Origin of the sequence: Edaphobacter sp. HDX4, assembly GCF_036877565.1 — a bacterium.
Lineage (GTDB): Bacteria > Acidobacteriota > Terriglobia > Terriglobales > Acidobacteriaceae > Edaphobacter.
In genome coordinates this window covers 1-57,671 of record NZ_JAEDXW010000018.1, presented here as the reverse complement: position 1 = coordinate 57,671, position 57,671 = coordinate 1, and the positions used below count along the sequence as shown (strand labels likewise).

49 protein-coding genes and 2 pseudogenes (1 of these 51 running past the window's edge) are annotated in these 57,671 nt (G+C 58.0%); 28 read left to right on the top strand and 23 right to left on the bottom strand.

Annotated elements, in window-relative coordinates; all coding sequences use genetic code 11:
• Window positions 1–377, bottom strand: partial view of a hypothetical protein gene (locus JAO29_RS16675; RefSeq protein ID WP_334269384.1) — the 5' end (the start) only. 2,011 nt of this gene lie to the left of the window's left edge; 377 of the gene's 2,388 nt are visible here — the first part of the coding sequence; it begins with the start codon at window positions 375–377; the stop codon falls past the left edge of the window.
• Between the two features lie 84 nt (window positions 378–461).
• The gene (locus JAO29_RS16670; RefSeq protein ID WP_334269383.1) at window positions 462–1,403 is read right to left on the bottom strand and encodes a SphA family protein; all 942 of its coding nucleotides are present in this window, start codon (window positions 1,401–1,403) and stop codon (window positions 462–464) included.
• A gap of 230 nt (window positions 1,404–1,633) precedes the next feature.
• Between JAO29_RS16670 and JAO29_RS16665 the strand changes: the two genes are divergently transcribed.
• The 3 genes from JAO29_RS16665 (at window position 1,634) to JAO29_RS16655 (ending at window position 5,559) form a co-directional block, all read left to right on the top strand.
• On the top strand, window positions 1,634–2,752 hold the full coding sequence (locus tag JAO29_RS16665; RefSeq protein ID WP_334269382.1) for a DUF481 domain-containing protein: 1,119 nt from the start codon (window positions 1,634–1,636) through the stop codon (window positions 2,750–2,752).
• Window positions 2,753–2,840: 88 nt separating this feature from the next.
• Window positions 2,841–4,310, top strand: a complete 1,470-nt coding sequence (locus JAO29_RS16660; RefSeq protein ID WP_334269381.1) for a DUF2252 domain-containing protein — start codon at window positions 2,841–2,843, stop codon at window positions 4,308–4,310.
• A gap of 22 nt (window positions 4,311–4,332) precedes the next feature.
• Window positions 4,333–5,559, top strand: a complete 1,227-nt coding sequence (locus tag JAO29_RS16655; RefSeq protein WP_334269380.1) for a hypothetical protein — start codon at window positions 4,333–4,335, stop codon at window positions 5,557–5,559.
• A 95-nt stretch (window positions 5,560–5,654) separates the two neighbouring features.
• On the opposite strand, the gene JAO29_RS16650 is transcribed toward JAO29_RS16655, so the two are convergent.
• The 3 genes from JAO29_RS16650 to JAO29_RS16640 all read right to left on the bottom strand — a co-directional run bounded on the left by JAO29_RS16650 (window position 5,655) and on the right by JAO29_RS16640 (window position 10,875).
• Window positions 5,655–8,099 (bottom strand): fused MFS/spermidine synthase, encoded by a 2,445-nt coding sequence (locus JAO29_RS16650; protein ID WP_334269439.1) that lies wholly within the window; start codon window positions 8,097–8,099, stop codon window positions 5,655–5,657.
• Window positions 8,100–8,389: 290 nt separating this feature from the next.
• Window positions 8,390–9,214 carry a neuromedin U gene (locus JAO29_RS16645; protein ID WP_334269379.1) on the bottom strand — a complete coding sequence of 275 codons (825 nt, stop codon included), beginning with the start codon at window positions 9,212–9,214 and terminating at the stop codon, window positions 8,390–8,392.
• A gap of 92 nt (window positions 9,215–9,306) precedes the next feature.
• The gene (locus JAO29_RS16640) at window positions 9,307–10,875 is read right to left on the bottom strand and encodes an arylsulfatase (RefSeq protein ID WP_334269378.1); all 1,569 of its coding nucleotides are present in this window, start codon (window positions 10,873–10,875) and stop codon (window positions 9,307–9,309) included.
• 698 nt (window positions 10,876–11,573) lie between these two features.
• Here JAO29_RS16640 and JAO29_RS16635 point away from each other — a divergent pair.
• The 8 genes and pseudogenes from JAO29_RS16635 to JAO29_RS23595 all read left to right on the top strand — a co-directional run bounded on the left by JAO29_RS16635 (window position 11,574) and on the right by JAO29_RS23595 (window position 19,048).
• Entirely contained in the window at window positions 11,574–12,560 is a 987-nt protein-coding gene (locus JAO29_RS16635; RefSeq protein WP_334269377.1) for an AAA family ATPase, read from the top strand.
• Window positions 12,561–12,681: 121 nt separating this feature from the next.
• Complete coding sequence (locus JAO29_RS16630) at window positions 12,682–13,692, top strand: DUF58 domain-containing protein (protein WP_334269376.1); 1,011 nt, start codon at window positions 12,682–12,684, stop codon at window positions 13,690–13,692.
• The gene (locus JAO29_RS16625) at window positions 13,689–14,162 is read left to right on the top strand and encodes a DUF4381 domain-containing protein (RefSeq protein WP_334269375.1); all 474 of its coding nucleotides are present in this window, start codon (window positions 13,689–13,691) and stop codon (window positions 14,160–14,162) included. The genes JAO29_RS16630 and JAO29_RS16625 overlap by 4 nt, the downstream gene beginning before the upstream one ends.
• Entirely contained in the window at window positions 14,092–15,201 is a 1,110-nt protein-coding gene (locus JAO29_RS16620; RefSeq protein WP_334269374.1) for a vWA domain-containing protein, read from the top strand. The genes JAO29_RS16625 and JAO29_RS16620 overlap by 71 nt, the downstream gene beginning before the upstream one ends.
• A complete protein-coding gene (locus tag JAO29_RS16615; RefSeq protein ID WP_334269373.1) occupies window positions 15,198–16,835 on the top strand; it encodes a VWA domain-containing protein in 1,638 nt (545 codons plus the stop codon). The genes JAO29_RS16620 and JAO29_RS16615 overlap by 4 nt, the downstream gene beginning before the upstream one ends.
• Window positions 16,832–18,184, top strand: a complete 1,353-nt coding sequence (locus JAO29_RS16610) for a BatD family protein (protein ID WP_334269372.1) — start codon at window positions 16,832–16,834, stop codon at window positions 18,182–18,184. The genes JAO29_RS16615 and JAO29_RS16610 overlap by 4 nt, the downstream gene beginning before the upstream one ends.
• A gap of 217 nt (window positions 18,185–18,401) precedes the next feature.
• Window positions 18,402–18,829: pseudogene (locus tag JAO29_RS23600) on the top strand (recombinase family protein); the annotation flags it as partial.
• On the top strand, window positions 18,806–19,048 hold the full coding sequence (locus tag JAO29_RS23595) for a helix-turn-helix domain-containing protein (protein ID WP_442886420.1): 243 nt from the start codon (window positions 18,806–18,808) through the stop codon (window positions 19,046–19,048). The pseudogene JAO29_RS23600 and the gene JAO29_RS23595, both read left to right, overlap by 24 nt.
• Here the strand turns inward: JAO29_RS23595 and JAO29_RS16600 are convergent.
• The 3 genes from JAO29_RS16600 to JAO29_RS16590 all read right to left on the bottom strand — a co-directional run bounded on the left by JAO29_RS16600 (window position 19,038) and on the right by JAO29_RS16590 (window position 20,331).
• Complete coding sequence (locus JAO29_RS16600) at window positions 19,038–19,253, bottom strand: hypothetical protein (RefSeq protein ID WP_334269371.1); 216 nt, start codon at window positions 19,251–19,253, stop codon at window positions 19,038–19,040. The two genes, JAO29_RS23595 and JAO29_RS16600, sit on opposite strands and share 11 nt — an antisense overlap.
• A 119-nt stretch (window positions 19,254–19,372) precedes the next feature.
• Window positions 19,373–19,855 carry a DUF1254 domain-containing protein gene (locus JAO29_RS16595; protein ID WP_334269370.1) on the bottom strand — a complete coding sequence of 161 codons (483 nt, stop codon included), beginning with the start codon at window positions 19,853–19,855 and terminating at the stop codon, window positions 19,373–19,375.
• 23 nt (window positions 19,856–19,878) lie between these two features.
• Window positions 19,879–20,331, bottom strand: coding sequence for a hypothetical protein (locus JAO29_RS16590; RefSeq protein WP_334269369.1), 453 nt, complete (start codon window positions 20,329–20,331; stop codon window positions 19,879–19,881).
• A 2-nt stretch (window positions 20,332–20,333) separates the two neighbouring features.
• Between JAO29_RS16590 and JAO29_RS16585 the strand changes: the two genes are divergently transcribed.
• A complete protein-coding gene (locus tag JAO29_RS16585; protein WP_334269368.1) occupies window positions 20,334–20,519 on the top strand; it encodes a hypothetical protein in 186 nt (61 codons plus the stop codon).
• Between the two features lie 1,349 nt (window positions 20,520–21,868).
• Entirely contained in the window at window positions 21,869–22,135 is a 267-nt protein-coding gene (locus JAO29_RS16580; RefSeq protein WP_334269367.1) for a hypothetical protein, read from the top strand.
• 75 nt (window positions 22,136–22,210) lie between these two features.
• On the opposite strand, the gene JAO29_RS16575 is transcribed toward JAO29_RS16580, so the two are convergent.
• The gene (locus tag JAO29_RS16575) at window positions 22,211–23,170 is read right to left on the bottom strand and encodes an ArdC family protein (protein WP_334269366.1); all 960 of its coding nucleotides are present in this window, start codon (window positions 23,168–23,170) and stop codon (window positions 22,211–22,213) included.
• A 466-nt stretch (window positions 23,171–23,636) separates the two neighbouring features.
• Window positions 23,637–25,589: a winged helix-turn-helix domain-containing protein gene (locus JAO29_RS16570; RefSeq protein WP_334269365.1), complete on the bottom strand. Its 1,953-nt coding sequence runs from the start codon at window positions 25,587–25,589 to the stop codon at window positions 23,637–23,639.
• Window positions 25,590–25,690: 101 nt separating this feature from the next.
• Between JAO29_RS16570 and JAO29_RS16565 the strand changes: the two genes are divergently transcribed.
• From JAO29_RS16565 to JAO29_RS16555, 4 genes are all read left to right on the top strand, one after another.
• Entirely contained in the window at window positions 25,691–26,461 is a 771-nt protein-coding gene (locus JAO29_RS16565) for a hypothetical protein (protein WP_334269364.1), read from the top strand.
• A gap of 69 nt (window positions 26,462–26,530) precedes the next feature.
• Window positions 26,531–28,240 carry a hypothetical protein gene (locus JAO29_RS16560; RefSeq protein ID WP_334269363.1) on the top strand — a complete coding sequence of 570 codons (1,710 nt, stop codon included), beginning with the start codon at window positions 26,531–26,533 and terminating at the stop codon, window positions 28,238–28,240.
• A gap of 378 nt (window positions 28,241–28,618) precedes the next feature.
• A complete protein-coding gene (locus JAO29_RS23590) occupies window positions 28,619–28,864 on the top strand; it encodes a winged helix-turn-helix domain-containing protein (RefSeq protein WP_442886419.1) in 246 nt (81 codons plus the stop codon).
• Between the two features lie 111 nt (window positions 28,865–28,975).
• Window positions 28,976–29,284 carry a site-specific integrase gene (locus tag JAO29_RS16555; RefSeq protein WP_334269362.1) on the top strand — a complete coding sequence of 103 codons (309 nt, stop codon included), beginning with the start codon at window positions 28,976–28,978 and terminating at the stop codon, window positions 29,282–29,284.
• Window positions 29,285–29,530: 246 nt separating this feature from the next.
• Here the strand turns inward: JAO29_RS16555 and JAO29_RS16550 are convergent, their stop codons facing one another.
• Window positions 29,531–30,940 carry a sulfatase family protein gene (locus JAO29_RS16550; RefSeq protein ID WP_334269361.1) on the bottom strand — a complete coding sequence of 470 codons (1,410 nt, stop codon included), beginning with the start codon at window positions 30,938–30,940 and terminating at the stop codon, window positions 29,531–29,533.
• 92 nt (window positions 30,941–31,032) lie between these two features.
• On the bottom strand, window positions 31,033–34,332 hold the full coding sequence (locus JAO29_RS16545; protein ID WP_334269360.1) for a carboxypeptidase-like regulatory domain-containing protein: 3,300 nt from the start codon (window positions 34,330–34,332) through the stop codon (window positions 31,033–31,035).
• 335 nt (window positions 34,333–34,667) lie between these two features.
• Between JAO29_RS16545 and JAO29_RS16540 the strand changes: the two genes are divergently transcribed.
• Window positions 34,668–36,164, top strand: a complete 1,497-nt coding sequence (locus tag JAO29_RS16540) for a sulfatase family protein (RefSeq protein WP_334269359.1) — start codon at window positions 34,668–34,670, stop codon at window positions 36,162–36,164.
• 239 nt (window positions 36,165–36,403) lie between these two features.
• On the opposite strand, the gene JAO29_RS16535 is transcribed toward JAO29_RS16540, so the two are convergent.
• From JAO29_RS16535 to JAO29_RS16495, 9 genes are all read right to left on the bottom strand, one after another.
• Window positions 36,404–37,306 (bottom strand): SDR family NAD(P)-dependent oxidoreductase, encoded by a 903-nt coding sequence (locus JAO29_RS16535; protein ID WP_334269358.1) that lies wholly within the window; start codon window positions 37,304–37,306, stop codon window positions 36,404–36,406.
• Between the two features lie 386 nt (window positions 37,307–37,692).
• The gene (locus JAO29_RS16530) at window positions 37,693–39,192 is read right to left on the bottom strand and encodes a hypothetical protein (protein ID WP_334269357.1); all 1,500 of its coding nucleotides are present in this window, start codon (window positions 39,190–39,192) and stop codon (window positions 37,693–37,695) included.
• A 204-nt stretch (window positions 39,193–39,396) separates the two neighbouring features.
• Window positions 39,397–39,648: a hypothetical protein gene (locus tag JAO29_RS16525; protein ID WP_334269356.1), complete on the bottom strand. Its 252-nt coding sequence runs from the start codon at window positions 39,646–39,648 to the stop codon at window positions 39,397–39,399.
• 606 nt (window positions 39,649–40,254) lie between these two features.
• Window positions 40,255–41,175, bottom strand: a complete 921-nt coding sequence (locus JAO29_RS16520; RefSeq protein ID WP_334269355.1) for a VOC family protein — start codon at window positions 41,173–41,175, stop codon at window positions 40,255–40,257.
• 153 nt (window positions 41,176–41,328) lie between these two features.
• Complete coding sequence (locus tag JAO29_RS16515; RefSeq protein WP_334269354.1) at window positions 41,329–42,978, bottom strand: pyrroloquinoline quinone-dependent dehydrogenase; 1,650 nt, start codon at window positions 42,976–42,978, stop codon at window positions 41,329–41,331.
• Window positions 42,979–43,085: 107 nt separating this feature from the next.
• Window positions 43,086–43,460, bottom strand: a complete 375-nt coding sequence (locus JAO29_RS16510) for a Dps family protein (protein ID WP_334269353.1) — start codon at window positions 43,458–43,460, stop codon at window positions 43,086–43,088.
• Window positions 43,461–43,483: 23 nt separating this feature from the next.
• Entirely contained in the window at window positions 43,484–43,630 is a 147-nt protein-coding gene (locus JAO29_RS16505; protein WP_334269352.1) for a hypothetical protein, read from the bottom strand.
• A gap of 90 nt (window positions 43,631–43,720) precedes the next feature.
• Entirely contained in the window at window positions 43,721–44,251 is a 531-nt protein-coding gene (locus JAO29_RS16500; RefSeq protein ID WP_334269351.1) for a YceI family protein, read from the bottom strand.
• 680 nt (window positions 44,252–44,931) lie between these two features.
• Window positions 44,932–45,222, bottom strand: a complete 291-nt coding sequence (locus JAO29_RS16495) for a hypothetical protein (RefSeq protein WP_334269350.1) — start codon at window positions 45,220–45,222, stop codon at window positions 44,932–44,934.
• A gap of 37 nt (window positions 45,223–45,259) precedes the next feature.
• Between JAO29_RS16495 and JAO29_RS16490 the strand changes: the two genes are divergently transcribed.
• From JAO29_RS16490 to JAO29_RS16470, 5 genes are all read left to right on the top strand, one after another.
• Window positions 45,260–46,861 (top strand): Na+/H+ antiporter, encoded by a 1,602-nt coding sequence (locus JAO29_RS16490; protein ID WP_334269349.1) that lies wholly within the window; start codon window positions 45,260–45,262, stop codon window positions 46,859–46,861.
• Window positions 46,862–47,098: 237 nt separating this feature from the next.
• Window positions 47,099–47,455 (top strand): pirin family protein, encoded by a 357-nt coding sequence (locus tag JAO29_RS16485; protein WP_334269348.1) that lies wholly within the window; start codon window positions 47,099–47,101, stop codon window positions 47,453–47,455.
• 100 nt (window positions 47,456–47,555) lie between these two features.
• Window positions 47,556–48,572, top strand: coding sequence for an MBL fold metallo-hydrolase (locus JAO29_RS16480; RefSeq protein WP_334269347.1), 1,017 nt, complete (start codon window positions 47,556–47,558; stop codon window positions 48,570–48,572).
• Between the two features lie 360 nt (window positions 48,573–48,932).
• The gene (locus JAO29_RS16475) at window positions 48,933–50,459 is read left to right on the top strand and encodes a phospholipase D-like domain-containing protein (protein ID WP_334269346.1); all 1,527 of its coding nucleotides are present in this window, start codon (window positions 48,933–48,935) and stop codon (window positions 50,457–50,459) included.
• A 6-nt stretch (window positions 50,460–50,465) separates the two neighbouring features.
• Window positions 50,466–51,263 carry an endonuclease/exonuclease/phosphatase family protein gene (locus tag JAO29_RS16470; protein ID WP_334269345.1) on the top strand — a complete coding sequence of 266 codons (798 nt, stop codon included), beginning with the start codon at window positions 50,466–50,468 and terminating at the stop codon, window positions 51,261–51,263.
• A 273-nt stretch (window positions 51,264–51,536) separates the two neighbouring features.
• On the opposite strand, the gene JAO29_RS16465 is transcribed toward JAO29_RS16470, so the two are convergent.
• Complete coding sequence (locus JAO29_RS16465) at window positions 51,537–52,877, bottom strand: carbohydrate porin (RefSeq protein ID WP_334269344.1); 1,341 nt, start codon at window positions 52,875–52,877, stop codon at window positions 51,537–51,539.
• Window positions 52,878–53,017: 140 nt separating this feature from the next.
• Window positions 53,018–54,253: an amidohydrolase family protein gene (locus JAO29_RS16460; RefSeq protein WP_334269343.1), complete on the bottom strand. Its 1,236-nt coding sequence runs from the start codon at window positions 54,251–54,253 to the stop codon at window positions 53,018–53,020.
• A 163-nt stretch (window positions 54,254–54,416) separates the two neighbouring features.
• Here JAO29_RS16460 and JAO29_RS16455 point away from each other — a divergent pair, with 163 nt between their 5' ends.
• The 5 genes and pseudogenes from JAO29_RS16455 to JAO29_RS16440 all read left to right on the top strand — a co-directional run.
• Entirely contained in the window at window positions 54,417–54,563 is a 147-nt protein-coding gene (locus tag JAO29_RS16455) for a hypothetical protein (RefSeq protein WP_334269342.1), read from the top strand.
• Between the two features lie 318 nt (window positions 54,564–54,881).
• Window positions 54,882–56,150, top strand: a complete 1,269-nt coding sequence (locus tag JAO29_RS16450; RefSeq protein ID WP_334269341.1) for a M20 family metallopeptidase — start codon at window positions 54,882–54,884, stop codon at window positions 56,148–56,150.
• A 32-nt stretch (window positions 56,151–56,182) separates the two neighbouring features.
• The gene (locus tag JAO29_RS16445) at window positions 56,183–56,824 is read left to right on the top strand and encodes a trimeric intracellular cation channel family protein (protein ID WP_334269340.1); all 642 of its coding nucleotides are present in this window, start codon (window positions 56,183–56,185) and stop codon (window positions 56,822–56,824) included.
• Window positions 56,825–57,066: 242 nt separating this feature from the next.
• A pseudogene (locus JAO29_RS23585) lies at window positions 57,067–57,195 on the top strand (SOS response-associated peptidase); the annotation flags it as partial.
• Between the two features lie 58 nt (window positions 57,196–57,253).
• A partial coding sequence (locus JAO29_RS16440) for an SOS response-associated peptidase (protein ID WP_334269339.1) occupies window positions 57,254–57,671 on the top strand: 418 nt, incomplete at its 3' end.

The following is a 57,671-nucleotide window of genomic DNA, read 5'->3' as shown; positions in this document are numbered from 1 at the left end:
GTGTACTTCAGGTCATGCAGGTAGACCGTCCGTGTCTCCTGGTCCACGGTTGTTCCCGCCTCCATCGACACCACGCCGAGCGCGGGCTTCGCACCCGCCGAGGGCGTCAGCGAGAACGCCATCCGCGCCTTCACCACCTTGTAGTCGTCCCAGCTGTCGACCTGCGGCTGGTAGTAGACCAGCGTCACTCCGTTCTTTGCGATCTGCCGCGGCCATCCCGGATCGCTCTCCGGCTGCCGGGTTATAGGTGCTGGCGCGGCGGAAGTCGCTGGCGCGGTTGCTGCCGTCTGGGCGGTGACTGCTGTGGATGGCCCTATAAGGGAGGCAACGGAAAGTCCTGCTACCAGCCTGCGCAACAAACCTAGCAACATCGCCATTCCTCCGGTCTTTCACCCTGCCATGCACTCGCTCCAGGGCGGGCAAATCATACGCTTATTCCTTCGTTCGCAGAGATCTTCTGCTTAGTGGTGCGACGGAGGAAAGATATTCAGCCATGTCAGCCCGATGGCATACACATCGCCTTGAGTCTTGGACTGCACGGCAAACTGCCTCTCATAACGGAAGCTGAGGCCGAAGTGTTTCATCGGGTTGGTGTATTTGAACTCCGGCCCGATACCGAAAGAGCGGTCGAGAGTTCGCGATCCGAGGATGCTGGCATCCGATCCCGAGTCCTCCGAGAGCTTGTGGTACACATACCCTGCCGCGCCGAGATTGATCTTGTACTGATCGAACCTGTGGCCCAGGCTGTACTCCACGTTCATCATCGGCCCGGCCTTCAGGTCCTGCCCAGTCTTGCTTTGATTGATCTCCCACGTCGAAAGCACCGAGGCGTTCCATAGCTTCTTCTTGTCGAATGAGTAGCTCATACCTGCCTGGATCTGGTGCTCCCAGAAGCCAAGACCCTTGTTCAGCGACTTCGCAGGATCGTAGTCGCCCGTCGGTGCATAGAATCCATAGTTGACCAGGAAGTTTGCCTTCCCCTTCTCCCACCCTAGAACCACCGGCGCAAAGTAGAGGTCCGAGACGCCCGCCTCCTGAACGTTTGTGTTCAACGCATCGAACGCGACGCGCGTATTGACGACCGGGATGATCACCGCAATCCCGTATTCGGCGCCGAGGATCTTCTTGTGCGTAGTCACCTGGTACGCCACATTGTGCGCGACTACGTTCAAATCTGCGTTCAGCAGCGTCTGGCCGCTCGGCCCCTTGAACGAGTTAATCGCATTCACATAGGGCAGGTACGCAACATACACTCCCGGAGGAGCCCCCGACCCGTTGTCCAGCCCCGTAATGCCTTGGAGGTAGTGCCCGTTCTGCTGCGCCTCGATTCGACCTGCAAAGATCAACGATACGATCAATGCGACCAATGACGTCTGCCGACGTCGGAAACTGCCGAATGACATAAACCCAACTCCAAAGTTGGCTGCCGATTTCTGAGTCATCGTGCGTGGCCCTAAAGCAATGCGGTCGAGGACATCGTCCCTGTTCGTATACTTCTTAGAAAAGACGCTGGGATCGAAACAACGGTCAGTTTTTCGAGCAGAAGGCTTTGCTTCCGGCTTGGTGTGTAACTATAGCACGTAGGTTTAATGCGATCGCTTTAGTAGTCTTGGCAGAACTAGGGAGTCTCTTGATGCCAGGTGTACCTGCGCTCCTTTGCCTCTCGGCGCGGACGCGTTTGCCGCCGCCGGTACCGACTGGACCAGCACGACCGGCACCCATTGTCTGCATCCTTACCCCGCTTCTGCTTTTGATGACGCCACTCGCCCGCGCCTCCGGCCGCCCCAAGACGGACGTCGTCATCATGAAGAACGGCGACAGGTTCACCTGCGAGATCAAATCCCTGGAAAAGGGCCAGCTCAACATTAAGCCCGACTACACAAACAGCACCATCGCCCTCGACTGGGAGAAGGTGGACCACGTCGAGAGCAAACAGGGCTTCGTCGTCAGCGATCCCCATGGCAACATCTACTCTGGCAAAATCCAGCACGATCCGAAGACGAAAGACCTCACGATTATCGGCTCCGATACCACGCGCCTGCCCAATGTCGAAGTAGTGCAGGTCGAAGAGCTAGGAGAAGACTTCTGGAAGCGCATGCGCGGCAACATCGACTTCGGAACCAGCTTTGCCCAATCCAACAGCCAGAAGATCCTCTCCCTGCAGGGAGGCCTCGGCTACCAGTCAGAGAAGTACATCGTTTCGCTCAACTCCAACTCGCAGTTCACCAGCCAGCAGCAGGTCAACGACACCAATGAAACCAACATCAAGACTTCCCTCTATAAAGAGCTGAGGCGCTCAAACTGGTACTACGGCGGCATCGCCAACTTTATCTCCTCCACGGCGCAGCAGATCGCACTGCGTTCCACGTACGGCGCTACGCTCAACAAGCGCTTGATGTTCACCAATCGCAGCAACCTCAACGCCGTCGGCGGACTCGCATTCACCACCGAGCGCGACAGCGAAGGCGCTGAGAACTCCGCCCGCAACAATGCCATCGACTCCGCCTTAGCCATCAACTACTCCACCTTCCGCTTCGAGTCCATCACCTTCGACACCGCCTTCTGGCTCTACCCCAGCATCACCTCGCCCGGCCGCGTCCGCTTCACCCTCAACCAGGACGTCTACTACAAATTCCTCGGCGATTTCTACATCCGCATGAGCTTCTACGACAACTACGACAACCAGCCCGTCGTCGGCGCCCCCAGCAACAACGTCGGCGGCTCGACCACGGTAGGCTGGTCGTTCCATTGAGCTGGTCGTTCCATCGCGCTAAGGCTTGTCGTTTGGTTGTGAGCTAAGATAGTCGGCACCTGAACCCAACGTCCACGCCGGGGTACGAATGGCAACGCCAAAGAAAGCACTAGCGAAGACCTCCTCTCCCCGCAACTCAAAACCAGCCTACGCAAAGCGGACGGCGAAAGCCACTGCCCCCGAGCCCCTCATCGCCTTCCACGGCGACCGGCCTTTGGCTGAACGTCGCGACGCCGGCAAGGCATTCCGCAACAAGGTTCCCCGCGAAGCCCACGGCAAGTGGGCCCGCCGCTCCGACTTCCCCGGCGTCGTCGAGATCGTCATGGCCGGCAACAAAGGCCGCCTCGAGAAATATGTTCCTCTGCGGTTAGCCCGCATGGCCGCCTCGCCTTTCGCCTTCTATCGCGGGGCGGCTGCTGTCATGGCGCAAGATCTCGCCCCCACCCCTGTCACCGGTCTTATGGCCCTCATCGACGGCGATGCGCACATCAACAACTTCGGCCTCTACGGCACCCCGCAACGTGACGTCATCTTCGACCTGAACGACTTCGACGAGTCCGTCATCGGCCCCTGGGAATGGGACCTCAAGCGCCTCGTCGCCAGCGTCAACCTGGCTGGACGCGAGAATGGCCTCAACCGCCGAGAGCGCGCCGAGGCCGTCCGCCGATGCGTTCTTGGCTACCGCACAAATCTCAACCGGCTGCAGACCATGGGCGTGCTTGAGACCTGGTACCTTCACGCCTACCCCGGCCGCGCGAATCCCCTGGTGAAGATCGATCCCAAATCCCGCGCTGTCTGGACCAAGGCCGTCGCCAAGGCCGCGCATCAGACCAACCTCTCCCTGCTCGCCAAGGTAGCCGAAAAGGTCGGCGGCCGCTGGCGCTTCCGCGAAGACCCGCCCGTCCTCACCCACGTCGACAACGCTACCCGTAACGCCGTCGAGAAGGCGCTCTTCGACTATGCCGGCACCCTCCACCGCGAACGCAAGTTTATGCTATCCCGCTACCGCATCGCCGACGTTGCTCATCGCATCGTTGGCGTGGGCAGCGTCGGCAACCGCGCCTACCTCGCCCTGCTCTTTGGCAACGGCGACAATGACCCCCTCTTCCTCCAGGTCAAAGAGGCCATCGTCCCCGCCCTCTACCCCTTCGTCGAACACAACGGCCGTGGCGAATTCTCTCACCAGGGCATGCGCATCGTCATCGGGCAGCGCGGTCTTCAGGCCTCTACCGATGTCATGCTTGGATGGACCGAGATTGATGGCCGTCCCTTCTTCGTCCGCCAGATGAAGAACATGAAAGGCTCCATCCCCGTCGAATGGCTCACCGGCGATGCCTTCAACTTCTACGTCTGGGTCTGCGGAGCTCTTCTCGCCCGCGCCCACGCCCGAACCACCGATATCGCTCGCGTCGCCGGATACTGCGGCAGCTCTGCCGTTCTGGACGACGCACTTGCCATCTTCGCTGAGTCCTACGGGGATCAAACCATCCTCGATCATGCTGCCCTCGTCCAGGCCGTCAAGGATGACCCTGCCGTGCAGGCGATGATGGGCAAATAAACTGCAAAACCAAGGGGGAACCGTGGAAGCACGGAACGATACCGTCCCAGTCTCGGGTGTGCTGCCCGACGCCAGCAAAATTCCAAAGGCACCGCCCTTCCTGCTTATGCAGGGCGGTCCGTTCTACCGTATCGAGCGACGCATCGGCATCGTCCGGGAGAACGCTCCTCTCACCAAGCGCCGTGCCGTCATCGCTGCCGCCATCACCTGGCTGCCGCTGCTCGTCTTCACCCTCTTTCGCGATACTGCTCTTGGCAGCGTCCGCATTCCCTTCCTGCACGACTTCAGCGCCTACACCCGCTTCCTGCTCGGCATCCCTCTTCTGCTGCTCGCCGAACTCATCGTCGCCCCCCGTATCGCCGAGGCCGCCGAGCAGTTTCTCCTCACCGGCCTCGTTCTGCCAAAAGACTACAAACGCTTCGACGCTGCGATCGAAAAGGGCCTGCGCCTCCGCGACTCCGTTCTCGCCGAGATCGTGATTCTCTTCATCGCCTACGCCGTCACACTCATCACTTACAGGAATCTCACCGTCCACACTTCTACCTGGTACTCCATGGAGATGCCCGATGGCAGCTTCCAGTTCACCGGCGCAGGATGGTGGCAGCTCCTCATCTGTGTCCCTCTGCTGCAGTTCCTTGTTCTTCGCTGGTGCTGGCGCATCTTTCTCTGGTTCCGCTTCCTCGGCACCGTCAGCAAGCTCGACCTCCGCCTCTTCCCGACGCATCCCGACGAAGCAGGCGGCCTCGGTTTCGTGGGCGAAGCGCAACGCTTCTTCGGCCTTCTTCTCTTCGCCTACTCCTGCTCCATCACCGGCGTCATCGCCAACCAGGTCGTCTACGGCGGCACCCCACTCCAGCACTTCGCGCCCGTTGTTGGCGTGTGGGTCGTCTTTGCCCTGCTGCTCGCCGCCCTGCCGCTCGTCGTCTTTACGCCGAAGCTGCTCGTCACGAAGCGTCGCGGCCTCCATGAATACGGCGCTCTCGCCACCGCGTACACCGGATCCTTTCATCAACGGTGGATCGAAGGCCATAACCCCGAACACGAACGTCTCCTCGGCACCGGCGACATCCAGTCGCTCGCCGATCTCGGGGGCAGCTACGAGATCATCGAGGGCATGATGCCTATCCCCATCGATCCCAAAGCCCTGCTGCAGCTCGTCATCACCGCCTTGCTTCCCATGGTCACCCTCCTGCTCACCGTGATGCCTCTCAAGGAAGTGCTCAAGCTGCTGATGAAGATCGTCGTCTAATCCTGTCCACAAGCCCTGCACCGCCCTGTCGGCGGATGCAATGTCCCTGTCCCGAAGAGAGATAGGTTTCGCAGGACGTGAGTGATTCTGCTGAACTAATCCCGCCCAATCACCCACGCATAGTAAGCATTCCCCGGCTCCGCCGCCTGCACTCGCGCAATCGACCGCCGCCATGCGGCCTCATCCCGGCCATATGCCGCCAGACCCGCCGCGTAAAAATCCATCAGCACTGCGCGCCGCTGCTCGACCTCGGCCCGTAGAGCATCGCCGCCGCCCTCCAGCGGAACATCTGTCTTGAAGGCAAGCATCTCCGGCAGCACCCACGTAATCTCCCCCGGATGCACCCACGGACCGTACTCCACCCGCGGCCTGTCGTCGGTCACCGGCTTCGCACTCGCGGCAAATCTCTCCAGCCCCTCGCGCCCGGTCACCCACGTCGCCAACATTGCCGCAGGCGAGTCGATGCCGACGCTCTTCAGGCTCGCCGCCACCGTATCCGGCGAGAACCTCTCTTCCACCCTGCGCGCATTAATGCGTATCGGGGCGTCTGACCCCACCAGCAGCATCTCGTGCAGCTCCGTCGTCCACAGCGTGGCATACGGAAATGCATCAAGAAAGCTCCGCACCAGTCCGCGCGTCTGCTCCGCATTCTGCGTCGTAATCGGCAGCCACTGCGCGAAAATCCCCTTCGGTGCCAGTCTCTTCCTCGCCAGCTTATAGAACTCCGTCGAGTACAGATTTGCCACGCCCTCGGCCGAAGGCGGCGGCGGCTCCAGGGTGATGATGTCGTACACCTCCGAGCTGCGCATCAACTCCTGTCGCCCGTCCCGCAGACGGATCTCCATCTTCGGGTCGTGCCAGGCATTGTAGTTTTCCGGAAACATCTGCCCCGAGCGCACCACCGCAGGCAGCAACTCCGCAACCACGCGCTTTTCGAGGCCGGGATAACGCAGCGTCTCCCCCGCCGTAATTCCTGTGCCAAACCCCACCACCATTGCCGACTTCGGTTCGCCCTCATGGATCAGCAACGGCACCATCGCCTGCAGCCGCATATACCGCATCGAAGGCATCGCATCGCCCGAGTTCGACACGCCTTGGATAAACAGCCGCCGAAACACGTTGTCCTTCGCCCGCTGCTGCGCGATCGCCACCGTCCCGCCGCGCCCTTCTTCGTAGAACACCAGCTGCCCACCGCCGCGCGTCGCAAGCAGTAGGTTCGCCAGCTTGTCCGCTGGAGTCACCACCGCCAGCGCGATCACCGCCAGCCCCGCACCGGCCACCACAAACTTGCCTGCACGCCCCGAACCCGAGAACGCCGCGATCAGTCCCACCGCTGCCGCCCCAATCGCCAGCAGCGCCAACGTCCGCACCAGCCCCAGCGCCGGAATCAGCGCAAACCCCACCACCAGCGTGCCCACAATGCCGCCCGCCGTGTTCACCGCCACCACGCGGCCCACATCGCGCCCCACGGCACGTGCGCCGACGATCAGCCGCAGCGCCATGGGAAACGCCGCGCCCAGCAGCATCGTCGGGACGAAGACCATGCCCAGCCCTGCCACCGCGAAGCTCGCTATCATGTGCGCCCCCTGGCTCTCCGTCGCGTGCAACACCTGATCTCCTACGGCAAACTGCGCATGCACCACCCACGGCCCCAGCGCCGCGAACTCGAGCATCGCCACCAGACCCGCACCCGCGATCAGCATCCCAAACACGCCCCACGAATCGCGCAGATGGCTGAGCACCCGAGATCCGACCCACGCCCCCATCGCCAGTCCCGCCAGGTACACCGCCAGCACAATCGAAAACGCAAAAGCCCTCGTGCTTACAAACTGCCCGATCGCCTGCGTCCACACCACCTCGTAGCCCAACGCCACCCCGCCGGCAGCGGCATACAACGCCAGCGGCAGCCACGGAGCAGCCTCGCCGTGCGCGCGTTCCGTATCGCGCAAAGTCGGAGTTGCAGAGGCCCAAAGGTTATTTGCTCCTGAATGAGTTACATTCTCTTCGCGACCTGCAAACACCCACACCACGGCAGCCGCCGCAAGATTCAACACCGCGGCCGCAAGCGCCGCACCACGCAATCCAAACCAGGGAATCAGCGCGAAACTCGCCGCCAGCGCGCCAACAATGCCGCCCACCGTGTTCGCGGCATACAGCAGCCCTCCCTCTGAAGCCGCTTCCCCGTCATCCGTGCGCAGAGTGCGCACCGCCACCGGCAGCGTGCCGCCCATGACGAACGCAGGCACACCCACCAGCACAAACGGCAGCAGCCACGCGAGCACGCTCATATGCTCGCGCATCCATACAAATGGCATCGCCGCGTGCGGCAGCACCAGCGTCGCCGCGACCGCCAGTAAAGCAATCCCCACCTCCAGTGCCGCATATAGCTTTGCCGGAGAAGCCACGCGATCGGCCATGCGCCCGAACACCGCGCCGCCCGCTCCCAGCCCGGCAAAGAAAGCGCTCACAGCCACCGTAATCGAGTAGACCTCGACCCCTACCACCAGCGAGAGCTGCCGCACCCACAGCACCTGGTACACCAGCGCCGCCACCCCCGACAACGCCAGCGCCAGCGCAAACACCCTTCTGCCAGCGCCGGCGCGCGCCGCAGAAAGGGAGCCAGCCGCAACGCCCCGGTTACGGGCCTTCGACGAACGCAAAGAGGAGGACGCAGTGCCAGGAGTCAAAGAATTACCACCAGTTCAGGGGACTTGTTGCGCTTCCAGTATCGGCCTGCCGCACCGTTTTATATCTCTGCGGGACCATCTTAGTGTCTCTATGGCCCGCTTTTGGGTTTCTGTGGCCGGATTTAACGTTTCTGTTGCCGGCTTTAACGTTTCTGTGGATAGATCAACGCAAAGATAAACCGCACCGTCGTGGAACTCGCCGTATCCGGCCGCATCGCGTTGTAGTAGTACTGAAAGCCCAGCGTCATCGGCTGCTTCTGAAAGACCAGCGTCCTGCTGATGCCGCCACCCACAGGAACCGTCCACTTCTGCCCCGACGCCGCATCCCAGTTCGCGGTCATACTCGGCGCCGTCGCCAGCGCCCATCCTTTTCCGAAGTTGTAGTTGATAAAGTACTGCCATAAAAACGCGTTCGTTCTCGGCGCTCCGCCCGAGTCCGACATCGGCCAGATCTGCTGAAACAGCGAGCCAATCACCCACGGCCCCGGCATCGACAGCAGCACGGCCGCGAAGCCGCCGCCCCACGTTCCCGTCTTCGCCGGCGAAGCCGTCGCGGTGGGAAACGAGAACGATGGCCCGACGCCGACGATGACCTTGTGCGGTCGCGCCGGAGTGAAATAGGTCTGTTGATTGATATCCCCTACGCCGCTCGAGCTCGTGCCATCGCCCGTGGGGATGCTGTTGATCGGAACGATGGTCCGGCTGATCAGCGTGACCTTATTGTTCAGGTGAATCGGAATCACCGGCTGAAAGTTCAGATTGAAAAACGTCTGGTCCTGATAGGCGCCGCCATTGTTGAAGTTAAACTGGAAGGGGATGGAGACGATATCGCCGACGGGATTCTGTGTCGTCTTCGCCAGGTCCGTTGCGTTCGGTTCCGCCGCAGGTGCACTCTGGGCCTTTGCCGCAGCGCCGGCTGAAGATATCGCAGCAGCAAACACTGCTGCGAGGAAAGGTTGTCTGATCACCTTGGCCTCGAAATGCGACCGGACTCATCATCGATGAATCCGGTCGTTGTTGCGTGCGCTCGATTTAAACGATTCAGGAATGAATCATCTCTTCACTTCTTATGTTGCTGTTCGTACGCCTTCTCTCCCATCTTCACTGCACCTTCAGGATCGATGGTGAAGCTTTGCGGAAGCTGGCTCGGCGGAAACTCCTTGAACGTGTCCATAAACTGCGTCGCCACCATTCCCAACTGGAACAGCAGATACGCGTTGTGGACCCGCCAGTCATTGATCTGATCGGAGGTGAAGTCCGCTCGTTCATAAGGATCGAGTCGCAGATTGTACAGTTGCGGAGTTCGCAGGCAGGTAAGCGGATTCTGCCATACCTGGAATCCTCCGGGCTGCCTTTGTTCGCAGAAGACTGCCTTCCAGTTCTCATGCCGAACGGCAACCAGCAGACCGTCGTCATCGAAGTAGAAAAAGTCCTTGCGAGGAGAAAGTTGTTCCTGGCCCGTCAGGTACGGAAGGATGTTATAGCCGTCCAGATGAACCTTGTGAGCCATTCCGCCCGGACCCGTACCCTTCAACAACTTTTCCTTGATAGTTGTATCTCCTGCTGCAGCAAGGAAGGTTGGGAACCAGTCCAGGCCGGAGACGATCTCGTTCGACCATGTATCAGGCTTGATGTGTCCCGGCCAGCGCACCACTGCAGGAACCCGGAACGCTCCTTCGTAGTTTGAGTCTTTCTCATTACGAAACGGGCTCATCGCCGCGTCCGGCCAGGTGAACATATTCGGCCCGTTGTCAGTCGTGAACAGAACGATGGTGTTTTCCTTGATGCCAAGGTCTTCCACCTTCTTCATCAACTTTCCGACGTTCTGGTCCATCTCCCACATGCCATCGGCATACTCGTATCCTTTGCCAAGACCCGCCTTGCCGATGTAATCCGGCCGTACATGGGTGAAGATATGCATCCGCGTGAAATTCATCCAGGTAAAGAACGGTTTGCCTGCCTTCACCTGCCTGTCCATGAAGTCCATCGCCGCCGTTGTTGTCTCGTCGTCGATCGTCTCCATGCGTTTGATGTTCAACGGGCCCGTGTCCTCGATCTTGCCGTCCGCGAAGGTATGAAGGACCCCGCGTGGAGCATAGACCTTCACGAAGACAGGATCGTTCGATGGCCAGTACGGCATCTCGGGCTCCTGCTCCGCGTTCAGGTGATACAGGTTCCCGAAGAACTCATCGAAGCCATGGTTCGTGGGCAAATACTCGTCCCGATCGCCGAGATGGTTCTTGCCGAACTGACCAGTCGCATATCCCAGCGGCTTGAGCGCTTCGGCGATGGTAATATCTCGCTTCTGTAAACCGATCGTAGCGCCCGGCATACCAACTTTCGAAAGTCCGGTACGGATAGGTGACTGCCCAGTGATAAACGAGGAGCGACCTGCTGTACAGCTGTTCTCCGCGTAGTAGTCGGTGAAGGTCATACCCTCTTCGCCGATCTTGTCGATGTTGGGTGTGTCGTAACCCACCAGCCCATGGCCGTAACGGCTGATGTTTGACTGCCCCACGTCATCGCCAAAGATGACAAGAAAATTCACCTTCTTGGCTTGGCCGCTTGCACTCGGAACTGCCATAGCAGCTGCCGTCGCCAGGCAGAGAAAAAAGATAGCGTACCGCATCGGGTATCTCCCGCGCAGCCGTAACTTCCGCAGCGTAGAAAACATTGAGAACTCCTCTCTCGTTCAACTCCCAAATACCTTCGTATTGAGAAACCGAAAAGGACAGGCAGCCCTTAGTTACGGCTGGCTCTTTTTACTGACGAACGGTTCTCTGTCACCATCCATCGTCCTCGGACGGAGACAGACTTCGTATGTGCCCTACGACTCAGTTCGCAAATTCAAATTCGCAATAAGGTCCGGGAATGACTACAAACGTCAGAAAACAGGAAGGAACCAGAAACCACCTGGGCAGCGATTCTGCCCTGCTTCGCCGGGCAAGTCAAGTCCGGATGCAGGAGGATAGCCAGAATTTATTTGGAAACTTGTCAAGAGGAGATCAGACCTAAACGGCACAATCCACACGATTTAGACTTGCCGATCAGTACGCTTGAGCTTAGTAGAATTAAGACGGGGAAGATGGAAACTTATCCTCTGGGTCCTCACTATGTGAACCTGAACGGGAGTTGCTTGTTTTTGAGGGTAGTCCGAAGCTAAGTTATTTCCTTCGAAGATTTTGCACAAAAAAGGGGGGAGGGGGTACCCGGTTTGGATTCCCTCTGGATTTGCATTCGGTGAGCACCTGGGCTATTGTGGCGATCTCATAAGTCCGGCTGTAAAGCACGTCCGACAAAGTCAAACTTCTGGCCCAGAGAGTTGCCGTGACCGCACGCGATTCGATCCTCCAGCTCCAGAAACAGATCGCCCGGACCGTCCTCGGACAGGAGGCCATGATTGAGCGCCTTCTCATTGGCCTGCTCGCCAACGGCAACCTCCTCGTGGAAGGCCTTCCGGGACTCGCCAAGACCCGCGCCATCAAGAAGCTCTCCGCCTTCCTCGACGCCGGCCTCTCCCGCATCCAGTTCACGCCCGACCTCCTCCCTTCCGACATCACCGGCTCCGAGGTCTACTACGCCGCCGAGGGCAAAGGCGAGTTCCGCTTCCAGCCCGGCCCCGTCTTCAACAATCTCGTCCTCGCCGACGAGATCAACCGCGCCCCCGCCAAAGTGCAGTCCGCGCTGCTCGAAGCCATGGAAGAGCGCCAGGTCACCATCGCCGGAACCACGCACACCCTGCCCGAGCTCTTCCTCGTCATGGCCACCCAAAATCCCATCGAGCAGGAAGGCACCTACCCCCTGCCCGAGGCGCAGCTCGACCGCTTCCTGATGCACGTTTACGTCGATTACCCGGAAGAGAAATCCGAGCGCGACATCATGCTCCTCGTCCGCGGCGAAGAACAGCCCGACGAAAAAGCGGCCGGCGACGCGCCGCACACCGCGCCCGAGAAGGTCGCGCAGCAGGTCATCTTCACCGCCCGCAAAGAGATCCATGCGATCCACATGGCCGAAGCCGTCGAGAGCTACATCGTCGCCCTCGTCCAGGCCACACGAACGCCCGAGCGTTACGACAAAAACCTCCGCAACTGGATCCAGATCGGCGCCAGCCCGCGCGGCACCATCGGCCTCGACAAGTGCTCGCGCGCCTACGCCTGGCTGCACGGCAACGACTTCGTGCGTCCCGACGACGTGCAGGCCATCGCGCACGACGTGCTTCGCCATCGCCTTCTGCTTAGCTACGATGCGCAGGCCGAAGGCATCAAGCCAGACAAGGTCATCGACAGGATCGTGGAACTCGTGGCCATTGCCTAGAGAGCGAACGTATCAAGCAGCCGCCGAAGGAATCGGATGGAACAACGAAGGGATGATGTACCAACGCTGATGCTCTGATGAAACTGGCATCCTGAGCGCAGCAAGTCGAAGAATCTGCATTTTGCCGTACCAGCAACGATCTTCGACACCATGGAAGCAGCCGATCGAGACCGATCGGACAAATCTCGCCGCAGGGGTATGCATGGGAGCCTACGCCGAACTCGACTCGCTCGTCGCACTGGAGTACAAGGCGCGCGGCTTCTCGCTTCGCCACAACCAGCCCGTGCGCAGCCTGCTCTTCGGCCGTCGCGCCTCGCACGTCCGGGGCCGCGGCCTCGACTTCGAGGAGCTACGGAACTATGTCCCCGGCGACGACGTCCGCTCCATCGACTGGCGCGTCACCGCCCGCACGCAGAAGCCCTATCTCCGCGTCTACTCTGAGGAACGCGACCGCCCGACGATGCTCGTCGTCGACCAGCGCATCAACATGTTCTTCGGCAGCCGCCGCAGCATGAAGTCCGTAGTCGCGGCCGAGGTTGCCGCGCTTGCTGCCTGGCGCGTCTTGACTCAGGGCGACCGCGTCGGCGCCTTCGTCTTCAACGACGCCGTCATCGAGCAGGTGCGCATGCATCACAGCCGCTCTACCGTGCTCCGCATCCTCGATCGCATCACCACGCTAAACAAACAGCTTCGCAGCGACCTGACCGTGCCCTCTGCGCCCGAAAAGCTCAACAATGTGCTCGACAAGGTCGCGCGCATCTGCCACCACGAGGCGCTCATCCTCATCGCCAGTGACTTCGAAGGCGCCGACGCGAAGACACGTGACCTTCTGCTGCACCTCTCGCAGTCCAACGACGTGATCTGCGCGCTGGCCTACGATCCGCTCGCCGTGCAGGCACTCACCTCGGAGCAGCTCGTCGTCTCGAACGCAACGCTGCAGGTCGAGCTGCGGCTCGGCGAACAGAAGGTTCGCGAGGGCCTGCGCTCCGCCTCCGACAAGCGCCTGCGAAACGTGCTCTCCTGGCAGGACGAGCTCAACATCCCTGTGCTCCCGCTCTCTACTGCCGACGACGTCCCCCAGCAGGTGCGCCATCTGCTCGGCCACATCGCCGCCCGTGGAAGGCGTATATGAGAGCGCCCCTCGACAGCCTGCACAATTTCTATCAGCCTCCGCCGCCCTCGTGGCGTCCGCAGACCATTGGCTGGTACGCCGTTTTCGGTATCATCGCGCTTCTCCTGCTGTGGCTGGCCGTCCGCCTCCTTCGACGCTGGCGCGAAAACCGCTACCGCCGCGAGGCGTTAAGCGAGCTCGCAACTGTCGATGTCACCCAGCTCTCCGCGCTGCTCAAACGCACTGCGCTCTCCGCATGGCCTCGCGAAGAGGTCGCCGCACTCAGCGGCCCTGCATGGCTCAGGTTCCTCGACGGCACCGTGCACGCGCCGCTCTTCGAAAACGCGCCAGAGAATTGCATCGAAGAGATCGCCTTCTCCGCACCGCCGCTCTCGAGCGAAGACGAGGTCGCGCTGCGCAATGCCGCAGGCGCGTGGATCAAACATCACAAGCCGCCGCGCCAACCTAGGAGGCCGCATGTATCGACTTGAGCATCCGTGGCTGCTCGCGCTTCTGCCGTTGCCGTTGCTCATCTATTGGCTACTGCCTGCGTATAAGGAAGAGCAATCCTCGCTGCGACTGACCTTCTTCGACTACTTCACGACATCGCTTGGTCTCACCCCACAGCACCAGGCCGTCATTCTGCGCACCAACTGGCTGGAGAAGATCGTAGCGCCGCTCTGCTGGGTGCTCGTCGTTCTGGCGTTGGCACGGCCGCAGTTCATTGAGCCGCCTATCCAGAAGATTGAACCCGGCCGCGACCTCATGCTCGCGCTCGACATCTCGCAGTCCATGGAGACACCTGACTTTCGCATGCCCGATAACAAACGCATGCGCCGCGTCGACGCGGTGAAGCAGGTCGTCGCTGACTTCATCCGCCGCCGCCAGCACGATCAGATCGGCCTCATAGTCTTCGGCCAGGCAGCCTATCCGGTTACGCCGTTCACGCTCGACCATGACGCTGCTCTGAAGATGCTGGGCGAGATCGACGCCGGGATGGCAGGCCCTCAGACAATGATTGGCGACGCCATCGGCCTGGCCATCAAGCAATTCAACGCGAGCGCGGCCAAGCAGCGCGTGCTCATCCTGCTCACCGACGGAAACGACACCGGCAGCCGCATGCCGCCGCGCCGCGCCGCCGAGATCGCGAAGCAGAACAACATCACCATTCACGTCATCGGGCTCGGTGATCCGCGCGCCACCGGCGAGGACAAGGTTGACTACGCCGCGCTCAAGCAGATCGCGAACACCACGAGAGGACAGGTCTTCCAAGGCGAGAACCGCGTCGAGCTGGAGAAAGCTTACGGCACGCTCGACAGGATCACGCCGCAGAACTTCAAGACGCTCAGCTACCAGCCGCGCCGTGAGCTTTACATGTTCCCGCTCGGCGCCGCGCTTGTACTGCTAGTCGGTTACAACCTGCTGATGCTCATCATCGGCCTCGTTCTACAACTGGTGCGCCGCAGCCGCGGCGAAACAGCCCCTGGCAAAGATTCCAAGAAATCCGATGTCCTGAAGGTGCACGTATGACGCTGCGAGAGTGGTGGGACGCGGTGCATTTTCTGCGACCGCACTGGCTGTGGATGATATTCGCCGTGCCCGTCTTCTACCTCTCGCTGGCGATCCGCGACAACGCACGCGCCCGCTGGCAGCGCTACATCGATGCCGACCTTCTCGACCACCTCATCGTCAAGCGTCGCCGCCGCTGGCGCTTTCGCCCCGTGCACCTGCTCTCGCTGCTCATCCTCATCGGCTCCATCGCGGTCGCCGGGCCGGCCTGGCTGCGCGAGCAGCCACCCTTCACTGAGGACAAGGCGCCGCTCGTCATCGCACTCGACCTCTCGCCGACGATGAACGCCATCGACCTCAACCCGACGCGCCTGGAGCGTGTGAAGCTCAAGCTGCGCGACCTCATCGGGAAGCGCAACGGCGGACGCACCGCGCTCTTCGTCTACGCCGGCACAACCCACATGGTACTTCCTTTCACCACCGACACTTCGCTCTTCGACGTCTATCTGGACTCGCTCTCGACCAGTCTGATGCCGCGCACAGGCAAGGACACCGCGAGGGCGCTCGACGCTATCGAAAGCTTCCTCACGGACGAGACGGTTCCCGGCACCGTCCTCTTCGTCACCGACGGCATCGAGCCTGCCGCGATGCCCGCATTGCAGAAGTTCACTGCCAGACAGGACCAGCCTGACGACATCCTCGTGCTCGGCGTCGGCACCAGTGTGGGCGGCCCGGTGCGGCTCGGCTCCAACCGCTTCCTCGAAGAGAACGGCCGTCGCGTCTTCACGAAGCTCGATGTTAGCGCGATGCGTGATTTGAGCAAGTACCGCATCGACGCCACCACGCTGACGCTCGACGACGACGACATACGGTGGATCCAGCGCCGGGTGCAACATCACCTGCAGGCGATTCAGCAGAAGGACGCAAAGACGCGCTGGATCGACGAGGGCTACTGGCTCACCATCCCCGTCGCCGCACTCGGCATCTTCTGGTTCAACAAGGGCTGGACCATCCGCTGGACCTCAACCGCGCTCGCCGTCGCCTTTGTGCTTCCTCCGCAGATCGGCCCAACGTACGCCGTCGGTCTGCCGTCGATTCTTGCCAGTTTTTCCTGGCTCGATCTATGGATGACACCCGACCAGCAGGGCCGTTACTACTTCCAAAAGGGCGACTACAAGAAGGCCGCAGAAGAGTTTGAAGACCCGTTATGGCGCGGTCTCGCCTCGGCACGTGCAGGCGACAATGCCGCCGCGCTCAATGCCTTCGCACTCAGCGACACTGCCGAGGCCTGGTACAACCAAGGTAACTCGCTCGCGCGCATGGGCAAGTATCCCGAGGCCGTCACCGCGTACCGACAGTCGCTCGCGCGTCGTCCGAACTGGAACGACGCCGAAGCCAATCTCACATTGGTGCAGTCGCTGATCCCGAAGCCCACGGCGCACAAGAAAGACAAGCAGGAGCCACAGGAAGAGGCTCTTGATCTTCCGCCTGACCAGACCAAGTTTGACGATAAGGGCAAGCAGGGCAAGACGACGCGCATGAACGTGAAGCCCGAGACCGTGGCTGACATCTGGATGCGCAACATTCAGACCACGCCCGCCGACTTTCTGCGTCGCCGCTTCGCGATTCAGGACGCAAAGGCGGGCCATCGATGAAACGACTCGTCGCGGTGCTGGTTTTGTTCACAGCACTGCGTGCGTTCGCGCAAGCTCCTGTCATTCGCGCGCACCTCGAGCCTGCGAGCAACATCATGGTGGGCCAGCCGGTGCGGCTCGTCGTCTCCGTCTTCGTGCCGAACTACTTCACCGGCTCGCCGGAGTTCCCCGAGTTCGAGATCGAGAACGCCATCGTCGTGCTGCCGCAGGACCGCCCCCAAAACTCCAACACGCAGATCGGCAGTACGACCTACTTCGGCATCACGCAGACTTACATCATCTACCCGCAGCAGGCGGGGGAATTTCCCATACCTCCAGCGAAGATCTCTGTACCCTACGCCATCGCACCGCCGAAGAGCATCATCGCTGAAGCCGCTCTGCCCCCGCTCAGCTTTCACGCCGACGTGCCCGCCACCGCGCGCCAGCTGCCGTACTTCCTTCCCACCACGCGGCTCACCATGACTGAGCACTGGTCGCGTCCGCTGAAGGGTCTCCGCACCGGCGATACGGTGGAGCGCACCATCACCATCACCACGTCGAAGATGCAGGCGATGCTGATTCCGCCGCTCGAGCTCGAGCAGCCCGACGGCATGCGCATCTACAGCGGCGAGCCCACGGTACGGGATCAGAAGACCTCGCGCGGCGACTTTGTCTATGGCCAGCGCATCCAGACCGCGAAGTACTTCATTCAGAAGCCCGGCAACTACACCCTTCCGCCGATCGAGCTCAAGTGGTGGAACCTCTCGACACGCAAACTGGAAATCGCTGTGCTGTCCGAGACGAAGTTCACCGCTGTTGTGAACCCGGACTATAAGGCCGAGCTTCCACCACCGCCAGAGGCCGCATTCACGGCGCCTGCCCCGCGTAACCATCCTTGGCCACGCTACCGTGGGCGCGCCAGGCTCGTTCTGCAAATCGCTCTGTTCATCGCGTTCTTGTTGATGCTGGTGCGCCTTGGGCGGCAGATGTTGCCGCATATCGTTGCATGGCTGAAGCGACGCCGCAATTCCGAGGCCGCATGCTTTCGCGCACTCGAGCATGCCGCACACGCAAACGATTCGCACGGTGCCTACGCCCGCCTGCTGCGCTGGTCTGCGATGACCTACCCCGGCATGTCGCTCAGGGAAGTGGCAAACGTTTCGTCCGATGCCGCGCTCAGCCACGAGATCGATAGCCTCACCGCGTCGATCTACTCCGCCAAGGGCAGCGCAACATGGAATGGCCCACAGCTCGCTGCACTGTTGCAACAGCTCAGGAGCCGGAGCGCGAAGCACAGGCACGCCGACACCTCAAGCCACCTGCAGTCGCTCAATCCTGAACCTCCGCGCGCATCCAGGATCTCGCTCTGACTAAACTCTGCCTTGCATTTCGTTACGTTTGGGCGCGCCTACGATTTTGCACCGCGGCTCTCGAAGCTCGCGAGCAAACCACCAACGATGCAGTCGCTCACGAGGCACGAGCCGTGCGTTAGTTGAGCGGAAACGCGAGAGTCGGTGTTGGGTCTACCCAAACGATACGTAACAGGCTATTGGCAAATCGCGTAACGGATGGGTTGGAAATGCCTTTATGAAACGTATAATGGCCCGGGTTTTAGAGCCTATTGTTACAAAAAAGACGAAGAGACCTGCGAAAGTGGCTAAGGCGTCGACAGGGAAGTGCGTCGGTCACATCCGCTTGAGCACGCTCCATCAACGCGAGGACCGTCAACTTGAGGGCGTTTCTCTGGACCGTCGTTTTATCGATCGCGTTTCAGGAAAAGATATAAAGCGCCCCCAGCTCACGGCGCTGTTGTCGTTCGTCCGTGAGGGAGACACGGTTGTGTGTCAATGGACCGCCTAGGCCGCAACTTGGACGATTTACGCAAGTTGGTTTTCGGCCTGACGGAGCGCGGGGTACGCGTCGAATTTCGGCAAGAAGATCTTTCCTTCACTGGGGACGAATCGCCGATGGCTAATTTGCTCCTAAGTGTTATGGGCGCGATTGCTGAGTTTGAGCGGCAATTGATTCGAGAGCGTCAGCGAGAGGGAATTGCGCTGGCGAAAGGACGAGGAGTATATAAGGGCAGACCAGCAATGCTGAACACGGACGTTGTTGCTTCGCTCGTACACAGGCTTGAGTCCGGAGATAAACCTTCGGATCTGGCCCGAGAGTTTGGGATCTCGCGGATGACGCTGCACCGCTGTCGAGCGAAAGCGGCCGGGATTAAACCATGAGGAAACCTAGGCAGATCGCGATGCACTGTCCGTGTGGGAACCCGATGATTTGATTGCCGGTGGCGATGGCGCGAACAAGGCCGCGTTCCGTGGCTTCATCCAGCGACTTCCATTCGGAGCCTTTGCTGACGCTGAGGCCGATCTGCTGGAAGGAATTGATCAGACCGTTGGTGGTATCCGCCGAGACCGGGAGCCAGCGATGCATCCAGTGGCCGAGAGAATCGAAGAACTGGAGCCCTTGCGGGGCTTCGCTGGTATAGAGCGGTACAGAAGGCTCCGGATGCAGGCGCTTTGCCCTTGTAGCCCGGCGGAAGGAAGAGATGTTTACCGCCCTTCCCGGCGTCCGGGCCAGGAATCCCCAAGGTCCGCTACGTAGCGTTGATTCATGTCGTTCGCCACGCCCATGATGAGGCCGGGAGGGATCTCAACGACGATCGGGCCTTGGGAGACATCGATGTTCGCTCCCGAGTACGGCGTGTCCGAGTTCGGCGTAAAGACGACCTGGTAGGGACTGCCGTTCATGAGCACGAATGATCTATTTGTGACCATGCCTGCCCGCGCATTGCCCTCCCAGATGGCTAACATGGAAAGCGTGGGGTAGAAGAATTTATAGGCTTGAATCGCCGTATTGAGATCCGCGTCGTCATATCCCTTTGTCGCCGTGTCGGCAGGCGGATAGCCGCGTTCGAAGGTGGAGGCAGCATCTGTGGTTTGGGTCGTCGATGCATGTTTCGGCTGCTCACAGCCGATGATGAGAAGGCCTAGGACGAAGGTTGTGGCTGTGATCTTCAAAGCTCCGCGCTTCATTGCTATCTCCTAAGAACGCGCTGTTACTTCTTCTTGCCGATTGGAAACTGCAGATTGAGGCCAGCGAAGACGTGGAATTGAGGCTGGCCCGTTCCGTCGTGAGCCACGGAGAATTGCGGCTCAGCAAAGGCGTTGATGGTGGTTCCTCTGTGCAGCAGCCATACCTTACCTGCGCCGATGCCCAGAGGCACGACGAAGTGGCTCTGCGCAAAGTCAAAGTTCATCGTTGCAGTGGAGCGGAGATACCACGCTCGGGGCAGGATGTAGATGACGAGTGGCTGGACCTGCATGTTGTGCTGCGTGGTTCGGGAACTGTCTCCGGCAAAGGAGTGTTGCCAGGTGACGAGCGCCCTCCCGATGCCCCATTTGCGTGGAGCGATCGCGAGCGTGGCGAAGCCTGCCTGGTACTTGCCGGTTCCGGTGAGCGTCTCGCTGCCGGTGGGAAAGGTGAATTGTGGACCGACGGCAACCTCCACCTTTGCCTTTTGAGTACGAAGGGGAAGAGGTCGATGATGTTGAGGTCTCCTATGCCGAGGACGGAGCCGCCCTTGCCGTCGGGAGAGTTGACGATGGAGGGCATGGTGAAGCGGAAGAGCTGGCCCGTTCCACCGAGCTTGTGCGGGATGAGGCCGCGAAGCAGGAAGGCATTCGAGCCTGGAGATAGATCGTAGAGCTGAGGGCCAGCTTGATCATGGAAGTTGACTGTAATCTTAGGCGTCAGTGGATTGTTAGCTGCATTCACATCGGAAGCATTCGGCTTTTGGGCGCTAGCCGAGCTCCCTAAGGTTGCTGGCAGAAGGGCACAACCTAGAAAAAGAGTAACGAAACGACGATAGGCCATAAGCTCATATCCCGAGGCTTAGAATTACCGAGCATTCTTCCCGTTCTTCTAATCTGGATAGAGTGAATCAACCAACAAGAATTGCCAAGAAAAGTCACGCGCTAAAGTGGTGAGTCAATATAGCACCAGGTCGTTTGCAGCTAGCTCAAGGCACGATGGTAGACATGGGAAACGGAGCAGTTTTGCCAAACCTTCGCGCCACCAGTTCGATTGGACGTAAATGATCGTTATTATCTGCGATAAACTAACATTAGTTTATCGCAGGTTACATCCAAGAGATCCACGATTTCGGGAGCATCCGATGCCGCAACAGTCGCCAGTCTAACGCTTACTCTGCCGGCTTTGCCTTCGTCGAAGATGGATCGCAATTGTTCCAGGCTGTTCATCTGCAGCCTGTAGCTGTAGGGATTCAAGCTCAAGAACTCGATTGCAAATTCTTCTTAGGATAAGCAGTAGGACTCAGAAGACGAGTGCAACACCCGCCATTGGGCCATTCCAAGGCCTCCTCGGCAACTACACAGCTCCGGCCCCCTCGCAGCGCGCTATGGAATGTTCAATTGGTGTGCGATCGCGGGATGAAGAGACCGCTCCGTCCGAACTCATCCTGCGACGGAAGCGGCCTGAGGAGAGGGGCCTCGCTATCTCGCATTCTAAGGATGGACGCTTTACGTCCATCGGCTTTGAAGCGGATGAACTACGGCTAATGGCATTGGGCGTTTCGGATAAAACATCGAGTATCGCAGAGGACAATGATTCTTCGGCCTGAAAGATAGTCTCATATAGCAAAGAAGCCGGGAACAATGCGCATCTGCCATCCTCGAACTGATGAACAGGCGGTTCCTTATCCTCTCCGCGGTGACGATGATGGGTTCTGTTCGAAGGTCCATCCAGCATTCTTTCCCACTATCAAGTCGCAAGGCTGCCGGCGATCAAACAAAGTCGCCATTGGAATAAATAATTTATTGCACGATTACACGATGTGGCACTTGCAAGACCTTAACCAGACCACAACGGTACGTGATGCCATTCCTGATCTCTAGCCCTAGGAACCGGTTGCAGATAAGATGAGAGCTCATCTGAAGGGCAACGAGCGGTTGAGATCTTCATTAAAGCCAAACAGCAGGTGAAAGGCAGACATGCTCTGCAATCTCGCTATACGCCGGAGCCGCCAGATGGGCAATGAACCGTACAGCCTTCGTATCACCGGCAAGACCTCGCTTGGCCCTTCCGGCACGGGAGGGGCAGATCTCATCGAATCACTGAATGCCGATACGGTGCGGAGTACGTTGCAGGACCTGGGCATGACGGGGGACGTGCTCGCCGCTGCCGATGCAGTCATCAACGACCCTCGACACGCGGACCGCTTCATCTCCATCGCCGAGGCGGTGCAGATTCCTTTCGATGTGTTGGAGCGAGCACATGTTAACCTCTTCGACTGAACGCGACCGCCCTCGAAACCGCGAGCAAACCGAATCCAACGATGCGGTTGCTCACGATCCCCGAGCCGGGTAGGTCTATGCTTGCCTTGAACCTAAACGTAGAGCGTCCGATTGTCCATCATCATCTTCTTTGGTCAACATCTGGCCTGTGATCATGTCGACGGCCTTCTGAGCTGCTGCGGCTGCCTGAATAACCATCCGGTTGTCCTGCCTCAAAGCGGCGATCCAATGCTGTAGATATGCGGTGGTGTTCTGTTCGGTGTGTTCGGTTTCGATGCCTGCGATTGCAGAGAGAAAAGCGGCCCCAGTCTCTGCGATGAGCTCTTCCTTGCTGTAAAGCTCGTCCCCGAAGCGTTCTCCAAAAGCCCGGGCAAGGCGGGACTCATGACCGGTGCTGTGAATCAGTTCGTGAAAGAGGGTCTTGTAGTAGTGGGCGCCGCCAACAAAGCGAAAGCGAGCCGGGAGATGTACGGAATCGGTGCTCGGCCGGTAATAGGCGCGGCTTTCTGACCGGATCTCAGTCCGGATCGTGGGGCGCCCGGCCCAATTGCTCACCATGGCTTCGCAAGAAACATCCAGTTCGGCCTCGGTCAGCGCGGGTTCTTCGATCAGCGGTACGTTGAGACCGTCGCACTGCTCCACGTTGAAGACGCTGTACGAGGTCAGCATGAAAAGCAAGCGCTTGCTGTCGCTAACTTTTTCCTCGGTTGGCTGTCCGGTCTCGTCGCCCTTCAACATTGGCTTGTAGAACACAATGCGCTCGCTGCGCTCACCCTTCCGTACAGTGCCTCCGAGCTCCTGGGCCTGCTTGAACGTCAGCCAGAATGGCGAGCTGTACTCGGAACCCCAGAGCAGCATGATGTTGATACCGCGGTAGGGCTTACCGGTATGGAAGTTGCGTGGGAAGACTCCGCCTGCGAACTTCGGCGACTTCCACGGCTTCTCCCAGGGAATCACACCCCTTTCGAGGTTGGCGATGATGCGGTCGGTTACGGTCTGATATGTGTTGAGCCTATCGCTGTTCGGCTTTTGCATGGGAGTTCTCCTGTCCTGAAATGGCCTTGCTGTGTTTGCTTACAAACACGCCTTGGCCCTGGCCCACGCCAGCGGAGGCGGCAAGTGTCAAGAGGACGGGTTCCTTACCCGAAATGAAATGGCGGGCGCCACAGGCGGTCTGCACAAGCGCAGCGCGGAAGATTAGGGTGCCTCTTGCGCGCGCCAGAGGCAGAGCCTCTCAGCAATGTTTGGTTTCCTTGTTCATGCACGGTACCTCAGCGAAGTTTTTGGCTTCTTTGATTCGCTCGGTGCATATGAATTGCGTTCAGGGTTCGCGTTCGATTTGGCCGTGGCCTCGCGGGTAGAAACATCCTGCGCCGTGCAAGCAGGAGGACCCATACAAGCGGACTTCTGAGGGACGATCAGGCTTAACTTCCGTACTGATCGTCGATGAGTGACTCGGCGATTTAGCGAAACCCCAGTGTGCATCGACTCAGCTATTCCTTCATGGCGTCGGATAGGCTGGCGGTGTTGCAGTCTTGTTGCTATTGATTTCGAGCAAAAAGTTCGCTTGGCATTTTTTCGAGGATGTGTGAATTTGGGCGAAGTCCCGAGTCCCCCTGAGGCCCGCGAAAAAGGGGTCGAGATCAACGGCGGGGTAGGAGCAGTACCCACCTCTGACTGCCTGCCGCAGCAATTCCAAAGACGCGTTTAGTTTGCCGCAATAGGCCAGGTGAGATGCGGCAAAGTACTTGGTTTCCGGATCATCGGCAGGAACAAGCCGATCCGCAACTTTGTCGATCTCCGCTGATGGTCGATGCTCAGCGCAAGCAAGCAACATATCGAAGCTCTGCCATTGCGGAATCCCAGCCGGACCCAGGCGCACAGCCTCCTCGATTTTCCCCTCGCGTAACAAGATGTGAATAGAAAGAGCCTTCCGCCAGTTCGATCCCTCTGAATCGAGGCGAACAAAATCCATAGCGCGGCTGTAGTCGCCCGCCAGCAGGAAGACCACCGCGCAGGAACGCAGTCCGGAACTTTGCGTGTGAGGCTCAAGGAGAAAGGCAATATCGCATTGCGTCGCTGCTTTGTCCAGCAAGCCCGCGTATCGCAGCACGTAACTGAGGGAGTAGTGCGCATCCGCGCTGTCGGGCCGGCGGCGCATCAGGTCCTGCGCTTCATGCAGAGCCTTCGTCAGCTCGCCGCGCTCTGTGTGAAGAGCTACCAAACCGGCGCTCGCCGGAAGATAGTTAGGATCAAGAGACCGGGAGCGTTCCAAAGCGGCTTCAAAGCGGTCCATCGTCTTACTCTTGCCGCTCGCGTACCGGCTCTCCACATAGTATCTCCTGCTCAGCATCAGCCACGCTGGAGCAAACGAGCGATCGAGTTCGACCGATCGCTCCAGCATCCGGCTCGCTCTCTGGCTTGGCTCCGGATCGTAAGGCAACGAGAGACTCTGCAGATAGAGAGTGTATGCTTCATTGTTCGTTGGTCTTGATTCCGCGCGCGGAGCGGTAGCAGGCGCTCCCAGCGCCGTTGCAAGCTCCCCTCGGATCTTCATAAGGATCTCGTCGCGCATCGCAAGCATGTCACCGGCCGGCGCCGTCAAGGTGTTCCGCCACAGCAAGCGCCCGTCGTCTACTTTGATTGCTTCCACCGAGACGTGGAGCAGCTGTCCTTCCTTGATGAAGTGCCCCGTCACAACACTCGAAACATGCAAACGCCTGCCCGCGCTCACCAGATCGGCTTCAGCTACAAGAGTTTTGCTGGTCGTCGTGGCAGGCCGAACCGAAAGCGAACCCACGTTGCTCAGTTCGGTGGCGACCTCGTCGGCCAGGGCAATACTCAGGAAGTCGAGGCTGGGATCCGATCCGGCATTCTGCAGCGGCAGCACCGCCACAGAACCTTCATCGGTCTTGGGCAAAAATGAGCGCTGCCTGCTGAGCGCGAAAGCAAGCACGCATAGCACGGCTATACCGGCCGCAACGAATCTCAATCGCCACATTCGGTCAAGAACACTGGCAGGCGAGGCAAGAGTGGGAGACTCAACGGTAGAGGGCGCAATTCCGTGATCCTCATCCTGCTTTCCTTCATGAGTCGAGGGTCGCTCTGCCGTCGCCGGCCTGGAGTCAACCGGAACGCCCAAGCGATATCCCACGCGGGCTACGGTGAGTACTATGCGGGCGTCCTCGTCGTTCAGGGCCTTGCGTAGTTTGGAAACGGCTGTAGCGATCGAGCCATCCACCACCATCACGCCGGGCCACACGGAGTCGAGAAGTCGCTGCTTCGTGACTACCTGACCAGCGTCGAGAAGGAGCTGGCGAAGAACCTCCAACGGCTTCGTTTCGACCTCGACCAAGCGGCCATCGACCCGTAACTGGAGCCGAAGTTCGTCGAACTCGCAGTTCCCAAATGTCCAGATGAGGGCCGAGGGGCGCGATTGCTGTTGCAAGGACATACAGTTACAGGCCTTTAGAGTTCTTTAGAGCCGCTTCAGGACTTCATTCACCTTCCTCGTTGAGACTGCCTTCACTTGAACGCAGTAGAGGAGGGGTACTGATGGTACGTGGAAAGATCTTACGCGATACGACGCTAGGTGCGGGGCTCATCGCAGTGGATGGAGAGCAATACGCCTTTACGCTCGAAGGAATCTGGAAGTCTCAGGATCCGCCCACCCCCGGCATGAGCGTCGACGTGGAGTTGAGTAGCAACGGAGAAGTAATTGCGGTCTCCAGCGTTCCCGAGTCGCAAATTGCCCGGGAGCAGGCAGAACTTGTTCTCGCGGCCGCCCGTAAAAAAGGCGGCAAGTTCGCATCCGGCGCTGTCGAGCGCTTCGGAATGCCCAGCCTGATCGCCGCAGGAGTTTTGTTTCTAGGCTGGTTCGTTTTGTCCGCCGCGTCCATCCAAACTCCCCTCGGAAGCCTCAATTTCACTTTCTGGCAGTTGCTTGGATTACTCAATTCCAACAGCCCTCTCGAGGCAGCAATGCAAGGCAGCCGCGGAGGAGGCGGCAGCGGCATCTACGGTCTAATGGCCATCGCCGCATTCATAGGTCCGTTTGTTTCCTTTGCGTGGAAGGACAAGAGAGCTCCCCTCGCAGGTCTCCTGCCCCTCGTCTTCATGGCCCTCATTGGATTGCTGATACGGAACAGCCTTAATAGGATGGCCGGAGCCGGCGCAGTCGGAGGAGCTTTCGACGAGCTGATGGACCAGGGTAGCCAGGAATTGATGAAGGCGATCTCCATCGGTACAGGCGTTTATCTCTCATCCATCGCCAGCGGTTACTTCGCCTGGTCGGCAATCAGAGAAACCCTGGTGAAGAACGCCTGAGTATTTGCTCCAGCGTAGACACCTCTCTCCAATTCCGCACACGGATTCTCTTTTCAACTGGAGTAAACAATGGTCTCACGTACTCTCGTCCCCAATTCTGTTCGGCTTCTGTGCTTAGCTCTCCTGGTCTGGTTCACGCCCGGCGGAATAAGTTCCGCCCAAACCCAGGCCCGTCAACCGCTTTCCGCAAAGCCGCTGGCCTATCTTCAAAAGCAGCTCGGTCAGGAACCTTACGATCTCTTGAAGTCCCAGCCGCTCCAGCGAAGACTTATTGCCCTGCTAGGGCCGGAGTACAAAAGCCTCGTTGCCAATCTCAACCCCGCGACGGAGCTTGAGGAAGAGAATGGCGTGCTCCATACCGAAGGCAACGCGCCCCATCGCGGGGGCGAGGAAGAGGCCATTCTGCTCATTGATATCGAAAACGACACGATTGAAGTCTTTCTTCGTCACAAGGAAACAACCGTGCTGGCGTGGGCTGAGCATGGACGCACCGTCGCACTCCCTCATGAAGCGATGGACAGGATGAAACGATGGCCTCAAGCCGCGGTAGTCAAGGCGCTGGGAGATCTGCAGCGAAGTTCCGCTCGCGCGTCGGCTTCTGCTTCCGGCTCCAAGTCTGCCATTCCGGAGTCGACTCTCGCAGCATCGGCACCCGGAACCGCGAGCCTCTGCGCTCCTGCAACACCCTGCTATGAGACCGGCAGCTTCTCCGCTACCGTCAATGACTTCCGCACCAGCAGCGCTGGTCGATTCAAAGTTCTCACGGTCAATCTCCGCATCACCAGCAAGGTCCATCGGGCGCTCATGCTCGGAATCGTGCAGGGCTCCGGACTCGGTATCGACGATCGAGGCAATCGGTATGTCATCGAGAATGTGAATAGCGTCCATGGAATGGGCGTAATCACCTCATCCTCCAGTGTCGATACAAAATTCACACTGGAGCCCGGCGAGAGCGGCGACGCGCGCATCGAGATGGTGCTGGGAATGGACCACAACATCATTTACGGCACCTCGTTCACCATCAGCATGACTCTACGCGAGATCGAGAGTCTCGGTGCCACTCAGTTGCGTCTGGGACGCGAGCACGAGATCCGCTTTACTCAACTGGTGAATGGTCTCGAGCCCCGTCCCATATCTGCTCCCGCAATCACCGGAAATCTCCCTCTAACCGCTGCTTCCGCGCCCGAAAGCAGGGCGGCGATCCCGGCTGCCACGCCCATGACCGACGCATGCGCCGGCACGCAGCGCTGTTACTCCTCCGGCCCTGTTGTCGCGACCATCGCTCAGATCACTGCGAGTTCAGTCGGGAACTTCAAAGACCACGTGCTGCGCTTGGAGGTAAAGTTTCGCAATCTGTCCGACCGGCCCATCATTCTCGCCTACGCGTCGGGCACCTCCACCGCCTTGGACAATCTCGGCAACGCCTACACCTGGGGGCACGCGGGTACGCATGACGTGAGCGCGCAAGGGATCGGGCTTACCACGAGCTCCAGCGCGGACCCAAGATTTATCCTCCAGCCAGGCGAGACCCGCAACGCCACCTTTCAGGTCATCCGCTACCGTCCCGGAAACGCGCCGCTCGGCACGTCCTACACCTATAACGTGACAATCCAGCAGCTTGAAATCCTGCCTAGCGAGCAAATCCGCACAGTGCGCGAATACAGCATGAACTTCGCGAACCTTAATGCGGGAGGCATGCCCCACGTGCAGGAAATCAATGATTCGGTCAAGAAATTGACGGACATCTTTGGAAGAAAGAGGAAGGAGGGACCCTGGTAATGGAAGGTGGGCAGAGCAGGTGCCAGCTGACGGAAAGCGTGCGCTCCCATTTTGAGACGTCACGAAAAGCCCGCTGAGCTCTTAGCGGGCGAGAACAGGCCGATGCACTTATTGAAGGGCGTCGTTTCGCTTTCTGTGAATCAGAAGACTTTTCAAGGACACATAACGTTCATCAAGTCTTGACGGAACACTCGCCAACGTAAGTCGCGATTCTTTTCCACCACTCACGGAGCAAGAGTTCCATCATCACGAGTAACTATAACTGGCTCAAGACGAGCTAGTTGGGCGGCAGAAACTGACCTAAATCATCGAAAGGATACGCAGTGCCTGAGACTTTCCTATCCGCGCTGAAGGTCCTTGTTGCATGAGGCAACGCGCGTGGGTAACCGCCTTGAGCTAACTCGGACTGAGTTCGCGATCCTGGAATGTCTCGTGCGATCAGCTGGGCGCGTCGTGCCGAGAAGTCGCATCATTGAAGTCGTCTGGGAAGATCGTGATGTAAGTGAGAACAATCTCGATGTCTTCATTCGGTTTCTACGCACCAAACTGGATCAGCCTGGCATGTCACGCCTTCTCCATACAGAACGGGGGCTGGGATACAGCATTCGGGAAGGACTGAGTTGAAGCGCCAGCTCCGAGAGGGCCGATGAGTGATCGTCGACCTCGTCGGTAAGGGAGGACGGGTTCGGACGGTGGCTGTTCCGACCTGGGTAAAGAAAGGGAATCGATGCCTGGATGGCTGCGGCCAAGGTGGAAGAAGGGCGACTGCTGCGACCGCTTTCAAAGTCTGGCAAAATCCTCGGAAGTAAACTGGGAGACTGGGCCATCTGGTCAATAGTTGAACAGTCATCGAAGCAAATCGGAATCGAGCACTTCGGCGCACATGATCTTCGCCGTACCTGTGCCAAGCTGTGCCGTAAGAATGGTGGAGATCTGGAGCAGATCAAGTTTTTGCTCGGCCATTCTTCGATCCAAACGACGGAACGCTATCTCGGAGCGGAGCAGGAGATTGTGGTCGCCGTGAATGACAAGCTGGGATTGTGAAATGGTACTCCAGCGCCTCATAGGAATCAGTGGCGTACCAAAGTTGCGATATTGATTAACGCAACTTTGTCGCAAGGGATCTGTCAGCGTTTGGTAAGACGAATCGGCCGGGCTTATGGAAGAAGAATTGCCGCCAATACTCTCAGTACCGGGCTGAATCTGCGTGTGGAGCAAAGATCGAAGTGGCTCACCGCAGTCGCGGTCGTCCGGCTGTCCGTCCGGGTCTCGGAAGCTTCGTAGATCTTCTTAAGGTTGTTTTGGTAGCAATTGAGTTGGAGCGGTAGCAGGTTCAGGCGACTCTGAATTGACATCGGTTGTGAGCCCTCCGGCGACGAGTGGCACGGGCCCTTTCAGTAGAGGATCATTCGTTCGTTCCATCCAATTCTGCAGAGTGGCACGCATCTGCTTCAGCGTCGCTGCATGGCTCGGATCGTGGAGCAAGTTATTGTGCTCGCCAGTATCGAAGATCAGGTCATATAACTCTTCCGTTTGTTGCAAAGGAGCTGTTTTCCAGCCGCTTTTGAGCCAAAGCGTTTTGCTCGGGCCATTGTCGCAGTTGGGAAGCACGACGGTAGTGCGCCCGTCATAATGACGGATGTATTTGTAGCGGTGCGTACGCACACATCGCTTGGGTTCGTATGCGGCGTGATAGGTCACCTCGGAAAAGACTTCGGTATTAACCTCAGCCTGTTTGCCTTCGAGAATGGCGAGGAAGGATTTGCCCTGAACCCAGGACGGAATCTCCATGTCGAAAAACTCGCAGAGAGTGGGGTAGACGTCGATGTTGGAGAGCATGGCGTCGCAGACCTTAGGACCTTTGAAGACGCCGGGGCCGCGCATGATGCAGGAGATGGCCATGCCGGTATCACGGAGGTTGCACTTCATGTCGGGAAAGGAGATGCCGTGGTCGGTGGTGCTAAGCACGAGAGTGTTCTCTGCAAGGCCAGCCTCATCCAGCGCATCGAGGACCATGCCGATACCGCGGTCGAGCTGACGTGCGCTCTGGTGGTAGCCAGCCATGTCGTAACGCGTCTCAGGCGTGTCGGCGATAGGCGGAGGCGGAAGGATATAGTCGGTGCTGTCTGTGGGGGTGGGATATTCGCGGTGAGTCTCGAAGAAGCCGACGTCGAGGAAGAAAGGTTTGGTCGGCTTGCTGCGAAGGAACTCGACGGCATGTGGAGCGACGACGCTGGCGGTAGTGTTTTTCTGGGTATAGACCTCGTCGTAGCCGATACTATGCGGATCTTTGGCGATGTGCTGCAGGCCGGCAAGGACGGTGTGATAGCCCTTTGACTTGAGGCGATAGAGGATGTGCTGCTGATAATCATTGAGCGACCATCCTCGATGGGCGAGGCCGAGCATGCCGGCGGTGTGCGGAGACTGGCCGGTGAGCAGAGCGGCGCGGCTGGGAGAGCAGGTTGGCGCGGCGGAAAACATCTGACGGAAGAGAATTCCTCCACGAGCGAGCCGCATGAGGTTCGGCGTAGGGACGCCATGACCGTACGGGCTCAGGTAGCGGCCGGAATCATGCGAGTGGATGTAGATCAGGTTGACGGCGTCAGACTGTTGGCGCGACTGCGCGGACGATGTTGCCGCGGCGAGCAACGCGCCTGTTCCCTTTAGAAAACCGCGACGTGTAGTTCCTGTTTCCGGCACCGGCGACTCCTTCTCTGCTCATCTTTATTGAAATACTTGTTTTGCGATGCCGGTAAACGGGTCAGCGTCGCGGCTGAAAACTCAAGATCTAGCTAGAAGTCGATCTTTGCAGCGAGCTGCAAGACGCGCGGCGACTGTGTGGAATTAATCACTCCCGCTTGTGCCGTGCCTATCGTGGCGTTCGGGTTATTAAAGTTTGCTCGATTGAAGGTGTTAAACGATTCGCCGCGAAGCGTGAAGGCATAGCGTTCGGTAATGTGAAAGCGCTTCTCGAGTGTGAGGTCTACATTGAAGTATCCAGGGCCTTCGAGGATACCTGTTCCCGAGTTGCCAAAGGTGTAGACTGCCGGTGCCACGAATGCCGACGTATCGAACCACTTGGTGATGGATCTTCCGCTGCTCAGTTTTCCACTTGCAATTCGATTGGGGCGTTGCGTTCCACCTCCGGAGGAGTTGGAGACGTTCGTGCCGTAGAAGACGGTGAAGGGAGAGCCGGAGTGGAGCGACCAGACTCCGCTGAAGTCCCATCCACCGAGAACCGTGGACGTAACTCCGCTGTTGAGATATTTGCGTCCCTTGCCGAAGGGCAGTTCGTAGACGTGATTGAAGACCAGGGTGTGTGTGAGGTCGTCGGCCATGCGTCCGTAGTTGCAGCGCAGGCAGCGTGCGTCCTGAATGTCGTTATTGCCGCTGCCGTTGGGATTTCCGAAGGTGGAGAGATATTTGCTGTAGGTGTAGGAGAGGCCAAAGTTGAAGCCGCTGGACATGCGTTTTTCGACGTGGACCTGAAGGCTGTTGTAGTTGGAATCGGCTGCGGCGGTACGATAGGCGACGTTCACCAGATTGGGATTGATGGTGTTGTAGGGACGCCGTGTGGCGACGGCCGTGGGGCCTGGAACAGCCTGGTTGAGGTTGAGCGAGTTGATGAGCAGGTGCTGTGTGCGCGTGCCGACGTAGTTGACCTCGGCGATAAGGTCGTTGCGCAACTCTCGCTGGACTCCGGCGCTGTACTGAAAGACGCCTGTCTGCCGCGTGTTGATGTCCCAGGCGGTGGGACTTCCAACAGAGATGGCGGCAATGTTGTTTGGATCTGGCGCTACCGGGGTGGGGAAGCCATCGCTGAGCAGGGTGACTGGTGGAACCGCTGAGCTGGTCGCGACGACTTGCGAAAAGTAGTAGGGCAGGTTCTTGTACATCTGCGCGCCGCCTACTAGTGTGTCGACATAGGAGGCCCCAAAACCTGCACGGAGCACGGTCTTTCTGGAAGCTCCGATGCTGTAGGAGAGACCGGCACGGGGAGCGAAGGTGTTGTAGTCGATGTTGCGGAGCCGGCGGCTGTTGCCGTTGAGTCCAGCGACCATCAGCAGTCCAGTCTGGATATTGAGATTAGCCCAATGGTTGTTGACTTCATAAGGGGGCGCGCTGATCTCGTAGCGGGCCCCGTACTCGAGCGTGAGGCGATCGGTGACGCGCCAGGTATCCTGGATGTAGGGAGCGAGCTGGAAGCTGCGCATACCGAAGTTGCCGACCAGGATGTTGCGGGTGGCAGCGTCGGTTGCTCCCAGGGCGTAGTCGGCGAGGGCGGTTGTTGTTGTGGTGGCGCCGATCTGGCGAGTGAACTGTCCATTGAAGTCGTAGGTTCCGCGAGTGGGAAATGCCGAGAAACCGTTGAAGCGATGGCGCAAGAAGAGCATGCCTGCCTTGATGGTGTGAGAGCCAGCGGTGCGAGTAATGTCGCCATCGTACTGAAAGGTGGTCACGTGGGCGATTTCGGGCCACGAAGTGGAGTCGCCCAGGGAGGAAATACCGCTGATAGTAAAGGCGGGAAGGCCTCCGGAGTTCTGGTTGTAGTTGATACCCGGGATTCCGATGGCGGTGGCTGAGGCGAAGCTCGCGCCGGTGGGGATGGCCTCAGAATTCCAGCGGATAATGGCGGCGCGGCCCTGAATGAGGGTTTGGGCACCGATAACTTTGGTGTAGCTGAGAGTTCCAGAGTGGGCGAAAGCCTCGAAAGACGCCGCGGCGTTGGCCGTGGTGCTCGCGACGTACGGCCCGATAGTGAAAGGCGGATTGGCTACCGTAAGAACTGATCCAGGTGCGACCTGGTTGGTGCGGTCGTAGGAGTATTTGAAGAAGAGACGGTCTGCCTTGGACAGGTTCTGATCGATGCGAACGTCGAACTGGTTGGTTTGCTGGGTGGTGACAGGGGAGATGGTGTAGTTGTTGGTCGCGTTTGCGTTGGTGGGTGCGGGCAAAAGGCTGAAGAGCTTGGCCGAAGGCCCATTGAGCAGGGTTGTGGGAATCTGGTTGCCCGGGAAGGCAGCTCTTGTGGTCACTCCGCCAACCCTTGTAGTGGAGAAGGGATTGTAGATCTGCGTTCCAAGACCGGCGAAGTTGCCAGTTGCCACCATCTGCCGCTGCGCCAGTGTAGGTATGGTCGAGGTGACAGTGTTGCCGATGGATTGGCGGATACCCTGGTAGTCGGCGAAGAAGAAGGTCTTATCGCGGAAGATCGGGCCTCCAAGCATTCCGCCGAAGACATTTCGTCGATAAGGAGCACGCTTAACATTGGCCTGGTTGGCGAAGTAGGTGTTCGCGTTCATCACATCGTTGCGGAGAAACTCCCAGACGCGGCCGTGAAAGCCGTTCGAGCCGGAGCGTGTGGTGACGGTGGTGATGGCTCCGGCAGCCTCGCCGTACTCGGCGGTGTAGCTGCTGGTGAGGACGCGATACTCCTGGATGCTATCGACGATGGGAACGAGGACGAGGGTGTTCAGCCACTGGTTGCGATCGTAGATGCCGTCAATCAGGTAGCCGTTTGCAGCGGCGAGGGATCCGTTGACGGAATAGTTGGCTCCTCCTCGGAGCGAGTAAACGCTACCGCCCTCGGAGAGGTTGGAGGCCGAGCCAACGTGGGCTCCAGGGGTGAGCAGAACGAGGTCGGTAAAGTTTCGGGTGGAGAGAGGAAGCGCGACCATTTGTTTGCTGTCGACAAGGGAGGAGACGGTTCCGGACTGGGACTGGAGTAGGGAAGCGGCTTCTGTGACGGTGATCGTCTCGGACGTGGCGCCGATAGTGAGCGGGAGGTCGACGGAGACTGTGCTGGCGGAGCTTACAGTGACACCGCTGCGCTCCAGACGCTGGAACCCAGTCGCTTCGACGCGCAGGGTGTACGGCCCGGCAGGCAGACCAGGAACGCTGTACTCGCCGCGCTCATTGGATTGGACGGTTCGCTGTTGCCCGGTGGCCGTACTGGTGAGGACGACATTGGCGTTGACTACCCCGGCTCCAGAAGGGTCCGTGATCAGACCGGCGAGGGTGCCAGACTCCTGGGCAAAGAGCGGAGCCGCTCCAAGAAGGAAAACTACCAACAAAAAAATATGTCTCTTCATTACGTGTCCTCATGAGAGCGTCTAGAGCATGTTTCGCAGCCGAGATATGTGCGTTGGAACGCCGCTGAGCTTTATAGCTCCGCTACACGCAGGTAGCAAGCTATACACAAAACTTCGCACTACAAATTTGAAAAGAAGGCGTATTCAGACCGCGTCTATCAGCAACAACAGAGCGAAAGCTGCCGCGTTGCAGGACACCGCAAAGTAGCGGGGAGACACACTGCAAGTGACAAGGTCTTACGCATGCCCCTATGATGCCAGAACGGAAGAGATGCGACAAATAACATTCTTCTCGCAGTGAAAGACAGAATGGTTTGATCTTTGAAGAGGATGGCATGAATCGTCGCACCGCCCTGCAGAATGGCATGATTCTCGCGGCATCGGCTGCCGTGAGGCGATCGGGAATCGCGCAACTTGCTGCGACAAAACGCCCTAATGTACTGCTGATCATGGCCGATCAGCATAAACGCAGCTGCATGGGAGCTTATGGCGACAAGGTCGCGCGCACGCCCCATCTGGACGCGCTGGCCGCCAAGAGCGTGCGTTTTACCGCCGCCTACTGCGCCAACCCGGTCTGCACGCCCTCGCGCGCTTCTCTAATGACGGGCCTCTACAGCCACAATCACGAGGCGCAGGACAACGCGCATCCCTACGATACGAAGCATAAGACGATGGCTCACCACTTCGGTGCGGCGGGGTACAACACGGCTCTGATCGGCAAGATGCACTGGGTTGATGCGCAGTCGCACGGCTTCGACTACCGGCTGGAATTCAATGACTGGTTTCAGTATCTCGGGCCGAAGACGGCGATCTATGCCGATGAACTGGGGCGGCCCAACTCCGGCTCGGGACAGCCGGAGATCGATGACTTGTGGCGCGAAGAGGGTGATCCGTGGAAGAACGCCCGGCATAAGGACGAACGGGAGGGATCGGTGCATGTAGGCAAGGTCTCGCTTCTCGATGAAAAAGATCACTTCGATTCGTTCGTCGCTCGAGAGTCGATTCGCTACCTCCGAAGGCATCGCGAGGAGGACGGGCCCTTCTTCCTGGTGAGCTCGTTTTTGAAGCCGCACGATCCCTTTATGCCGGCACAACGCTTTGCAGACATGTTCAAGGCTGAGGAGATGAAGCTTCCGCCGAGCTGGGGAAAGGCCAACCTGGCGACGCTTCCGAAGGAGGTTGTCGAATCGATCCGATACAACGGACCGACGCCGGAGCTTCGCGATGAAGCTCAAGCGAAGCAGCATATGGCATACTACTACGCCAACCTTGCGCAGATGGATGATTGCGTAGGGCAGCTTCTGAGCGCGCTCAAGGAGACGGGCGGCGATCGCGATACGATCATCGTCTACACTTCCGACCACGGCGAGATGCTCGGCGATCTTGGTTTATGGCAAAAGTTTCAATTCTATGAAGGATCCTGCGGTGTTCCGCTGCTGATTCATCTGCCAAATGGGGGCGGTGGAGTGGCATCAATGCCGCTCAGCCAAGTTTCTCTGAGCGCGACTCTGACGGAGCTATGCGGAGTGCGGCAGATTCAGCCGAACGACGGCAAGAGCTTTGCGCCAATAGTTAGAGATCCTGGCACCCACATGGCCTTGGGGCCGGTGTTTGCCGAGTACGCACTCGGCACGGCACACGCGAAATACATGGCACGTGATGGCGACTGGAAATATACCTTGTGGGAGAATGACCGCGAGGAGCTCTACGATCTACGATCCGATCCCGCTGAGCTTCATAACGTAGCTGCCGACCCACAACGACGCCAGAACGTGGAACATATGAAAGCAAAACTCCTCGCCTGGCACCGACCGAGTTGGCTATCAAACTAGGAGTGTAGCTTCAATGGTAAGCGGCGCTACGTTTCAACGCCATTAGGCGTAGTCGATGCGCCTATCCTGGCTCCTTTAGGACGCTTACCACAAACGTGGTCTGTTCAAGTTGCGCATGCCAACCTGCGCAACTATCACGGTGTCATCAACGTGCTTGTCCACACGCAAGAGTGTGCCAGATAATTAGCAAAATGTATGCCAAATAATTAGCAAAACGACCCTCCAACCACACACAACAATCACGCCGTATTCTTCGCACTATCACCCGCCGTCACTTCATATGAGGAGCCAGACACCATTCGCGCCGCATCCGAGGCGAGGAAAACGACAACTGGCGCGATGTCGTTCGGATCGATCCAGGGAACGCGGAGGGGAGAAGACCTGGCCAGCCCTTCGCGTGCAGCCTGCTCATCTTTCACAAGGTTGCCCGAGGGCGCCTTGCCGCTGCTCTCAAGAGCCTGCGCATAGCGCTCTTCATGGCGCGTCAATGGCGTGTCGATCAGACCGGGAACGAGCGCATTCACCGTAATGCCGTGCTTGCCGAGTTCCCACGCGGCTGACTTCGTCAGCCCGATCAATCCCCACTTCGAAGCGGAATAGGCAGCCCCGTGATAGGTACCATGCTGCCCTTGTGTGGACGTGGTGACGATGATGCGCCCATAACTGCGGGCGACCATGGCAGGACCGAAGGCGCGCAGCGTGTTTGCGGTGCCGGTCAGGTTCGTGTCGATGGTGATGTTCCAGTCGTCATCTTCCAATTCCAGAAGAGGGTGGAATTGCTGTATGCCTGCGTTCGCCGCAAGGATATCAATCGGGCCAAGTGCAGACTCAATCTTCGTTGAGGCCTGGCGCATTGCGGGCAGTTGGCGTTGATCGACGATGACGGAATACCAGCGACGACCAGCAGCCTTGACGAGTCGCCCCGTCTCTGCAAGATCCTCCGGAGAGGATGGCGTAACGCCCGACCGCGAATCAACAACTCCGCAAAGATCGATACCGGCAATGTCTGCACCGGCGTAGGCGAGCGCAAGGGCGATGGCACGCCCGATGCCACGCGCAGCACCGGTGACCACAGCCACTTTGCCCTGTAGGGCAGAGGGAGAGAAGACTGTCTGCGAAATGATTGAGACTTGCTTCGACATGAGAATCCTTTCTTGTTGTCCTGGAATGATCCATAAGTTACAGAATAGCGATGTATTTTTCAGAAATAACCTAAAGTTCGGCCTCTGAAAGGTTTGTGTGGGCCATCGCTACCTGCTCTGGTAGGCGCGCAGCCATTGATTCAATGAGATTTCTTGAAATTCTCCTGATGGAAAGAGTTCCAGGAAGACGGCGTCTTCCGTTGCCGTGTTCTCGATATAGAGACCCGCCATTTTTGGAACGAAAGCCACGTCATTCGCATGGAAATTAGGAGATCGATGAGCGGGTCGCCGGTAATCCATCGGTTATCTCAGCCTGCAGTGGAATACCCTGCCGCACGATACGAGAGGAGGGCACCCTAGAGCAGCGGTGCCTCCAAACGCGATCGCTACTTACTGCAAGCCTCGTTCCCCGCTTCAGGAAAGGCGAGAAACGTTATGCTCTGGGGAGCTAACGTCATCCTGCCAGATGGCGCTTTCGCCCCATTCATGGCAGGGAGGGCGTCATCCGATTGAAGTTCGAGAACGCTGCCGTTTAACTGGACGCTTCCGCTGTCGAGCTGTTGCGCTGACAGAGTGTAGCGCTCCGATGCCTTCGATATGTTCATTGTCTGAGGGCGCGAGCTTGCGTTAATAGCCAAAAGTGCAACGCCATCGGGCACGCCTCTCAGGCAGTGCGCGTAGAGATAAAGATCCGGCGAAGGCGAAGCTCCCGGCCGTAAGACTGTAGTCCCCATGAGCTTGCGCCATAAAACGGCTGCCCAGAAGTTCGGCCGCGGCTTGTAGTCATTCTCGTCAAGAAGTCCATAGTCACTGGAATCAAGCGTGTTGTGCATCACGACCTGGACTCCGCGCTGAGCAAGCGTGCCCAGTTGGTTCAGATATCGGAAGCTATCGGTGAACGTCGAAGCCCATTTATTTCCCCCGCAAGCGGCATCGGCTGTTTCTGTGACCCACAGGAGCTTCCCCGGAAGGTATTGGTCGCGCAGTCCGGCATAGAAGATCTCGACCCTATCTGTTCCCGTCAGCCATTCTCGGCTCAGAGCCGCCTTCTGCGCCGTCATTGCGGTCGGCATTACTTTCCCACAGCGAGCCGAAGCTGCCCCGTAGTAGTGGTACGACAACGCGTCGAAAACGGAGTCCGTGGCGGCGAGGATGTCCTTGGATGGGAGAGTTCCTGTCGTGGGCAGGGGGAGAGCCCCGCCTTCACCCACGCCTCCGGGCCCTAGAAAGATTGTCTGCGGGCTTTCCTTCTTGAGATAGGGGGCGAAGACCTTAACATCGCGGGCATAAGCGGCGACATCGTAGCCTTTTGGAGCGCCACCCATAGAAGCGAGTGTGGGCTCATTCATGTATTCTGTCGCGGCGATCTCTCCTCCAGCCGAGCGAGTATACGCAATGAATTTGTCTGCTTCGATCGGTGTCCACACACCTGCACTATCACGTACACCGGGGCTGGTGGCGAAAGAGGTGACGATCTTTGCATCCGTGGCCTTTGCGAAATCAACGACGCCTTTCCATTGCTCCCTGGTAAGAACGCCATCAAAGCCTGCTGGCGGCGTATTCGGTGCCGGCCCTGGTTTGTCTTGAAAGTAGGTGGTGTTTGCCCAGGTGCCACTCACACGCATGTAGGCGGGTCCGAGCGCAAGGGCCATCTTGCGGAGACGCGGATTCGCAAGGTTGAGCGGAGCGCGATATTCGTAGAGGTTGGGATCCATGCCGGCAGGCGTTGAGCTTCCAGAAGCTGCCGTTGCTGGTTTACCCGTTGGTTTTTCGAGGGAGCCGTAAGGTTTCCAGAACTTGCCGCCGGTTACCTCAAGCATCTCAATGTTATAGGACTGAAATCGTTCATCGACCGTGCCGATAAGCTGCATTTTCGACGGGTCCATTCCGTTCGATTGTCCTTTCGCGCCAGCACTAGCTGTTGCGCACACTGCGATCACGATGATACGAACTGATTGATTGAACCTCATTTTCATCGAGGTGCCCCCGGAGATAGTTGACAACGTGCGTGCGTACAAGCGCCGCTTGAAGCCATCGGCTCCATTTCTGATGCGACGGGGATCATCGTGATACTTTCGAACCTCTTTGAGTCATCTAGAGCTAGACTCAGCCGCGTTTCGCAGTTGCTGCTCAAGCGCAGTTAGCCTCTTTCTATTTTTGTACAGCCGGTCCTCGATTACGCGAGCTTGCGACATAACTCTCTCTCTGGTCGTCGCCGCCTCAAACCCTTGAACTGGTACATGCCCAGTGATCTCCGTCTCTTCCTTCTCGAGGGATTTCACAGTTTTCTCGTCCTCCGCAATGACCGAGCGAAGAGTCTCAATTTCACTTGCTTCGGGCATTTTGATTCTCCTCTAAAGATCGAAATCAGTTACGCCTCTCGTCTGATTTGGGGCGACTCGAACTCACCCCACCCAGCCGTGTTCCGGGTAGACGTAAGGGTGAAGAGATCTCACGTCCGCACTCCCGGAAAGGCTCGTTTCGTGATGTTCTTGAAGCCGGACAAGAGTTAGAGGCGCCGTCCCTCCATCAGTGCAAGCAAATCATACGCTTGGCATGCGACCTCTTCTTCGACTCGCTCTTTGGAAGGACACAGGACGCAGGATGAACGACATCTGTGAGGCTTACGAAGCCCGATCTTACCTGGCGGCAACCGTGCATGCCATTGGCAGAATGGCAGATATCCGTGAAGAGAAAAGGCATGGTGCGATCGAAACCGTCGTCGGTCGAAGTAGGATGTCAGCTAGCTACGCCGTTACCGCGCTAGCTGCCGGCGTTGCGGTGGTGATCGGACACCTTCTTCACGTGCCGTCCTTTGCGACGATGATCCTGGGCGCACTCCTCTGTTTCTGGCTCAGAGTCATGGCGATATTCCGAGGTTGGCATCTGCTGGTCGCGGGGACGTCAGCTCGACAGCCAAGAGCTACAGGCCAGAGGGCAGGACGAATTCATCGATCGTTCGGGTCAGCGATCCTAAGAGCTACCGTGATGCCCCAGGGATCTCTAAAGAGCAATCCGTTGCCTTGTTGAAGAGGTGGATAGCCGGCTTTCATCAAGCTCTCGGCGGCACGCTGAATCTCGCCACTGTCTGGAAGGAGAATTTCCCAAAACAACAGGCGGGAATCCTCGGTTGAGGCAACGGGTGACTGAGCCACCCAAACGTTTAGACCAACATGATGGTGGTACCCTCCAGCCGACGTAAACAGCGCACCAGGGTAGCGCCAGGTCGTGATGTCGAGCCCGAGTCCGGAATGGTAAAACTTCTTGGCCTGTTCGAGATCGCCCACATAGAAGTGCACATGGCCCATGGTCGTTCCAGCAGGTGCGCCACGCCAGTCGTCAGCAGCAACTACAGGAAATGTTTCGAAACGAACGGGCTCCACGCCTGTTAAGAGCTCTCCATTCTCCACAACCCACTCAGAACGCGGGCGGTCGGCATACACTTCAACACTGAGGCCGTCGGGGTCAACAAGGTAGATTGCTTCGCTGTAGAGATGGTCACCCGCACCGAATTCAATCTCATCTCGGCGTAGATGTTGTACAAAGTTGCTGAGGGCGGAACGGCTGGGTAAGAGAAACGCCGTATGGTAAAGACCCAGGCGAGTTCGGCGACCGAGAGGGTGAACGCCCGGCAGTTCCTCCAGTTCCAGAAGAACCCGTTGGGAATGTTTAGCTCCAAGCTTAGCGAGGTTGCCCTCCCGCTCCAACACGGCTAGCCCGATCACCTCCGAATAGAAATGCACGGACCGTGCGAGTTGCGACACTGCGAGTCGAACGCGTCCGATCCTCGCCGTTGCCGGCAGGCGAAAGGTGGACGGGTGAATACCGAAAGAGGTCGTGTCTGCCGTGGTGGGTCGAGCGATACCCATATGAACCTCTGTGTTACTTCGAGTCGATTGTATGACACACTCATCAAGCGTGTTTGCACGGAAGACTGCAGGTTGGCGCGTCTGCCGCTTCGGGGAAAGGCGCGTCGAGCCGACATGGGGCGCTCTTTGAACAATGCTCCTCAGTTGGCGGCGCTATTTCAAGCCATACACGACGATTCGTCCGGATGTGCCTTGTTTGGGCCAAATGGGCGAGCTTATGCCCGTAGCTACCGCAATACGCTGACGTCTGTCCGCTTCATAACTCACGATTCCACCGCCAACTGGCTGGCCGGTATTGTGGCTCCAGAGCTTTTTGCCGGAGCCCGCATCGAGTGCCACTATGTTTCCGTCCATATCGGCGGTGAAGACCAGTCCGCCTGCCGTGGCGGTGACTGCCGCCGCGACGGGCGTCGGGGCCTGATATTTCCATGCGACTTTGCCGGTATCGGCATCGATCGCTGTTACCCATCCGCGCCATTGCTCAACCGGGTCCTGTTTGCCGAAGCTGGAATCATGCGAGCCATTCCAAGGCTTGCCCGGCGCGCCCTTCATCGCGCTGAGTGGCGCGAGCTTGACCGAGGTGCACCAGTCAATCTCTGGAACATACACAAGGTTCTGCTGTGGCGAATACGCGGGGCCGTTCCACTCCGCCCCTCCTTGTGAGCCCGGACAGAATCGCGTGAACTTCGCGTCAGTGAGGTGAGCGTCGACATTTTCGCGAGTCGTTGCGACAGTCTGATATTCGGAGTGCAACCTTTTCGGCTGCTGTTCGTTTGACCCGGGTTTCACGTCATTTTCGATGCCGTACACCATGCCATCTTTCCCGGCAGCGATGGCCAGTCTGTGTCCGTCGCGCGTAGTGACTAACGCGGGCGCCGTGGCCATGTCCCAATCGTGGAAGTCGTGTTTCACCGGCTGGATGTAGGCGAGCAGTTTGCCGGATGTCGCGTCAATCGCAAGGATGGAGCTAGTATAGAGGCTGTCGCCCGGGTGCATCGCTTCGACGAAATCCGGCGCGACATTTCCCGTGCCAACCCAGAGTACTCCAGTTGCGGGGTCCACGTGATACGAGGTCCAGGTGGCTCCTCCAGTCGGCGGGTTCTGCACCGATTTCTTTGTCCAGGTATTGGTGGCAGGCCCGCTGTCGGGAACCACATCGAACTGCCACTTTTGCTTGCCAGTGTTTGCGTCGAGAGCATAAATCCGCCCAGTCACGCCGAAGTTATCTCCACCCGCGTTGCCGATGAACACCGTTCCGTTCCATGCCAGGGGTGCTGCCGGAATGGTCTCGCCACTGGAGTGCTTTGCGATCGGAGTGCTCCAAACTGTTTTGCCCGAGTTCGCATCTATCGCGATGACTTTGCCATCATCGTATCCGCGAAACACCTTACCATCTGCGACTGCCACTCCGCGATTCACGCCCAGCCCGGCGCGCTGCGCTTGCGTAAGCGGCTCGGTGTGCTTCCAGAGGAGCTTGCATGTTTCGGGATTAATGGCGAAGGTGGCATCGAGCGTCGTGAAGTAGAGTGTCCCATGCACTACAACCGGTCCGGTTTCGAAGCTGGTCTTGACGCCGGAGTCGTAGGTACAGATCTGCTGCAGCCGCGAGACATTGTCGGCGCTTATCTCATTGAGAGGCGAATAGCGGTCGCCCAAATAGTCGCGATCATAGGTGGTCCAATCGCCGCTGGTATTTTCGGCGACGTTTGCTTTTGTTGGGGTTGCTTGTTTGCTCTGCGCGCTAAGCAATGGCGCCGCGATAAGGACGAGACAGAACGATGCCGTTTGAGCAATACGGAACATAACGCCTCCCCAAGCCTAACGCCTCCCTTTGAGGGAGACGCCGAAGCTAGCGTGCAGGTTGCCATGCAAATTGTAGCCCCGCAGTCGAAAAGCTGCTCTTGCAGGTTCTAATGGTCGGTGGAATCCAGTCGCCGGCTTGCCTCAAACAGGAACCAGGTGCCTCGCTCAGTCTCGTCAATCCAGACTTCAATGAGGCTAGCTGTGGCAACATCGTTGTGATCTTCACAAACTCCGTGAGCCTCGCGAAGACGCGCGGCAAGAGTCTTGCTGTCCTCACGCTGTTCGGCGAGCATGTCCTCCGGTTCCACGTATTCGGCATCGTTATCCAATATGCGTTGTGTCCGAGCGATATGGCCAATTGATCGGATCGTCGTTCTGCCTATCTTGCGGATGCGCTCGGCAATCGGATCGGTTATCGCGAACAGCTGGTCGGCCTGTTCATCGAGCAGCAAGTGGTAGTCGCGGAAGTGGGGCCCACTCATATGCCAGTGGAAGTTCTTGGTCTTCAGATAAGCGCGAACACGTCGGCCAGAATAGCGTTCATGGCTGCCGCGATATCTTTCGTCGCTTTTGCTTCTAAATCGGTCGGAGTGATTAAGGTAGCTTCTTGTCTGCGCTCCAGATTATGTTTCGTTGTAGTCGAAGTGTTCATCGAATCACCTCATTGGTTTCGAATTGATGAGTGTCCAGACAGATGCCAAGTGCATCGCCGAATAGCTCCTATTCTGAACTTACTCAGGCGTCACGCACGGACCACCTCCACATCGATGTTGATCTTAACCTCGTCGCCAACAAGCACACCTCCTGTTTCCAAAGCTGCATTCCAGATCAGGCCGAAATCCTTGCGGCTCAGCTTTCCAGTCGCAGAGGCTCCCATTCGCTGTTTTCCCCATGGGTCCTTGATTTCTTGCGTTGAGCCTTCCACGTCCAGCACGATTTCACGGGTGACTCCGTGAATCGTTAGATTCCCTGTAAGCGTGGCTCCGCCCTCGTGCATCTCAACCTTCGTACTGCGGAAGGTGATCGTTGGAAACTTTTCGACATCGAGAAAGTCGGCGCTTTTCAAATGGGTGTCCCGTTGATCATCGCGGGTAGCGATGGATGAGGCATCGATTGTCGCTTCGACTGTGGAGTTGGCTGTATTATCTGGGTCGAACATCACAGTGCCGGAGACCTTTCCGAATTCGCCGCGCACATTCGAGACCATCATGTGCCGCACACTGAAATGGACGGAAGTATGGGCCGGATCAATTTGGTATGTTATCTGCGACATAGATAATTCTCCTCTTTGATTTTTCTTTACCGCTTCGACCGATCAAAAGGCTGATGAAGTCTTCTCGACAGGGGCCCACAAATGCGCCTGCCCATCGTGGCGAAATACCGCTGGATTATAGGTACCATCGCAATCCACATGATCGTTTGTGCTCCATGCTCCGGCCCTTCAAAACCACGATCCTGGCCTTCGGCAGTGCAGGGGCAGAGAAGGTCCTAGAGGATGCATGTTCATACGTTCTCGAAGTCTGCCCGCACCTCAATGTTGACCGGTCAATATCGTATCTCACTTACGAGTCAATTCATGCTCTGTAATCTGTTGGGGAATATCGTCGTCTGAAGTCCAGGCGTGCGTATGTCAGCGATTCCGAGGTAAGAGTAGAATTCTTCCCATGAAAAACTCGGATGACAACTCGAACAATCCGTTCCAAAAGGGTAATCCATTCAAGAGCCACAACTACAATAAGCTATTTTTTCAATTTTCAATGGCCGTGGTTGTATTACTTCTCATAGGATGGCTGCTTATCGCTTCACACGTCATTCATTTTTAGATATTCCACGAAGCATCCCTTGAAGCGGGGCCATCCGTCACGTGAACTCCGGCAAGCTCTTGAGTCATTGCGCGGCTCGTCTAGCTGCAGCGCTTGTATCTCATCATTGTCCATACATTTATTTTTCCTTTCAAAGTCGACTGGAGAATCCAGCAATACCTTTCCATTTGGATCCGCAATCTTCAAGCGGCAGGCCGAAGAACCCAGTCCGATCCACCGTCATCGATACGAGAAGTTCACCGTCATTTCCAGCTTCATAGAGGGCTGACTTCAAAGTTGCCGGCCCTCTGTTCATGGTCAAGATGTGCGTCCGTTGAGAAATCATCCTGAGGTCATCCTCCAACCGGCCAGCATCGGAATAGTTCCTCTTTTCCTTCATGATAGCGGCTTGATTTGACGTGCCATCCGATGCCAGCAGCACGGGGATGTATCATCGGTGACGAAAAAGGGATGCCTGGATGAGCGGCGGGTCTACGGCGCATCAATTAGAGACGTTATTGCTGCTTCTCGTTTTCGTGGCGGGCTTCTCGGGATTGGCTCGCCGATGGAGCGTTCCCTATCCCATCGTGCTTGTGGTGGCTGGCCTTGTGCTTAGTTTTATACCGGGCATTCCGCGGATCCCGCTGAGCCCAGACGTGGTTTTTTTCATCTTGCTTCCTCCTCTACTCTATTCAGCTGCGTATCTAACGAGTTGGCGCGACTTCCGATACAACCTAGTGAGCATCGCGATGCTTGCATTTGGACTGGTGGGATTCACAGTCTGGGGAGTGGCATATACCGCTGATCACCTCATCACTGCGCTGGACTGGAAGTCCGGCTTTCTGCTGGGAGCGGTGGTGTCGGCGACGGATGCGATTGCGGCCACTTCCATTGCGAAGACACTGGGGCTGCCGCGCCGCATCGTGGATGTACTCGAGGGTGAAAGCTTGCTCAATGATGCGACGGCACTACTGGCGCTTGAATTTGGGCTGCTATTTCTGCTTCGCGGAAAGCTGCCTTCGGCTGGAGAGGGGCTGCTACGGCTGGCATGGCTGACGGCGGGCGGGATCGGTGTAGGGCTCGCTCTTGGAGCGGTGGAGGCGTGGTTCGAGCGCTTCGTGAACGATGGGCCGATCGAAATTGTCATCAGTCTGATTGTGCCTTATGCCGCCTACTTGGCGGGGAATGCGGTCCATGCTTCCGGGGTGCTGGCAACCGTGGCCTGCGGGCTTTATATCGGACGGCGTAGCTCGACAATCTATTCCCCAACTGCGCGGCTCCAACTCAGGGCAGTGTGGCAGGCAATGACGTTCGCGATGAATGGGCTGGTGTTCGTGCTGATTGGGCTGCAGCTGCCATATGTGTTGGCGGGCATTCGGGGGTATGGACGTTGGACGCTGTTGCTCTATGCGGCCATATTCAGCGGCGTTCTGATTGCGCTGCGGATGATATGGACGTTCCCAGGGGCGTGGTTCGCCTTTTGGATCCGGACGCGCCTGCTTAAGCAACAACAAACTCCGCCAACCGCGCGGGGCCTGTTCGTCGTGGGATGGACAGGAATGCGTGGGGTAGTCGCCTTAGCGGCCGCCTTCTCCCTGCCAGAAACGCTGGCCGATGGACGTCCATTCGAGCAACGAAATCTGATCATTTTCCTGACATTCTCAGTCATCCTCGTAACGCTCGTCTTACAGGGTTCCACTCTGCCGGCGTTGATCCGTGTGCTTGGACTGGCGGGCAGAGGCGGCATGGCCACGGAGGAGCGGGAGGTCCGGCGGACAGTGATCGAAGAGGGACTCGCGAAGTTGCGGTCCGACCGGGAACGGGCCAGCGTGGATGAGGCTCAAATATACGATGACCTGATCCACCAATACGAGCACCGACTGGCGGCAGTGAGCGGCTCCGGTGGACCGGCGCATAAAGAGAGCCGTGGAAATTTTGAGCGGATCGTCCACAGCGTGGAGCAGACCGAGAGAAATACGTTGATACGGCTTCGCGATGAAGGACAGATCAGCGACCAGGTGCTGCGCGCGGTGGAGCGGGATTTGGACCTGACGGCGAGCCACCATCACAGTAGGCCCTGAAGGGCACGAAATGAACCCTTCCCGCGATCTCAACAGGATCGCGCTCAAAAAATTGACATTCCCTTCCGAGGAGCCAGTCATGCCTCCTAAAAGAAAGCTCCGGGTCGTTGGTTGATAATATTTATCAGCATGTACCGCCGTGTTCTCGGCCTGCTTGCCACCTCGAGCAGCTAGGTGTAGTCCCCCTGGCGAAGCGATGCATGCGTCCCCACAATCGAAACGCGTACGCGCACGGGCATGATCGCGCTAGACAATCTGGACGCACATTTCGTCCACCGGTTCAAAGTAGGTGTAGTATGGTACGGCATTGCGCAGGAAGAACTCCACTCGCTGGAGGGAATATTTCCATCTGGGCCTATCAGGCAACTCCTTATAGCCAAGCCAGCGCTTGAAGGGGCGGGAGTTCGTCTGCGCCGCGCCTTCGGCTTCGGAAATACATCAGAGGTTGATCCATTCCTGCTCCTCGACGGTTTTCGCGACGACGTTCCGGGAGATTATCTGACGGGCTTTCCCTCGCACCCTTGCCGCGGCATCGAGACGATCACTTACGTCCTCGCCAGCACGGTGGAGCATGGCGACAGCATGAAACTGTAGGAAAGCAGTCGCGACCTGGGTCAGAATAAAGCCGCTAGAACGGGTAACGCTTCTACATGAGAAAAGAACTGGCATTGCCCCTTCGGAAAAGGAGAACAGCATGAAAGACAGCAGCATATATTTAACGCGCCGCACGATGCTCGGCACTCTTCTCGCCGTTCCCGCGTTGGCACTGCCACAACCGTCCACTCCATTACCAAATTATCAATCGCGGGAAATCGAAGAGGCTCGGGTTCGAGCTGAGCTAAAAGATGCAAAGGGGACCAAGCTAGTTCTTCTCGGAACTGGCGCAGGGCCGCTTCCCGGACAGAATCGACACATGCAGTCGAGCATACTTGTTCACAATGGGGCAGCCTACGTAGTCGATTGTGGCCTCGGCGTCACGGACCTCTTTGCGCGAACCGGTATTCCTTTTTCCGCGGTCCGTTCGATTTTCATAACCCATCACCACCCGGATCACAACGTCGAGTACGGGCCATTCCTGATTATCGGCTGGATCCATGGATTGAAACAATCTGTCACCGGATTCGGGCCACCACCGCTGGCCCAGATGACGGAAGACTATATGAAGTCTATGAAAGTGACGATTGATTTCTGGGCCGAAGATTTCAAGCTTACGCCGTTCGGAGTGATCACCTGCACGGATTTGCCGAAAGAGGGTCCGGTGATGCAAGACGAGAATGTTAAGGTGTCATCGGTCTTGGTCCGGCATCCGCCCGTGCGGCCAGCCTACGGTTACCGTTTTGATTTCACGGATCGTGCCATCGCATTCAGCGGTGACACCGTTCCGCTGGAGGCGGTTGCGCAGATGGCAAGGGGCGCCGATGTCCTAGTACACGAAGCAATGGAGGTGCCGGCCACTGAAGAGATGGTTCGCCAGCAGAGTACCGAGTGGCATTCTGCAAGCTTCGATACCATGATGCATCACATGCGGGCAGATCATTCACCTACCGAAGACGTTGGACGGATCGCACAAGAAGCAGGGGTAAAAACGCTTGTTCTGTCGCACCTGACGCCTGACTCGAGCGCTCTGGTTTCGGACAACAGATGGATTCAGGGAGCATCGAAGTATTTCAAGGGCCAGATCATTGTCGGTCACGACCTGATGGTGATATAGCGCTCGTTCTACCCGGCAGCGCGAGGAAACGGACCTAAGGTTTCACACTCAAGGCTAATTGCGCATCGACGATGAGGGCTTGCGTTTGCCCATAGACAATGGTGGAACTGACCCGGAAGCCATTGTGCCGGTCACTGCATATGGACGCTTTCATCTGAAGGCCTGAAGACATCAAATACTCCTTCAGGTCGGCGCGGCGGTGCGGCCGATCAGGCTGTTTTTCAAGAGCTTCTCTTTGAATGCAGGATAAAACTCCCTCAACAGGCCAAGGATCGTAGATGACTTCTGCTACATCGCGCGTTATGGGGCAATCCGGGTGGTCCGTGCCCAGCATCCGATGAAATGACGGAGAATAGCACGATGAGCACACCTTTAGAATTCGATCGAGATGAGCATGACTGTTCCAGGGTGAAGCATGGACTTCCCGACCAGGCGTTTTCCCGCGCTGCCGGTGCAGCGCTCATTGAAGGGAATCAGGTTCGGCTGCTCAAAGATGCGAGGGAAAATTATCCAGCATGGCTTGATGCGATTCGCAACGCGAAACACCATATCTATTTCGAAAGCTACATCATTCACGAGGACGCTGTTGGATGCGAATTCGCGGATGCCCTGATTGCAAAAGCCGCCCAGGGAGTGCGTGTGCGGCTCATTTATGACTGGCTGGGAGGTTTCGGAAAGACATCTCGACGCTTCTGGAATCGCTTGCGCGTGGGTGGCGTGGAAGTGCGCTGCTATAACCCCCCGCGGTTTGACAGTCCACTGGGCTGGGTTTCGCGCGAACATGGCAAGATGCTTGGGGTTGACGGAGAGAGAGCATTCATCACCGGGCTGTGCGTCGGAATGGACTGGGTCGGTAACCCGGCGAAGAACCTGGATCCATGGCGTGATACCGGAGTAGAAGTCCGAGGAAACGCGGTCATCGATATCGAGCGGGCGTTTGCGCAGGTCTGGGCGAATATGGGCGCGGCGATTCCTGAGCAGGAATGGGTGCACAAGTACGAGGGTCCGCCGGCCGGAACCGTGGATATGCGTGTGGTCGAGAGTACGCCAGCGACAGCCGGCATGATCCGACTGGACGAACTTGTGGCCGCGCTGGCGCAAAAGCGTCTATGGATGACGGACGCTTATTACGCCGGGACTACCACTTTCGTGCAAGCGCTGAGAGCGGCAGCTACGGCCGGCGTGGACGTCCGGTTACTTGTGCCGGGCGGCACGGACATAGGACTGCTTAAACCATTGTCACGAGCGGGCTATCGACCTCTTCTGCAAGCTGGAGTGCGCGTCTTTGAATGGAAGGGAACCATGTTGCACGCGAAGACCTCGGTAGCGGACGGTCGTTGGGCTCGCGTAGGATCCACAAACCTTAACATCGCGAGCTGGTTCGGTAACTGCGAGCTGGACGCGGTGATCGAGGATGAAGGCTTCGCGCGAGAGATGGAAGAGATGTACCTTCAGGATTTGACGAACGCGACGGAGATTGTCCTGGATACAAAAAACAGGGTGCGTGCGCCAGGTGAGCCGGCGCTCTCGCACCCAGCTCTTACGAGCGGGGGTGGCAAGGCGGCGGCGGCGGCAGCCGGAGCGCTGCGGATGAGTAGCTCTATCGGAGCCGCGATCACGAACCGAAGAGTCTTTGAGCCCGTCGAAGGGAAAATGTTGTCAGCTACCGGAGCGCTTCTTCTTGCTATAGCGATTCTCCTGGTGATTTATCCCAACGTATTGGTTTACCCGGCAACCATTTTCATTTTCTGGCTTGGCTGTGCCCTCCTTTACAGAGCATACAAACTCTTTCGGAGGCGTAAAAGCCCCATGGTTGGGCCCAATGCTAACCACGGAGGTCGTGACAGTCTCGAGTGCAGGGATCGAGAACGAACATTGCGAATGTGAGGCATCATGCCGGAGCCACCATGTCAACTCGATCGCGAGACTACCGCCATGGTTTCCGCGTGTGCTGCCGAGGCAGTACGTCATCGAACCTTTTGCGCGGTCTCGCTGAATCTGGCGAAGGAATCCTGCTCCGATAAAGTGATGAACGCGATTCGCGCGGGTCCACATTTACGCGATGCGGACATCTTTTTGTTCCAGGAGGTTTCTCGGGATAGCGGAAAAGCAGGTGTGGCTGAGGAGGTGGCGGGGAGGCTGGGCTTTCATGTGTATTTCGCGGACGCTCCTGAGATCGCTGACCAGGGTCTCGCGATCGTGAGTCGATTTCCCATACTAGAGAGGAAGACCGAGCGCCTGAGGTCTTTCGATCTTCGATTTCGTAGCCGGAAGCGTTTTGCCATTGCAGCGACTGTGCAAACCACCTGGGCGGAGGTGCGTATCTGGAACCTGCATCTCGATACACGCATCAACGTGCAGCAACGCCTGGAGCAGTTGCAGCCAGTACTGGAGGGTGCCGCGCGCCACGCCGGGCCGCAATTGATTGGAGGCGATTTCAACACCAATGACTTGTACTGGTTGAGAAATGTGTTGCCAGTGCCCTCGCGGCATGCGCATATCCCTGCGGTCCGTGTCGCGATGAGACAACATGGATTCGAGAGTCCGTTGCCAGATGAGTTGATTACATGCCCGCGGATTCGTCGACACCTGGACTGGCTCTTCGTGAGAGGACTGAAATCGCTGGAGGCCGGTGCCGAACCGGTTCCGTTCTCCGATCACAGAGCGGTTTGGATTTGCGCCCAAATTTAACGGACCAGCGATCCTACCGCCGTGCTCTCGGCCTGCTTGCCACCTTGAGCAGCTAGGTGTAGGCCCCGCTGTCAAAGCGATGCATCCTTCTCCACAATCGAACGCGTACGCGCGCACGGGCATGATCGCCCTCGACATCTGGCCGCACATTTCGTCCACAGGTATTTCAAGGGCCAGATCATTGTCGGTCACGACCTGATGGTGATAGAGCGCTCGCTCTACCGGCAGCTGCGAGGAATGAGTCAAGGACGGACCTACAATTTCACACCCAAGCTAGAACGTCACGCCCGTATGCAGACCGATGACGACAGCGTTGGGAATGGATCCGGTGGCCCCGGGCCGCATAATGTACTGGAGGTTCGGTCGGACCGAGAGCCACGGTGCGATTTGAATGTTGTAGTCGATTTCCCCGATGCTTTCGTATGTTTGGATGCCGACCGAGCCCGGAGCCACGGTGTTGCGGTCTTCTTGATAGCGGGTTAACCGCGGATTAATGCTACCGTGCGCGAATAGCACGCTAACAAAATCAACATCGCGATGCCTAAACGTGCCTTCACGGATGCCCCCGGCAGCGACGAAGTACTGGTAAGTCGCTGTTGCCCGGTCGGCAATCCCAGCTATCACGCCCACTCTCAACAAGCGCTGGGGGTTAGAACTATCGCGCTCGATCACTTGATCTCCAATCACATACTCACCGAAACGCGCAGTGTGCTCCATGAACGGCGCTCCTGTAAGACCCGCAGACAATCCGTTAAGATCCGTTAACACGTCGGGTGTTTTAGACGAGTTGTAGTAAGCTCCGAGCTTATAAGTACCCGCCAAAGTAGTCTGAGGATTGCCTGGCAGCCAGCCAAATTCAACGGGCACGAGTATGCCAGTGCCGCTGAACCCGAGGTCGAAACCTTCGTCGCTGTCTTTTGCCTTTGGGTTGACCTGGTAGAGTCCGGCCTGGGCATAGAGCCGGCGCGTAGGGTTCACCCTTACGCGGGCTCCCCATTGCCCAACCGGATAGTTGTTGGCGCCGCTATTGGTAGTCATCGGGGACGGATGTCCGCAGATGAAGCCATTCTGAAAATCGCAAAAAACAGGCAACGACGCTAAATAGTCACCTGCAAGCGACCACCCAAGCTCGAAGTTCAGCTTGTTTGCGAACAGAGTCTGCTGATAGTTCAACTCGGCAATCCGAAAGTTCTGACCAGCGCCATAAAGCTGCTGAACAGCGAACAGGTTTCCAATCGCGTCGGCAGAAAGGCTACGGCCCACGCGATCATTAAATGTAATCTGGATAGTTGCACCCTGGTCATGGATCAAGCGGCTTAGATCGAGGTCGGCGCCGAAGTTTACTTCTTGCGTATATCGCGCACTTTGTCTTTGGCCGCCTACCGGATTCGCAGTGCTTTCCGTGAGGAAACCAGCCCGCAGTCCAATTCCCGCTCTTTCCAGCGTAGTGCGTACGCCGGCCCAATCACCGGTCAGGGTGGCTCGGTCCAGCCAACCCATGGGTCGAGAGGTAAGGCATTCCTGAGCCCCCAAAGGATATGTAGACGCCGTTAAGAGCAGAGCCCATAAGAGCATCCTTAATTTCGTCGCCGAAATATGCATGAACTTAGACATCCGGTTCTCACCCGCATCTAGCAGAATTGCCGCTCTCTTGACGTAAGCAGCCATCGCAACGCAGGAGGGTGAGAAGTCTACGGGAAAGAGGATATTTTTGATCAAGGACCGCGCGATCCTATCGGAGTGTTCTCGAGATTTCATTTTCTCAGAACGCCGACTTGTCCAGGTCCGCGGTATACGATTCCATCCTTCATCACGAAATCAACTTTCGCCGTAGCGCTGATGTCTTCAATAGGATTGTCCGGCATAGCGACGATATCGGCGAGTTTACCGGGAGCGAGCATCCCGAGGTCGTCGCGGCCTAGGAGTCCAGCGGCAACGCTTGTGGCCGTCTTCAGAGCTCGGACCGGACTCAGGCCCGCTTTGACCATCGCCTGAAATTCGAGAATGCCATGACTGAACGGAAACATCCCGCAATCAGTTCCGTAGGCGATCTTGACCGGGCTTGCGGCGAGCAGCTTTTGTGAAGCTAGAATCTTTTCGTTATCGCGCCGGAACTTCCACACAGCCTGACACGGCAGCGTGCCGGCTTGTAATTCGTGCAAATCTTCCTGAGTCATCTGCATTGTGGGAACGACATACGATCCCACTTTAGCGGCCATTTGAAGTCCCTCGGAATCAATCAGGTAAGCATGTTCGAGACTGCGCGCGCCAAAGCGAATCGCCTGCTTACAGCCTTCGGCAGCGCCGGTGTGCACGGCAACCGGCATGCCCAACTGGCGTGCGGTCGATGTCAACGCCTCTATCTCATCGTCGAACCACGTGACACGCGCCGGATCGTCCCCGGCACTGAAATAGCCGCCAGTGTTGCTGGTTTTGATCCAATCGCTGCCGAAGGTATGTTCGCGGCGCACCAGGGCCTTGATGCTTCCGGAATCGTCCGCAATTGCCGACACTGGTAAATTCCAGCGAGGGCTATAGAAGCCGCGCAGATCGCCATGGCCCGCGCCCGCGGAGAGAATGTGCGCCGCGACAATCAGCCGAGGCCCCTCCACAAAGCCGGCGTTAATCGCGTTGCGAAGATCGACGGTCGGCCATTCCGGATCCACGGAGCCGAGATCGCGTAAAGTCGTGAAGCCGTAGCTCATGTACTCGCGAGCGAGGCTTAACCCTTTCAGTGCTTTGCTGGCGGAAGATTCGAGCGTCTGGTGTGCCAGATTAGCCGCGTCCATCGTCAAGTGGACATGGGTATCGATGAATCCAGGCGTGACCGTCCGAGCGGACAGATCAATTACCCGCGCCCCTGGCGGCCGCTCGACGGAGCGGCCAATGCTCGCGATTCGATTGTCCTTGACCAGGATCTCCGCCGGTCCCGTCAGGCTCTCCGAGACACCGTCAAATACGCTCCCGCACACAAGCACAGTCGCACTCATCGTGAGCCCCCCTTCAACATCCCGTCCGGTCGATCGTACTAGTTTCGGGGTTCGATTGCTGTTGACGCGCGCGATGGGAGAATGCCAACCTCGTCGCATTGCCATAAGCCTGAGTCCGAAGCAGAGGAATGGCGCCCGTTGTCGCCGACACGGGAGGGGGAATATGCAGCATCCTGGCGGCGACCACAACCAACGCGTCGACGAGAGCTGCGACCGCGTACAACTCGGTGCGCAATACGGTGGGATATATCTCAAGAAGACATCGCGCACCAGCATCCCGAGCAACGTCGTCGCGACTGGTTCGGCGTGAAAGGCCAGCGCCTTAGTCGCGCCGGCAACAGCAAAGAGCGTCAATCCAGCGGCAGTGAATACCAGCACAGGGCTGCTTTAGCCGGTTAATGATGCGATAGCAGTAGAACGTAATCAAGCCTGCGAGGATCGAAGCAGCAACATATCGCCAGTTGTGGAAGGCCGGCGGAATCCTGATTCACCGTTTGGCCATCAGTCCATATCCGCTCCGTAGGCTTCTGAAGTGTGGGCCTACATCCCTCGATGCAGCTTCGCCTAGTCCGCCGGTGTTTCACTGCAGTCTCAAGTTGTAGAATTACCCCGCGAAAGGATTGGACACATGGGCGAGACTATATCGAAGACCTCCGCGACCCTACTTGCAAATCTCGATGGCCTGCTTCCAGACTTGGAGACGATCTACAAGGACATCCATTCTCATCCGGAACTTTCGATGCAGGAGAACCGGACAGCCGGGGTGGCTGCGGACCACTTGCGCGCCGCCGGATATGAAGTAACTACCGGCGTTGGGAAGACCGGCGTCGTCGGTTTGCTGCGCAACGGCGAGGGCGCAACAGTAATGCTGCGCGCTGACATGGATGCGCTGCCGGTTCAGGAAGCGACTGGCCTCCCTTATGCCAGCAAGGTCACGGCGACTGACAGCGCCGGGAAGACCGTGCCGGTGATGCACGCCTGCGGTCACGACATGCATGTGACGTGGCTGATCGGTGCGGCCACCCTGTTTGCGAAGTCCCGCGATGCATGGAAGGGGACGCTGATGGCCGTCTTTCAACCGGCAGAGGAGACCGCGCAGGGCTCACAGGCGATGATTGACGACGGGCTTTTCAAGCGATTCGCGAAGCCCGATGTCATACTCGGCCAGCACGTGATGTGCATGCCCGCTGGTGTTATTGGTGGACGCATCGGCGTCACGACCTCCGCCGCCGACAGCCTGCAGATCAGATTATTTGGTCGCGGCGCTCACGGATCGATGCCCGAGGCCAGCATCGATCCTGTTGTGATGGCAGCATCAACGGTATTGCGGTTACAAGGTATTGTCTCGCGTGAAGTGCCACCGACGGAGGCCGCTGTGGTGACCATCGGGGTGTTGCAGGCAGGGACGAAGGAGAATGTCATCCCCGATGAGGCAGTCATCAAGTTGAACGTACGCACCTTCGACGAGGGGGTGCGCAAACTGGTGCTTGCGGCTATTGAGCGCATCGTGAACGCCGAAGCCGAAGCCTCAGGTGCTCCCAGGAAGCCAGAGATTACGCTGCTGGACAGCTATTCTCTTACAACGAATGATCCGGTTGCGACCAAGCGGGTGCGCGATGCGCTTCGGGCACATTTTCCATCTGACGATGTGCAGGAGACCAAGCCGACGATGGCGAGCGAGGACTTCGGATCTTTCGGAGCAGAGTGGCACGTTCCGTCGGTCTTCTGGTTCGTCGGCGGAGTAGATCGCGACGTCTATGCGAAGGCGAAGAGAGACGGCACTATCGGTCAACTTCCAACCAATCACAGCCCATACTTCGCACCGGTGATCCATCCAACTCTGGAGACGGGGGTTGAAACACTGGTTGTCACCACGCAGGACTGGCTGGAGAAGTAACGAGTCAGGCTTGAACCAGGAGATAGATTAGAGTGGTCGAGCCCTTTCACATTTCAATTCGAATGGACACGTTTCACGAGGTGCTCGATCTGGGCGGCACATTTGTGTTCGCCCTGAGCGGGGGCGTGGCTGGAGTCAAGCACAGGCTTGATATCTTTGGCGTCCTTGTTTTGTCCTTTGCGGCAGCTAACTCCGGTGGAATCGCACGTGACGTGATGATTGGAGCGACGCCGGTTGCGGCGCTCAGCAATTGGCGATATGTCGTTGTATCGTTGCTTGCCGGTTTGTTGACGTTTTATTGCTATCGGTTCATTAACCGCCTGAGCGGTTCTGTTCTGATATTCGACGCAGCCGGTCTGGCGCTTTTCGCTGTTACGGGCGCGACGAAGGCCCTTACCTATCACCTTGGCCCGATCTCGGCGGCGCTGCTCGGGATGCTGACAGGAATTGGTGGTGGCATTGCGCGTGACATCCTCATCATGGAAGTCCCTGTCGTGTTGCGCGCTGACCTTTATGCCGTCGCTGCTTTGGCTGGTGCAGCGATTGTGGTGATCGGATACATGCTACATCTCTCGTCTGCCCTGGCTACCTGTGTCGGAGCCGTTCTCTGTTTTGGGCTGCGCTTCATGGCGATCCGGTACGGCTGGAGGCTTCCCGTTGCCGCTGTGGAATAAACAGTGGGCAGTCATCAAATAGAATGTTGGCCCGACATCTCCAGAGACACGACGAAATCTCCGTAAGGATACGGGATAACAAGTATCAGCCGTGTGCCACATTATGTTTACCTTGGGCCAGTACAACGCTCTCGCGTGCTTCGAAAAACAGCTTGAGTCCCTGGTCGATTCCCATGGGATCCTCCAGTATTTAGTTTGACCATCAATCGCATCCAATCGTTGCAGGGGTTATGTAATAGATCATGTGCGGCCGCTACTACCGTAAGTCAGACAAGCAGAAGATTGCCGAGGCGTTCCACGTAAAGCAGGTCGAAGACTTTCCCGTGCCGCCATGGGACTACAACGTCGCCCCTCAAACGATGCAGCCTATAATTCGGGCCAATCGGGATACTGGCGATCGCGAGCTCATATCGCTTCGTTGGGGCCTGGGTGCCATTCAGCACCAAGGCCCTTGCCGATCTAAAAGGGAAGACCACGATCAATGCTCGCTCCGACAGCGTGACCCGCGGCTGGTGGGCTCAGCCGTTCAAGAAGCGCCGATGTCTGGTTCCTGCGGCCGGCTTCTATGAGTGGACCCACAAGGATCCAAAGAACAAACGTCCCTTTGCATTCGACCTGAGCAACGGGAAGATGATGGCCTTCGCCGGACTATGGGACGCCTGGAAAAATCCTGTCGACGGAAGCTGGCTTCAGACCTTCACGATCATCACCACTGATGCTAATCAGTTGATGACGCCGGTGCATAACCGCATGCCGGTCATCCTGCACGAGAGCGAGTACACTCGATGGCTGGATCGCGGGGAGACCCACCAGCCGCCCATCGATCTCCTGCGCCCCTTCCCCGCCG

What these genes read in the sequence shown, in the direction of transcription:
- JAO29_RS16490 (WP_334269349.1), top strand. Translation starts at nt 45,260, where the DNA reads ATGAGCGGCGGGTCTACGGCGCATCAATTAGAGACGTTATTGCTGCTT.
- JAO29_RS16485 (WP_334269348.1), top strand. Translation starts at nt 47,099, where the DNA reads ATGATCGCGCTAGACAATCTGGACGCACATTTCGTCCACCGGTTCAAA.
- JAO29_RS16545 (WP_334269360.1), bottom strand. Translation starts at nt 34,332, where the DNA reads ATGAAGAGACATATTTTTTTGTTGGTAGTTTTCCTTCTTGGAGCGGCT.
- JAO29_RS16615 (WP_334269373.1), top strand. Translation starts at nt 15,198, where the DNA reads ATGACGCTGCGAGAGTGGTGGGACGCGGTGCATTTTCTGCGACCGCAC.
- JAO29_RS16500 (WP_334269351.1), bottom strand. Translation starts at nt 44,251, where the DNA reads ATGTCGCAGATAACATACCAAATTGATCCGGCCCATACTTCCGTCCAT.
- JAO29_RS16520 (WP_334269355.1), bottom strand. Translation starts at nt 41,175, where the DNA reads ATGGGTATCGCTCGACCCACCACGGCAGACACGACCTCTTTCGGTATT.
- JAO29_RS16475 (WP_334269346.1), top strand. Translation starts at nt 48,933, where the DNA reads ATGAGCACACCTTTAGAATTCGATCGAGATGAGCATGACTGTTCCAGG.
- JAO29_RS16460 (WP_334269343.1), bottom strand. Translation starts at nt 54,253, where the DNA reads ATGAGTGCGACTGTGCTTGTGTGCGGGAGCGTATTTGACGGTGTCTCG.
- JAO29_RS16510 (WP_334269353.1), bottom strand. Translation starts at nt 43,460, where the DNA reads ATGAGTGGGCCCCACTTCCGCGACTACCACTTGCTGCTCGATGAACAG.
- JAO29_RS23595 (WP_442886420.1), top strand. Translation starts at nt 18,806, where the DNA reads ATGGGCGCGATTGCTGAGTTTGAGCGGCAATTGATTCGAGAGCGTCAG.
- JAO29_RS16525 (WP_334269356.1), bottom strand. Translation starts at nt 39,648, where the DNA reads ATGCCCGAAGCAAGTGAAATTGAGACTCTTCGCTCGGTCATTGCGGAG.
- JAO29_RS16600 (WP_334269371.1), bottom strand. Translation starts at nt 19,253, where the DNA reads ATGCATCGCTGGCTCCCGGTCTCGGCGGATACCACCAACGGTCTGATC.
- JAO29_RS16610 (WP_334269372.1), top strand. Translation starts at nt 16,832, where the DNA reads ATGAAACGACTCGTCGCGGTGCTGGTTTTGTTCACAGCACTGCGTGCG.
- JAO29_RS16575 (WP_334269366.1), bottom strand. Translation starts at nt 23,170, where the DNA reads ATGCAAAAGCCGAACAGCGATAGGCTCAACACATATCAGACCGTAACC.
- JAO29_RS16620 (WP_334269374.1), top strand. Translation starts at nt 14,092, where the DNA reads ATGCCGCAGGCGCGTGGATCAAACATCACAAGCCGCCGCGCCAACCTA.
- JAO29_RS16660 (WP_334269381.1), top strand. Translation starts at nt 2,841, where the DNA reads ATGGCAACGCCAAAGAAAGCACTAGCGAAGACCTCCTCTCCCCGCAAC.
- JAO29_RS16455 (WP_334269342.1), top strand. Translation starts at nt 54,417, where the DNA reads ATGCAGCATCCTGGCGGCGACCACAACCAACGCGTCGACGAGAGCTGC.
- JAO29_RS16465 (WP_334269344.1), bottom strand. Translation starts at nt 52,877, where the DNA reads ATGTCTAAGTTCATGCATATTTCGGCGACGAAATTAAGGATGCTCTTA.
- JAO29_RS16640 (WP_334269378.1), bottom strand. Translation starts at nt 10,875, where the DNA reads ATGCGGTACGCTATCTTTTTTCTCTGCCTGGCGACGGCAGCTGCTATG.
- JAO29_RS16570 (WP_334269365.1), bottom strand. Translation starts at nt 25,589, where the DNA reads ATGTCCTTGCAACAGCAATCGCGCCCCTCGGCCCTCATCTGGACATTT.
- JAO29_RS16670 (WP_334269383.1), bottom strand. Translation starts at nt 1,403, where the DNA reads ATGTCATTCGGCAGTTTCCGACGTCGGCAGACGTCATTGGTCGCATTG.
- JAO29_RS16625 (WP_334269375.1), top strand. Translation starts at nt 13,689, where the DNA reads ATGAGAGCGCCCCTCGACAGCCTGCACAATTTCTATCAGCCTCCGCCG.
- JAO29_RS16665 (WP_334269382.1), top strand. Translation starts at nt 1,634, where the DNA reads ATGCCAGGTGTACCTGCGCTCCTTTGCCTCTCGGCGCGGACGCGTTTG.
- JAO29_RS16450 (WP_334269341.1), top strand. Translation starts at nt 54,882, where the DNA reads ATGGGCGAGACTATATCGAAGACCTCCGCGACCCTACTTGCAAATCTC.
- JAO29_RS16560 (WP_334269363.1), top strand. Translation starts at nt 26,531, where the DNA reads ATGGTCTCACGTACTCTCGTCCCCAATTCTGTTCGGCTTCTGTGCTTA.
- JAO29_RS16540 (WP_334269359.1), top strand. Translation starts at nt 34,668, where the DNA reads ATGAATCGTCGCACCGCCCTGCAGAATGGCATGATTCTCGCGGCATCG.
- JAO29_RS16515 (WP_334269354.1), bottom strand. Translation starts at nt 42,978, where the DNA reads ATGTTCCGTATTGCTCAAACGGCATCGTTCTGTCTCGTCCTTATCGCG.
- JAO29_RS16565 (WP_334269364.1), top strand. Translation starts at nt 25,691, where the DNA reads ATGGTACGTGGAAAGATCTTACGCGATACGACGCTAGGTGCGGGGCTC.
- JAO29_RS16535 (WP_334269358.1), bottom strand. Translation starts at nt 37,306, where the DNA reads ATGTCGAAGCAAGTCTCAATCATTTCGCAGACAGTCTTCTCTCCCTCT.
- JAO29_RS16580 (WP_334269367.1), top strand. Translation starts at nt 21,869, where the DNA reads ATGGGCAATGAACCGTACAGCCTTCGTATCACCGGCAAGACCTCGCTT.
- JAO29_RS16470 (WP_334269345.1), top strand. Translation starts at nt 50,466, where the DNA reads ATGCCGGAGCCACCATGTCAACTCGATCGCGAGACTACCGCCATGGTT.
- JAO29_RS16505 (WP_334269352.1), bottom strand. Translation starts at nt 43,630, where the DNA reads ATGAACACTTCGACTACAACGAAACATAATCTGGAGCGCAGACAAGAA.
- JAO29_RS16555 (WP_334269362.1), top strand. Translation starts at nt 28,976, where the DNA reads ATGGCTGCGGCCAAGGTGGAAGAAGGGCGACTGCTGCGACCGCTTTCA.
- JAO29_RS16530 (WP_334269357.1), bottom strand. Translation starts at nt 39,192, where the DNA reads ATGGACCCGTCGAAAATGCAGCTTATCGGCACGGTCGATGAACGATTT.
- JAO29_RS16480 (WP_334269347.1), top strand. Translation starts at nt 47,556, where the DNA reads ATGAAAGACAGCAGCATATATTTAACGCGCCGCACGATGCTCGGCACT.
- JAO29_RS16595 (WP_334269370.1), bottom strand. Translation starts at nt 19,855, where the DNA reads ATGAAGCGCGGAGCTTTGAAGATCACAGCCACAACCTTCGTCCTAGGC.